General features: G+C 65.7%; 55 protein-coding genes (2 of these 55 cut by a window edge). 19 read left to right on the top strand and 36 right to left on the bottom strand.

Annotation, left to right across the window (positions count from 1 at the left end; all coding sequences use genetic code 11):
• Together scpA and mutA are read right to left on the bottom strand one after the other, a co-directional pair.
• Positions 1-1,690, bottom strand: the 5' portion of a protein-coding gene (scpA, locus tag AC5Y49_RS20590) for a methylmalonyl-CoA mutase (protein ID WP_499890504.1). It extends 599 nt beyond the left edge of the window; only the first 1,690 of its 2,289 coding nucleotides appear in the window; its start codon is at positions 1,688-1,690; its stop codon lies beyond the left edge, outside the window.
• A gap of 5 nt (positions 1,691-1,695) precedes the next feature.
• Positions 1,696-3,534: a methylmalonyl-CoA mutase small subunit gene (gene mutA, locus AC5Y49_RS20585; RefSeq protein ID WP_499890500.1), complete on the bottom strand. Its 1,839-nt coding sequence runs from the start codon at positions 3,532-3,534 to the stop codon at positions 1,696-1,698.
• Positions 3,535-3,642: 108 nt separating this feature from the next.
• Between mutA and AC5Y49_RS20580 the strand changes: the two genes are divergently transcribed.
• Both AC5Y49_RS20580 and AC5Y49_RS20575 read left to right on the top strand, forming a co-directional pair.
• The gene (locus AC5Y49_RS20580) at positions 3,643-4,401 is read left to right on the top strand and encodes a TVP38/TMEM64 family protein (protein ID WP_499890496.1); all 759 of its coding nucleotides are present in this window, start codon (positions 3,643-3,645) and stop codon (positions 4,399-4,401) included.
• An 824-nt stretch (positions 4,402-5,225) separates the two neighbouring features.
• Entirely contained in the window at positions 5,226-6,359 is a 1,134-nt protein-coding gene (locus AC5Y49_RS20575; protein ID WP_499890492.1) for a PPE family protein, read from the top strand.
• A 13-nt stretch (positions 6,360-6,372) separates the two neighbouring features.
• Here the strand turns inward: AC5Y49_RS20575 and AC5Y49_RS20570 are convergent, their stop codons facing one another.
• Entirely contained in the window at positions 6,373-7,941 is a 1,569-nt protein-coding gene (locus AC5Y49_RS20570) for a DUF7159 family protein (protein WP_499890489.1), read from the bottom strand.
• A gap of 234 nt (positions 7,942-8,175) precedes the next feature.
• On the opposite strand from AC5Y49_RS20570, the gene AC5Y49_RS20565 reads away from it, so the two are divergent.
• Positions 8,176-8,484 carry a helix-turn-helix domain-containing protein gene (locus AC5Y49_RS20565; RefSeq protein ID WP_499890487.1) on the top strand — a complete coding sequence of 103 codons (309 nt, stop codon included), beginning with the start codon at positions 8,176-8,178 and terminating at the stop codon, positions 8,482-8,484.
• Between the two features lie 42 nt (positions 8,485-8,526).
• On the opposite strand, the gene AC5Y49_RS20560 is transcribed toward AC5Y49_RS20565, so the two are convergent.
• Positions 8,527-9,855 carry an MFS transporter gene (locus tag AC5Y49_RS20560; RefSeq protein WP_499890559.1) on the bottom strand — a complete coding sequence of 443 codons (1,329 nt, stop codon included), beginning with the start codon at positions 9,853-9,855 and terminating at the stop codon, positions 8,527-8,529.
• A 177-nt stretch (positions 9,856-10,032) separates the two neighbouring features.
• Between AC5Y49_RS20560 and AC5Y49_RS20555 the strand changes: the two genes are divergently transcribed.
• Complete coding sequence (locus AC5Y49_RS20555) at positions 10,033-10,653, top strand: TetR/AcrR family transcriptional regulator (RefSeq protein WP_499890486.1); 621 nt, start codon at positions 10,033-10,035, stop codon at positions 10,651-10,653.
• 23 nt (positions 10,654-10,676) lie between these two features.
• On the top strand, positions 10,677-11,171 hold the full coding sequence (locus AC5Y49_RS20550) for a nitroreductase family deazaflavin-dependent oxidoreductase (protein WP_499890482.1): 495 nt from the start codon (positions 10,677-10,679) through the stop codon (positions 11,169-11,171).
• A gap of 428 nt (positions 11,172-11,599) precedes the next feature.
• On the opposite strand, the gene AC5Y49_RS20545 is transcribed toward AC5Y49_RS20550, so the two are convergent.
• Genes AC5Y49_RS20545 through AC5Y49_RS20530 form a run of 4 tightly spaced genes read right to left on the bottom strand, consistent with a single transcriptional unit; the run spans position 11,600 to position 13,992 of the window.
• Positions 11,600-11,986 (bottom strand): hypothetical protein, encoded by a 387-nt coding sequence (locus AC5Y49_RS20545; RefSeq protein ID WP_499890480.1) that lies wholly within the window; start codon positions 11,984-11,986, stop codon positions 11,600-11,602.
• 40 nt (positions 11,987-12,026) lie between these two features.
• A complete protein-coding gene (locus AC5Y49_RS20540; protein ID WP_499890479.1) occupies positions 12,027-12,386 on the bottom strand; it encodes a DoxX family protein in 360 nt (119 codons plus the stop codon).
• Positions 12,387-12,397: 11 nt separating this feature from the next.
• Positions 12,398-13,540 carry an SPFH domain-containing protein gene (locus AC5Y49_RS20535; protein ID WP_499890476.1) on the bottom strand — a complete coding sequence of 381 codons (1,143 nt, stop codon included), beginning with the start codon at positions 13,538-13,540 and terminating at the stop codon, positions 12,398-12,400.
• 17 nt (positions 13,541-13,557) lie between these two features.
• Positions 13,558-13,992, bottom strand: a complete 435-nt coding sequence (locus AC5Y49_RS20530; protein ID WP_499890474.1) for an NfeD family protein — start codon at positions 13,990-13,992, stop codon at positions 13,558-13,560.
• A 58-nt stretch (positions 13,993-14,050) separates the two neighbouring features.
• Here AC5Y49_RS20530 and AC5Y49_RS20525 point away from each other — a divergent pair, with 58 nt between their 5' ends.
• A complete protein-coding gene (locus tag AC5Y49_RS20525; RefSeq protein WP_499890472.1) occupies positions 14,051-14,908 on the top strand; it encodes an Rv1486c family protein in 858 nt (285 codons plus the stop codon).
• Here the strand turns inward: AC5Y49_RS20525 and AC5Y49_RS20520 are convergent.
• The 9 genes from AC5Y49_RS20520 to AC5Y49_RS20480 all read right to left on the bottom strand — a co-directional run bounded on the left by AC5Y49_RS20520 (position 14,874) and on the right by AC5Y49_RS20480 (position 23,796).
• Positions 14,874-15,923 carry a ferrochelatase gene (locus tag AC5Y49_RS20520; protein ID WP_499890471.1) on the bottom strand — a complete coding sequence of 350 codons (1,050 nt, stop codon included), beginning with the start codon at positions 15,921-15,923 and terminating at the stop codon, positions 14,874-14,876. The two genes, AC5Y49_RS20525 and AC5Y49_RS20520, sit on opposite strands and share 35 nt — an antisense overlap.
• Positions 15,923-16,732, bottom strand: a complete 810-nt coding sequence (inhA, locus tag AC5Y49_RS20515; RefSeq protein WP_499890468.1) for an NADH-dependent enoyl-ACP reductase InhA — start codon at positions 16,730-16,732, stop codon at positions 15,923-15,925. Before inhA ends, AC5Y49_RS20520 begins: the two co-directional genes overlap by 1 nt.
• Positions 16,733-16,761: 29 nt before the next feature.
• A complete protein-coding gene (fabG1, locus tag AC5Y49_RS20510; RefSeq protein ID WP_499890465.1) occupies positions 16,762-17,493 on the bottom strand; it encodes a 3-oxoacyl-ACP reductase FabG1 in 732 nt (243 codons plus the stop codon).
• Between the two features lie 86 nt (positions 17,494-17,579).
• Complete coding sequence (locus AC5Y49_RS20505; protein WP_499890460.1) at positions 17,580-18,587, bottom strand: VWA domain-containing protein; 1,008 nt, start codon at positions 18,585-18,587, stop codon at positions 17,580-17,582.
• Positions 18,584-19,495, bottom strand: coding sequence for a DUF58 domain-containing protein (locus AC5Y49_RS20500; RefSeq protein WP_499890556.1), 912 nt, complete (start codon positions 19,493-19,495; stop codon positions 18,584-18,586). The genes AC5Y49_RS20505 and AC5Y49_RS20500 overlap by 4 nt, the downstream gene beginning before the upstream one ends.
• Positions 19,496-19,533: 38 nt before the next feature.
• Positions 19,534-20,658 carry a chaperone MoxR1 gene (gene moxR1 / locus AC5Y49_RS20495; protein ID WP_499890456.1) on the bottom strand — a complete coding sequence of 375 codons (1,125 nt, stop codon included), beginning with the start codon at positions 20,656-20,658 and terminating at the stop codon, positions 19,534-19,536.
• 135 nt (positions 20,659-20,793) lie between these two features.
• Positions 20,794-21,504 carry an NlpC/P60 family peptidoglycan endopeptidase RipB gene (ripB, locus tag AC5Y49_RS20490; protein ID WP_499890553.1) on the bottom strand — a complete coding sequence of 237 codons (711 nt, stop codon included), beginning with the start codon at positions 21,502-21,504 and terminating at the stop codon, positions 20,794-20,796.
• Positions 21,505-21,518: 14 nt separating this feature from the next.
• Positions 21,519-22,979, bottom strand: a complete 1,461-nt coding sequence (ripA, locus tag AC5Y49_RS20485; protein WP_499890452.1) for an NlpC/P60 family peptidoglycan endopeptidase RipA — start codon at positions 22,977-22,979, stop codon at positions 21,519-21,521.
• Between the two features lie 235 nt (positions 22,980-23,214).
• Complete coding sequence (locus AC5Y49_RS20480) at positions 23,215-23,796, bottom strand: Rv1476 family membrane protein (RefSeq protein WP_499890448.1); 582 nt, start codon at positions 23,794-23,796, stop codon at positions 23,215-23,217.
• A 304-nt stretch (positions 23,797-24,100) separates the two neighbouring features.
• Here AC5Y49_RS20480 and AC5Y49_RS20475 point away from each other — a divergent pair, with 304 nt between their 5' ends.
• Both AC5Y49_RS20475 and AC5Y49_RS20470 read left to right on the top strand, forming a co-directional pair.
• The gene (locus AC5Y49_RS20475) at positions 24,101-26,923 is read left to right on the top strand and encodes an aconitate hydratase (protein ID WP_499890443.1); all 2,823 of its coding nucleotides are present in this window, start codon (positions 24,101-24,103) and stop codon (positions 26,921-26,923) included.
• A gap of 12 nt (positions 26,924-26,935) precedes the next feature.
• Positions 26,936-27,499, top strand: coding sequence for a TetR/AcrR family transcriptional regulator (locus AC5Y49_RS20470; RefSeq protein ID WP_499890440.1), 564 nt, complete (start codon positions 26,936-26,938; stop codon positions 27,497-27,499).
• Positions 27,500-27,578: 79 nt separating this feature from the next.
• Here the strand turns inward: AC5Y49_RS20470 and AC5Y49_RS20465 are convergent, their stop codons facing one another.
• From AC5Y49_RS20465 to AC5Y49_RS20445, 5 genes are all read right to left on the bottom strand, one after another.
• Entirely contained in the window at positions 27,579-27,770 is a 192-nt protein-coding gene (locus tag AC5Y49_RS20465; protein WP_499890437.1) for a helix-turn-helix domain-containing protein, read from the bottom strand.
• An 84-nt stretch (positions 27,771-27,854) separates the two neighbouring features.
• On the bottom strand, positions 27,855-29,483 hold the full coding sequence (locus AC5Y49_RS20460) for an ABC-F family ATP-binding cassette domain-containing protein (RefSeq protein ID WP_499890434.1): 1,629 nt from the start codon (positions 29,481-29,483) through the stop codon (positions 27,855-27,857).
• A 24-nt stretch (positions 29,484-29,507) separates the two neighbouring features.
• The gene (locus AC5Y49_RS20455) at positions 29,508-30,341 is read right to left on the bottom strand and encodes an enoyl-CoA hydratase (protein WP_499890551.1); all 834 of its coding nucleotides are present in this window, start codon (positions 30,339-30,341) and stop codon (positions 29,508-29,510) included.
• 15 nt (positions 30,342-30,356) lie between these two features.
• Positions 30,357-30,725, bottom strand: a complete 369-nt coding sequence (gene trxA, locus AC5Y49_RS20450) for a thioredoxin (RefSeq protein ID WP_499890431.1) — start codon at positions 30,723-30,725, stop codon at positions 30,357-30,359.
• Positions 30,726-30,841: 116 nt separating this feature from the next.
• On the bottom strand, positions 30,842-31,654 hold the full coding sequence (locus AC5Y49_RS20445; protein ID WP_499890428.1) for an MBL fold metallo-hydrolase: 813 nt from the start codon (positions 31,652-31,654) through the stop codon (positions 30,842-30,844).
• Between the two features lie 87 nt (positions 31,655-31,741).
• On the opposite strand from AC5Y49_RS20445, the gene AC5Y49_RS20440 reads away from it, so the two are divergent.
• The gene (locus AC5Y49_RS20440; protein ID WP_499890426.1) at positions 31,742-32,491 is read left to right on the top strand and encodes a DUF5666 domain-containing protein; all 750 of its coding nucleotides are present in this window, start codon (positions 31,742-31,744) and stop codon (positions 32,489-32,491) included.
• A gap of 185 nt (positions 32,492-32,676) precedes the next feature.
• A complete protein-coding gene (locus tag AC5Y49_RS20435) occupies positions 32,677-34,509 on the top strand; it encodes an acyl-CoA dehydrogenase (protein WP_499890550.1) in 1,833 nt (610 codons plus the stop codon).
• Here the strand turns inward: AC5Y49_RS20435 and zwf (AC5Y49_RS20430) are convergent.
• The 8 genes from zwf (AC5Y49_RS20430) to AC5Y49_RS20395 form a co-directional block, all read right to left on the bottom strand.
• Entirely contained in the window at positions 34,506-35,975 is a 1,470-nt protein-coding gene (zwf, locus tag AC5Y49_RS20430) for a glucose-6-phosphate dehydrogenase (RefSeq protein WP_499890424.1), read from the bottom strand. The two genes, AC5Y49_RS20435 and zwf (AC5Y49_RS20430), sit on opposite strands and share 4 nt — an antisense overlap.
• A gap of 87 nt (positions 35,976-36,062) precedes the next feature.
• Positions 36,063-36,410 carry a metal-sulfur cluster assembly factor gene (locus AC5Y49_RS20425; protein WP_499890423.1) on the bottom strand — a complete coding sequence of 116 codons (348 nt, stop codon included), beginning with the start codon at positions 36,408-36,410 and terminating at the stop codon, positions 36,063-36,065.
• Complete coding sequence (gene sufU / locus AC5Y49_RS20420; RefSeq protein WP_499890548.1) at positions 36,407-36,907, bottom strand: Fe-S cluster assembly sulfur transfer protein SufU; 501 nt, start codon at positions 36,905-36,907, stop codon at positions 36,407-36,409. The genes AC5Y49_RS20425 and sufU overlap by 4 nt, the downstream gene beginning before the upstream one ends.
• The gene (locus tag AC5Y49_RS20415; protein ID WP_499890421.1) at positions 36,904-38,166 is read right to left on the bottom strand and encodes a cysteine desulfurase; all 1,263 of its coding nucleotides are present in this window, start codon (positions 38,164-38,166) and stop codon (positions 36,904-36,906) included. The genes sufU and AC5Y49_RS20415 overlap by 4 nt, the downstream gene beginning before the upstream one ends.
• A gap of 2 nt (positions 38,167-38,168) precedes the next feature.
• Positions 38,169-38,942 carry a Fe-S cluster assembly ATPase SufC gene (gene sufC / locus AC5Y49_RS20410; protein ID WP_499890419.1) on the bottom strand — a complete coding sequence of 258 codons (774 nt, stop codon included), beginning with the start codon at positions 38,940-38,942 and terminating at the stop codon, positions 38,169-38,171.
• On the bottom strand, positions 38,939-40,126 hold the full coding sequence (gene sufD / locus AC5Y49_RS20405; protein WP_499890417.1) for a Fe-S cluster assembly protein SufD: 1,188 nt from the start codon (positions 40,124-40,126) through the stop codon (positions 38,939-38,941). Before sufD ends, sufC begins: the two co-directional genes overlap by 4 nt.
• Positions 40,123-41,577: a Fe-S cluster assembly protein SufB gene (sufB, locus tag AC5Y49_RS20400; protein ID WP_499890415.1), complete on the bottom strand. Its 1,455-nt coding sequence runs from the start codon at positions 41,575-41,577 to the stop codon at positions 40,123-40,125. The genes sufD and sufB overlap by 4 nt, the downstream gene beginning before the upstream one ends.
• Positions 41,574-42,350: a helix-turn-helix transcriptional regulator gene (locus AC5Y49_RS20395; RefSeq protein ID WP_499890413.1), complete on the bottom strand. Its 777-nt coding sequence runs from the start codon at positions 42,348-42,350 to the stop codon at positions 41,574-41,576. Before AC5Y49_RS20395 ends, sufB begins: the two co-directional genes overlap by 4 nt.
• Before the next feature lie 52 nt (positions 42,351-42,402).
• Between AC5Y49_RS20395 and mptB the strand changes: the two genes are divergently transcribed.
• The 4 genes from mptB (at position 42,403) to AC5Y49_RS20375 (ending at position 46,970) form a co-directional block, all read left to right on the top strand.
• Positions 42,403-44,115 carry a polyprenol phosphomannose-dependent alpha 1,6 mannosyltransferase MptB gene (gene mptB, locus AC5Y49_RS20390; RefSeq protein WP_499890410.1) on the top strand — a complete coding sequence of 571 codons (1,713 nt, stop codon included), beginning with the start codon at positions 42,403-42,405 and terminating at the stop codon, positions 44,113-44,115.
• Complete coding sequence (locus AC5Y49_RS20385; RefSeq protein WP_499890408.1) at positions 44,112-45,038, top strand: ABC transporter ATP-binding protein; 927 nt, start codon at positions 44,112-44,114, stop codon at positions 45,036-45,038. Before mptB ends, AC5Y49_RS20385 begins: the two co-directional genes overlap by 4 nt.
• Entirely contained in the window at positions 45,035-45,811 is a 777-nt protein-coding gene (locus AC5Y49_RS20380) for an ABC transporter permease (protein WP_499890405.1), read from the top strand. The genes AC5Y49_RS20385 and AC5Y49_RS20380 overlap by 4 nt, the downstream gene beginning before the upstream one ends.
• Positions 45,812-46,001: 190 nt before the next feature.
• On the top strand, positions 46,002-46,970 hold the full coding sequence (locus AC5Y49_RS20375; protein WP_499890546.1) for a COX15/CtaA family protein: 969 nt from the start codon (positions 46,002-46,004) through the stop codon (positions 46,968-46,970).
• Here the strand turns inward: AC5Y49_RS20375 and AC5Y49_RS20370 are convergent.
• Entirely contained in the window at positions 46,863-47,582 is a 720-nt protein-coding gene (locus tag AC5Y49_RS20370) for a DcsG N-terminal domain-containing protein (protein WP_499890543.1), read from the bottom strand. The genes AC5Y49_RS20375 and AC5Y49_RS20370 overlap by 108 nt on opposite strands.
• 31 nt (positions 47,583-47,613) lie before the next feature.
• Between AC5Y49_RS20370 and AC5Y49_RS20365 the strand changes: the two genes are divergently transcribed.
• Positions 47,614-48,591, top strand: a complete 978-nt coding sequence (locus AC5Y49_RS20365; RefSeq protein ID WP_499890403.1) for a quinone oxidoreductase family protein — start codon at positions 47,614-47,616, stop codon at positions 48,589-48,591.
• Positions 48,592-48,721: 130 nt separating this feature from the next.
• On the opposite strand, the gene AC5Y49_RS20360 is transcribed toward AC5Y49_RS20365, so the two are convergent.
• The 5 genes from AC5Y49_RS20360 to AC5Y49_RS20340 form a co-directional block, all read right to left on the bottom strand.
• Positions 48,722-49,012 (bottom strand): WXG100 family type VII secretion target, encoded by a 291-nt coding sequence (locus AC5Y49_RS20360; RefSeq protein ID WP_499884703.1) that lies wholly within the window; start codon positions 49,010-49,012, stop codon positions 48,722-48,724.
• A 17-nt stretch (positions 49,013-49,029) separates the two neighbouring features.
• On the bottom strand, positions 49,030-49,323 hold the full coding sequence (esxG, locus tag AC5Y49_RS20355; protein ID WP_499884702.1) for a type VII secretion system protein EsxG: 294 nt from the start codon (positions 49,321-49,323) through the stop codon (positions 49,030-49,032).
• 3 nt (positions 49,324-49,326) lie between these two features.
• The gene (locus AC5Y49_RS20350) at positions 49,327-50,778 is read right to left on the bottom strand and encodes a PPE family protein (protein ID WP_499890401.1); all 1,452 of its coding nucleotides are present in this window, start codon (positions 50,776-50,778) and stop codon (positions 49,327-49,329) included.
• A 20-nt stretch (positions 50,779-50,798) separates the two neighbouring features.
• Positions 50,799-51,107 carry a PE family protein gene (locus tag AC5Y49_RS20345; protein WP_499890399.1) on the bottom strand — a complete coding sequence of 103 codons (309 nt, stop codon included), beginning with the start codon at positions 51,105-51,107 and terminating at the stop codon, positions 50,799-50,801.
• Between the two features lie 170 nt (positions 51,108-51,277).
• Positions 51,278-52,192 (bottom strand): heme o synthase, encoded by a 915-nt coding sequence (locus AC5Y49_RS20340; protein WP_499890398.1) that lies wholly within the window; start codon positions 52,190-52,192, stop codon positions 51,278-51,280.
• Positions 52,193-52,399: 207 nt separating this feature from the next.
• Here AC5Y49_RS20340 and tkt point away from each other — a divergent pair, with 207 nt between their 5' ends.
• The 4 genes in view from tkt to opcA are tightly spaced (at most 16 nt apart) and all read left to right on the top strand, a layout consistent with a single transcriptional unit that may run on beyond the window.
• The gene (gene tkt / locus AC5Y49_RS20335) at positions 52,400-54,490 is read left to right on the top strand and encodes a transketolase (RefSeq protein ID WP_499890396.1); all 2,091 of its coding nucleotides are present in this window, start codon (positions 52,400-52,402) and stop codon (positions 54,488-54,490) included.
• 16 nt (positions 54,491-54,506) lie between these two features.
• Complete coding sequence (gene tal, locus AC5Y49_RS20330; protein WP_499890394.1) at positions 54,507-55,625, top strand: transaldolase; 1,119 nt, start codon at positions 54,507-54,509, stop codon at positions 55,623-55,625.
• The gene (gene zwf, locus AC5Y49_RS20325) at positions 55,622-57,175 is read left to right on the top strand and encodes a glucose-6-phosphate dehydrogenase (RefSeq protein ID WP_499890391.1); all 1,554 of its coding nucleotides are present in this window, start codon (positions 55,622-55,624) and stop codon (positions 57,173-57,175) included. Before tal ends, zwf (AC5Y49_RS20325) begins: the two co-directional genes overlap by 4 nt.
• On the top strand, positions 57,172-57,254 hold the 5' portion of the coding sequence (gene opcA, locus AC5Y49_RS20320; RefSeq protein ID WP_499890389.1) for a glucose-6-phosphate dehydrogenase assembly protein OpcA. Its footprint extends 829 nt past the window's final position; 83 of the gene's 912 nt are visible here — the first part of the coding sequence; the start codon lies at positions 57,172-57,174; its stop codon lies off the right edge, out of view. The genes zwf (AC5Y49_RS20325) and opcA overlap by 4 nt, the downstream gene beginning before the upstream one ends.

Genomic DNA, 57,254 nt, shown 5'->3' with positions numbered 1-57,254 from the left:
CCAGCGCCATCAGGTTATTGCCCAGCCCGTCCTCGCCGGCAGTCCCGTGCTCGCCGGCGGCGCGGCTGAGCTCGGCCAGCGCATGCTCGACGGCGCCCTGGTCCCGATTTGCCCGCAGCTCCTGCAGTTTGGCGAGTTGCTCGCTACGCACCCGGCTATTCTCGACCTTGAGCACCTCGATCTCGTGGTCCTCGTCGACCTGGTACTTGTTGACGCCGATCACCGGCTGCCGCCCAGAATCGATACGCGCCTGCGTGCGCGCTGCAGCCTCCTCGATACGCAGCTTGGGAATGCCATCGTCGATGGCCTGAGCCATACCGCCATGCTCTTGCACCTCGGCGATGTGCGCACGGGCGCGTTGGGCCAACTGGTAGGTCAGCCACTCGACGTAATACGAGCCGGCCCAGGGGTCGATCGGCCGGGTGGTTCCCGACTCCTGTTGGAGAACCAACTGGGTATTGCGGGCGATGCGGGCGGAAAAATCGGTGGGCAGGGCCAACGCCTCGTCGAGCGCATTGGTGTGCAGCGATTGGGTGTGCCCCTGGGTGGCGGCCATCGCCTCGATGCAGGTGCGGGCGACGTTGTTGAACGCGTCCTGGGCGGTCAACGACCAGCCTGACGTCTGCGAATGTGTGCGCAATGACAGCGATTTCGGGTTCTTCGGGTTGAATTGAGCGACGAGTTCGCTCCACAGCAGCCGGCCGGCGCGCAGTTTGGCGACTTCCATGAAGAAGTTCATCCCGATGCCCCAGAAGAACGACAGCCGCGGCGCGAACTGGTCGATACTGAGGCCAGCGTCCAGCCCGGCTTTGATGTAGTCCACCCCATCGGCCAGCGTGTAGGCCAATTCCAAATCGGCTGTGGCGCCCGCTTCTTGGATGTGGTAGCCGGAAATCGAGATCGAGTTGAACTTGGGCATCTTCGCGCTGGTGTAGCCGAAGATGTCGGAGATGATCCGCATCGACGGCTTGGGCGGATAGATGTAGGTGTTGCGCACCATGAATTCTTTGAGGATGTCGTTCTGAATGGTGCCGGCCAGCTTTTCCGGCGGCACCCCCTGCTCCTCGGCGGCCACCACATAGAGCGCAAGGATCGGCAGCACCGCGCCGTTCATCGTCATCGACACGCTGACCGCAGAGAGGTCGATCCCGTCGAACAGCTGCCGCATGTCGAGGATGGAATCGATTGCCACACCGGCCATTCCGACATCGCCCTGCACCCGCGGATGGTCGGAGTCGTAGCCGCGGTGAGTGGCCAAATCGAACGCCACCGACAGGCCCTTCTGGCCGGCGGCCAGGTTGCGGCGATAAAAGGCGTTGGAATCTGCGGCGGTGGAGAAGCCGGCGTACTGCCGGATGGTCCACGGCTGATTGACATACATCGTCGGATAGGGCCCGCGCACATACGGCGGTTCGCCGGGGAAACTGTCCAGCGGGTAGCCCTCGGCAACCGCCGCGTCACGGTCAGCAGCGATGTAAACCGGTTTGACCACGATGCCTTCCGGCGTGTGCCAATCCAACTGGTCCGGGGTATACCCGTGCGCCGATGCGGCGGCGGCGACATGCTCGGTGACCGCTGCTTCGGTGGCAGGCTCGGCGGCACGCTCGCCGTGCAACGGAACGTCGGCAAAGCTACCGACAGCGGAAGCGGTTTCGGGAGCCGGCCGGCCGGCGACATCGTGGACGGTCATGGTGGCTAGGCTCCCAACCGGGTCAGCAGATTCGACAAAGCCTCGACGGCATCGATCTTGGCGGTCAGGTAGTCATCGGGTCGGTGTTGGGCCTCCCCCATGGCCTTTTCCGGCCCAGCCAGATAGACCCGCGCTACCCCGGCGCTACGTGCGGCCTCGACGGCCCCCTCGGCCTCGGCCGCGTAGCGCTTGTCGGTGCCGCAAATGATCGCCAACGACGGAGAACCGTTGGCGGACACGGCCTGAGCGATGCCGGCGGCGTCGAGCGGGCCTGGGTTGACCGCTTCGATACCGCCGGACGCCAACAGGTTAGCCGCGAAGGTGGTTCGGATGTTGTGCTCGGCCAGCGGCCCCAGCGGCAGCAACAGCACCCGGGGGCGCTCTTCGGTGCGTTCCAGGTAAGCATCCGAACGGTTCCGCAACGCCTCGAACGCCGCTGCGTATCGTTTGATAGCCACTGATGAATCTGATTGCGGCAACGGTGGTTCGGTCAGGTTCGGGTATTCATTGACGCCGGTGATGGCGGTGCGCCGGTGCGCAATGTCGTCGGCGCGGCGCCCGGCGATCTCGGCGATCTGATCGGCTACATAGTCGCGGGCATCGACGAATCCACCGCGATGCTCGACGGCTTGGAAATGTTGCCACGCCTGCTGCGCCAACTGCTCGGTGAGGTCCTCGACGAACCACGACCCGCCGGCTGGGTCCAGTACCCGCCCGATGTGTGACTCTTCGAGCAGCAGCAATTGGGTGTTACGCGCGATGCGCCGCGAGAAGCTCGTCGCCATGCCCGGGAAGCCGCCGGGGATGGCCACGTCGAACGGCAGCACCAGCACGGTGTCGGCTCCACCGACGCCCGCACCGAACGCGGCAAGGGTGGTGCGCAGCATGTTCACCCATGGATCGCGCTGAGTCATCATCGGTAGCGATGTCTCGGCGTGGATGGTGGCCGCTCCGGCCGCTGGAGCGCCGGTAACCTCGGCGACTCGCGCCCAGAGTTGGCGGGCGGCACGGAATTTGGCGGTCGTCATGAATTGGTCGTCATCGGCTGCGAACCGGAAACTGATTTGCGGCAGCGCTTTTGCGACCGATAGACCCGACTTTTCGAGTGCCCGCAGATATGCCACCGCCGCGGCGATGCCGCCGGCCAGTTCCCAGGCTGCGTTGGCACCCAGGTTGTGGAACGCCGGGCCGTCGACAGTGATCGTCCGTACGCCCTGGCTGTCAGTGACCCGCTTGGCGAGCGCGACCACCTCGTCGAGTGATGCGGATGCCCGTCCGCTTAGCGGGGCGGTCAGCGGGTCGGCACCCAGGTCGATGGAAAGCGTCGGCGGTTTGTCCGATTGGGCAGCCAACCTCAGCAGACGATCAGCAGCGGTGGCGTAGTCCGCGCCGGCATCGAGGATTATCGGCGCCAATTCGAGGTACACCCCGGCGAGCAACTGCTCGAGCTGGTCGGGCGGTACACCGTCCTGGCCGACACGCAGTAACAGCGCGCTGGCCCCATCGGTGAGCGCGGCCAGCACAGCGGCGTTGCCGTCGGCGCCATTGGCAGGGAACGCCTCGACGACCTTCCAGCCCGAATTGACATCGCGCAGCGCGTCGCCGCCGCGGAGATAGGGCCATTCGCCAGGCAGAGACGCTTCCGGCAGCGCATCGAACGCGGTGTACAGCGGCCGGATGGCGAAGCCCTCATACGTCGGGGTGTCCAACTGCCGCTCCGGCTCGGCGCCGAACTCCTCGGCGTCGCGCCGCATGCTCTTGGCCAGCACCCCTGCCACCGCCGTGCGCCATTTCGCCCGGCCCTGTCCGAGGTCGGCGGGCTCGGCAGACACATCGAGAGACACCGGTGGCTCCTGTTGTTGCCCCTCCGCGGGGGTTGTCACTTGATAACCAGGCTAATTGATACCGATCGGCCCCCGGGAACCGAGGGCAACCGCCCGTAGTCTTGAGCTGTGACGGCTCGCGCGACCAGCAAAATCGTTGACGTGCTGCGCGGCGTGGCTTCCTCGGTCGTCGCCACTGCGCGGCAGGTGCCCAGACGACGGATCGTCGTGATCGCGACGGCAGTAGCCGGCTTGGTGGCGGTGGCATTGTTGGTGCCGCTGCCCACGGCGGTGCAGCTGCGCGACTGGGCGACGTCCGTTGGTCCGTGGTTCCCGCTGGCGTTTCTGGCCGCCCACATCGTGGTGACGGTATTGCCGTTTCCGCGGACCGCCTTCACCCTGGCCGCCGGGCTGTTGTTCGGGCCGGCGCTGGGGGTGGCGATCGCGGTAGTGGCCAGTACGGCCAGTGCAGTGATTGCGTTGGCGTTGGTGCGCGCAGCCGGTTGGCACCTGAGCCGTCTGGTGCGTCATCAGGCCGTCGAAACGCTGGATGCCCGCCTGCGCGAGCGCGGCTGGGTGGCGGTGGTATCACTGCGGTTGATTCCCGCGGTGCCGTTCTCGGTGCTTAACTACGCCGTCAGCGCGTCGGCGGTGCGGGTGATGCCGTACACGCTGGCGACGCTTGCGGGTTTGTTTCCCGGGACCGCCGCGGTCGTGATCCTGGGCGACGCGCTCACCGGCCACCTCAGCCCACTGCTGTTTTTGGTGTCGCTGTGCACAGGCTTGGTCGGCGCGGCGCTGTTGAGCTACGAGGTACGCCACCATCGGCGGCATCACTCCGCGTCTGGCGCCGAGCAAAAGACTTGTGCCTCAACCAAAGCGCGCTGAATTCGGCGGCTCAGGAATGACTGGGCCGTAGCGCGAGCTCCGCGAATTTTCTCTATGTATTTGATTTGACCGAACCGCGCGAGACCGTCCATGGGGCATCTGCCCTGATAGTTTTGAATGACTATGAGATTTCGCGACGGCCTCAGACCGCCATGGCTGCGGTCGGCCGTTGCACTCGTTGTTGCGACGTGTGTGTTGGTTGGCGTACTCGGATACGGGCTGGTGCGATTCGGGATTGCGGCGTCTTCGCCATCGCCTCCTGTGTTGGTAGCACTGGCCGTCGACGACGTTCAACGCGCCGATGTTGACGAAGATTCGCCGCCGGCAAGCCAAAATGCATCTGCCACTTTGGGGCTGCACCGTGCGGTAGCCCCGCGGCTACGTTGGTGGCCGCTATCGCGATGGTCGCCTGCACCGACTCCCTCACCCACACTCGGTTACCGGCCCAGTGGGGCCGGCACCCATGCGCCTGCCATCTTGCTTGCAGGCCAACAACTCTTGACCCAGTTCTGCATCAACCGTTGCTGATCGGTTCGAGCCGAGCCGTTGTCATGTCACAACGGCCGGTGAGAACGGACTCATATGGTCCGGTGCGCATCGGTAGCGACCGGTCACACGCGTCGGCCTGATCGGCTTCCGGGAGACGCTTAGCCTTCTCCCGGCACGACGACGGCGACGGCGAGACCCACTTTCCTAACGACTTTCCAGGAGAACTCATGTCTTTAGTCACCATTGGTAAAAAAACGTCCAGCGCGCACGATAGTTCTCGCGGCCTCAACTCGACTATCCGTCCAATCTCGACCGGCTGAAACAGGGTGGTAGAGATGGATTTTGGACTATTGCCTCCGGAAATCAATTCCGCACGCATGTATTCCGGCCCCGGTTCAGGGCCGATGCTGGCCGCCGCGATGGCCTGGGACGGGCTGGCCGCCGAGCTGCATACCACGGCGGTGAGCTACCAGTCCGTGATCTCACAACTGAGCAGCGGGCCCTGGCTGGGGCCGGCGTCGGCGTCGATGGCAGCCGCCGTCGCACCGTTTATAGCGTGGTTACACACCACCGCCGAGCACGCAGAGCAGTCGGCGTCTCAGGCCAGGGCCGCGGCGGGCGTCTACGAGACGGCGCGGGCGATGACGGTGCCTCCGCCGGTGATCGCTGCCAATCGCGCGCTGCTGATGTCCCTGGTGTCGACAAACATTCTGGGCCAAAACACTCCGGCGATTGCGGCCACCGAGTTCCACTACGGCCAGATGTGGGCGCAGGATGCCGCAGCGATGTACGGGTATGCCGCAGGCTCCGCGACGGCGTCGACGGTAACGCCGTTCGCCCCCGCGCCTCCCAGCGCGGACCCGACCGGTGCGGCCCGTCAGGGCGCCGCAGTTGCCAAAGCCGTTGGTCAATCCGCTGGCACACAGCCGCAGAAAATTTTGTCGACGTCGGTGATTCCCAGAGCGCTGCAGGGGCTCGCATCGCCGTCGTCGCCGCTGGAACCGGCTCAGTCGATCCTGGATTCGCTGAGCGGCCATACCAGAACCGTGGCGTCGTCGTTGAGTTTCCTCGTCGGCGCGGCGGGCCTGGCGAGGACGACGAACATCGCCGGCGCAGCAGGAGGCACCAGTGTTCAGACGCTGTCCTCAGCGGTGGGGGCGTCGGGATCAGCGGGATTATCAAGCCTAGGCACCGGTGCTGGCGGTGCCATCTCGGCGGCTGTGGGCCGGGGCACCTCGGTCGGCGCGTTGACGGTGCCGCAGAGCTGGGCGGCGGGCTCGCCGGTCAGCAGCCCGGTTGCGCTGACGACGACAAACATCGGTTCGAGCGCTCCGCCGGTTGTTGCGCCGACAGGCGTACCGCTAATGCCGATGGCGCCGATGACCGGACGCGGCGCCGCGCGCGTTGCCGATGCTGGCCGATTCCTGTTGCGCCCCAACATGGTTCCGCAGTGGCCTGTGGGCGGATGAAGGGGCGGCGGCGTCAGCGACCTCTGCCGTGCCCGCCGCCTCCAAAACCACCGCCGAAGCCGCCGTGACCACCGCCGAAGCCCCCATGGCCGCCACCGATTCCGATGCCGCCACCACCGCCGCGCTTACCACCGCCGGGCTGCCAGCCTCCCCGGTCCCGGGGACCACCGCCCGGCCGCCAAGCCGGACGCTGCGGTAGCCGCTGCGACGGCGGGCTCTGTACCGGCGGATTGAAGATCGGCGGTAGCCGTGGGGCCAGCGGCGCCACCGGAACCGGCACCGGTACCGGTACCGGAGCTATCGGTACAGGTGCAGGAGCCGCCGGTGCAGGTGGCGGCGCCGCCGGAACAGGAGCCAGCGCGTCGGGGGCAGGCGCCGGGGCCTCAGGTGCAGGCGCCGGGGCGTTCGGAGCCGGCACGGAGGCAGCGGGCACATGAACGGGCGCCGGGGCGGAAGCCTCCGGCGCGGGTGCCGGAGCCGCCGGTATCGCATCCGGGATCGGCGCGTTTCCGGGTACTGGCTGCGCCTCGCGCACTGGCGGCTCGATTTTGTTCAGCGACGCTGGCGGAGGCGCCGGGGCCTTCTGAGCCGGTGCAACGAGATTTCCGCCCGGGCTGGGCTGCTGGCTGACCGCGGGGCGCACCGCAACAGCCAGCGAAACGACCAGCGCCAGGATCCCGGCGAAGAAGACCATCATCACGCTAAGCGCCACCAGGAACGGCCTGCGTCCGTAGTCGTTCTCGTCAGCGTTGAGCTCGGCGTCTGCACCGGCGAACGCGTCGTCGTCCGCTGCGATGCTGTATGCACGAATTTCGGTCCGGCCGGTGTCGGCGGAGACGTCGATTCGCTCAGCCGTCGTCCAGTCATGCACTTGCGAATAGGCCAATGCCGTGGTCGATGACGCGAACAGCGGCGAATTGGCCGACGCTAATGCCGCGCCGCGTGCCAGCGCCGTCTCGGGATCTTCTGGACCACTCACCGGAAGAGCAGTCGCCGTCTCCAGCTGGGGTCTGATCGCTGTGACGTCAACACCGCAGCCGACGACGAAAACTCCGTCCGGCCGCCCATTCAAGGTGTCGAGCCCGTCCATCATCTCGGCCAACGCGGTGGGCGCATCGGCGCTGTGCATTGGCTGTCGGCGTACATCGACGATTGAGCCGTCAGCGGTGTCGACAATGGCCAACGTCGCAGTATCCGGCTCGACGAACAGCAGCCCGGTATGCGCATACCCGACAGCGCTGCCGGCGGTCTGAGCCAGGGCGGCGGCGGCCAGGAAGGCCGAGACCAGCATGACGTTCTCGACTTTGTGGGCGGCCAGCGCGTCGCGCAGTGCCGCGGCTTCCACCGGATCCGTCCACGTCACTCCGGTCGATGCGAGATGGTGGTCGCCTTCGGCCGCACCCTCCCGGGTGCCCAGGATGGCGGCGATCACTTGATCGGCCGCCCCAGAGTTTGCTGAGTCATCGACGGTAGCTACGTCGAAGTCGTCCTTATCGACGGTCAGCCCGTCAGCGTTTTCGCCCTCGACCAGCACCATGCGGACCGTCTCGGGCGCCATCGACATACCCAGGACGATATCCACTGATCCTCCCCCGCTGGTTTGCTAGCTTGGCGGTCCTCGGATGACGGCGCGTAAAACCGCCGGCTACCACCATAGCGCCATAGCCCACCACATCAAGACGGCGCGCGCCGTCCATCACCCGCGCCCGCCAGCGCGGCTGAGCCCGTTGATTTCCCGCCGGCGCCGGCCAACCGGGTCGCCAGCTCTGCATGGCGGAGGACAACAACCCCATGCCGAGTATTAAAGTTCAAGATCATGGATGACCGCGACAAGGATCCTGCGGTGGTGCTGCCCTACCTGGTCGGCAGACCGCTGGCCGCGACCGAAGTTTACGAGGCCTTCGGTTACCGCAAGTCGGCGTACTACAAGGCCGCACGGGAGAACAGGCTGATCAGCGCCGACAACTTGATCAAGGTGGCCCGCTACTTCGGCCTGAATCCAGTCGACTTGCAGGTCCGCTACGGGTTGATCGAACCCGAGGCGGTCACCGAATACGTGCAGTCAGATCCCGACCTGCCGCGACTGCGTGATCTTCGCCCGGACCCCACCAAACCGCCGGTTTAACCAGAGCACGCGGGCCCGGCTTACCGATGAGAGCCCCGCTTACTACACGTCTGCGGCCAACTCGCGTGCCTCCTGCTCGTTTTCGACCGAAGGTCCGGATCCTGGCAGCCTCCTGCCGGCCATTTCGGGCGTGAAGGGCAACGTGACCGCGCCGACCAGGCCAGCGAGCATCAGCATGTAAGCAGGCACCATCTGACTGCCGGTAAGGGAGATCAGCGACTCGGCGATCAGTGGGGTGGTGCCGCCGAAAGCCGACACCGAGATGTTGAATCCGATCGCCACTGCGCCGTAGCGCACATTTGTTGGAAAAAGCGCCGGCAACATGGAGGGCTGGGTGCCGCTGAAACAGAGCAGCATGATCCCGACGAGCAGCACGCCGATGAACGCGACCGGGTAGCTGCCGCCGAATCGGATGAGCAGGAACGCCGGGATCGATCCGGCGATGAGCAGCCCGCAGCCGGTCCACATGATCGGTTTGACGCCGATGTGGTCGGACAACTTTCCGACGAAGACCACAGCAGACAGCAAAATGACCAGCACCAGCAGGATCATTACCAGCGCCGTCGTCTCACCGATGCCTGCGGTCTTCTTGAGATAGGTAGGCAGGTAGCCACTGAGCATGTAACTGCTGACGCTGAACGTCAGCACCAGACCCATGCAGACCAGCAGGGGCTTCCATTGCTCCACGACCGTCTGTCTGAACTGTCGCCCGGGGCCCTCGCCGGATCCCCGCTCATTTTCATCCTTATCTTCGTAGTCCGGCGATTCTTCAAGGCGCCATCGCATGTATACCGCGACGACGGCGAGCGGTGCGCTCACCAGGAACGGGATCCGCCAACCCCAGCTCGGCATAGCGTCGGTCGGCAGCGCGGTCTGCAATCCGGTCACCACGAGCGCTCCGACCACGAACCCGCTCATCGTGCCTAGCGGCAGGAATCCGGCCATCATGCCGCGTTTGCGGTCGGGGGCATTCTCACCGATGTAAGTCATCGCGCCGACGTAGTCACCGCCGGTGGAGAGGCCCTGGAGGATGCGAGTGACGACGAGCAGGATCGGGGCCCAGATACCGATGGCGTTGTAGCCCGGCAGCACGCCCGTGGCCGTCGTAGCCGCACTCATCAGCACGATGGTGATCACCAGCACCTGTTTGCGTCCGATACGGTCGCCGAGCGGGCCGAAAATGAGCCCACCGAGCGGGCGCACTAGGAAAGCTGCCGCCAGCGTGCCGAAGGTGGCCAATAGGCCGACTGCGCTGGAACTGTCGGTCGGGTAAAACACCTGCGCGATCGTCGTTGCTAGATAGCCGTAGACGCCGAAGTCGTACCACTCCGTGAAACTCCCGACGGCAGTACCGGCGACCGACCGCCGCATCGCCTCCTGGTCGGCGACCCGAATCTCGCGCCGTTTCCATTTTTTCTTGGACCGACGCTTACGGCCGGCTGCGCGGCGTCTAGGGCTCATCAGGACATGGCGTACCCAAAACGGCCCGATTCATCCGCAAAGCGCCGCCACTTGCCGCCGACTAAACAATTGTTTACAATTGTAAACATGCATTTACCGGCGCCGGATGATCGCACCGCGCGGGCTCGCATCCGCGACGAGGCGCTGGCGCTGTTCGCCGCCCGTGGCCCCGACGCCGTCACAATGCGCGATATCGCCGCCGCCGCACGGGTGTCACCGGCTCTGCTGGTGCGTCACTACGGTTCCAAGGACGGCTTGGTGGCGGCAGTCGACGATCACGTCGTCAGCAGTCTTGAGGCCGTGTTGACTGAAATGGCCACGCGCACTGCAACTTCCGGGCTGGATCCCGCCACAGTGCCCAGCATGCTCGACGGCCTGACCACCCACCTGCCACCTGACTCGGCGATCCCGGCTTATCTGAGCCGGTTGCTGATCAGCGGCGGTGCAGCTGGGACGGGATTGTTCGCGCGATTGCACCGCCTCAGCCGCGACATCCTCGACGCCATGGTCGCCGCCGGAACCGCCAGTTCGGGCGCTGACCCCGACATGCGGGCGGCCTTCCTGTTGGTTAACGACCTCGCGGTGCTGACGCTGCGTGCGCGGCTGGCCGAAGTGCTCGGCGTCGACCCGCTCTCGGCGGAAGGCATAACACGTTGGGCGGGCGAAGTTTTCGCTATCTATCGTGGCGGACTCGCCAGCGACGTCTAACCCGCCAAGAATACGGAGGTTTCATGTCCACCACACATCCGTCCTCGCTCTTCGCCGCGGTCGGCGCACGGATCCTGCAGTCGCGCCGGCTTATGCGCGCGCCGATCTGGATCTACAAGGCCCGTGCCGGAGCGTTGTTCGGGTCACGTCTGCTGATGCTGGAACACATCGGCCGCAAAACCGGTGCGCGGCGTTACGTCGTGCTCGAAGTCATCGGGCATCCCGCATCCGACCGCTATGTCGTCGTCGCGGGCTTCGGCGAAAAAGCTCAATGGTTCCGCAATGTCCAGGCCAACCCGCACGTGCGGGTCTACGCGGGGAGCCGCGCGCCTGCGCGAGCAACCGCGCGGGTGCTGAATACGGCGGAGGCAGATCAGGCGCTTGCGGAATACATCTCCCATCGCCCGCGCGCCTGGGAACAGTTCAAGCCCGTGCTCGAGCAGACGCTGGGCGCCCCGATCACCGAAACCGACACGCCTCTGCCGATCGTCGAGCTGCGACTCAACGGGCGGGCATGACGACGCTCGGCCGCTGGGGCGGATGAATTTCGTCGGCGAAGATTTCGTGGTTTCACTTGATTCTGGCGGGGTACCACCGGCTAATCAGCAAACCACCGACCATTGGGGAAACCTCATGAGTCACGACAAGAAGCACGCCGGCAGACGCAAGGCGGCTGCAGACTGTGCCAGCCCGGAAGAGCTCCTCGCGGATCTGCGCGAGCGAGCTGGGCGCCTCCCACTAAGCGCGATTGGTGCCGGTATGACCGGGCTGGTCGTCGGCGCGGTCATCACCGCGACCGGGATCGCACCCCCGGCCGCAGCAACAGCAGCCGGACAGCAAACGCCGGCCATCGCGTTTCCACAGCAGCCCGGGGAACCGGGGCCGCCGGGACCGCCGGGGCCGCCGGGACCGCCGGGCCCACCCGGGCCACCCGGGCCACCCGGGGCTATAGGCGCGCCGGGACCGCCCGGGGCAATCGGCGCACCCGGACCAATCGGCGCACCCGGACCGCCCGGGGCAATTGGCGCACCCGGACCAATCGGGGCACCCGGTCCGCCTGGCGCGATCGGGGCACCCGGGCCAATCGGGGCACCGGGCCCCATCGGAGCACCCGGCGGACCGGCCGGGCCACCTGGGCCACCCGGACCGCCCGGAGCGATTGGGGCACCGGGACCAGCCGAGGTAGGACCGCCTGGACCACCTGGAGCACCCGGACCACCCGGAGCCCCAGGACCAGCAGAGCCAGGGCCACCTGGAGCACCTGGAGTTCCCGGTCCGCCTGGACCCCCCGGTCCCTGATCACCGCCAATGACGGCTGCCGCGGAAACACCACGACGGTTTCCGCGGCAGCCGTTACTTGTTCACACCGCGGGTCACTGACGCCGACTCGGGCCCTTTGCCGTCAGCACTGCGTACATCGCCAAAAAAGACGCCGCCGGAACTGTATTCACGACTCGGTCGCGGGCACGGATGTGCGCCCCGACAGCAAGCACAAAGTAGAGCGTCAGCATCGCCGTCGTCAGCCGCGCCAGTCCTGGAATCCGGGTAACCGACAGCAACCCAATGACGGAGGCGGCTTTGGCCACCGGAAGAATCCAACGGATGGTTTGCGGAACACCCAGCGTATCAAGGGATCTAGCGATGTACGGCAACGGGACGGCGCATGCCACCGCGTCACCGGCCTGGAACACAGCCAGCGCCGCATAGGTTTTCGGCGATATCAAGCTACTCACCTTACTGATCCTTACTGATGGAGTTCCGGCGGAACACCGATGACACCCTCCACCGGCTTGCGTGCGTCGGCTTCGGCTTTGGCCACCGCCTCGATGATCTTTGGATCGGTTTCAGTGGAGAACCAATCGGCGATCTCGTCGCTGTCATCCTCCGGCTTGGGCAGATCATCATCGACCGGTGACGGCTGGTAGCGAAAGACTCCGTCATCGCCCGGGGCACCCAACAGTTTGGTGAAACCCTGCAGCGCTGAACCGAAATCGCTGGGTACAACCCACACCTTGCTCGACTCGCCTTGGGCGATCTGCGGCAAAACCTGCAGATACTGATAGGCGAGCAGCTCGGGGGTGGGCCGGCCGGCCTTGATCGCGGCGAATGTCTTTTCGATTGCCTTGGCCTCGCCTTGGGCCTGCAGATAGGCAGCCGCCCGCTCCCCTTGCGCGCGCAGCATCCGCGACTGCCGGTCGGCCTCGGCGGCCAGGATCGCGGCCTGCTTGGCGCCTTCGGCTTGGAGGATCTGCGCTTGCTTCTGTCCCTCGGCCTGTTTGATCGCCGACTCCCGCTGGCCTTCGGCGGTCAAGATCATCGCCCGCTTCTCCCGGTCGGCCTTCATCTGCTTTTCCATCGACGCCTGGATCGACGGCGGTGGATCGATGCTGCGCAACTCGACACGGGCCACCCGCAGACCCCAGCGGCCGGTGGCTTCGTCGAGGACACCACGTAATTGCTGGTTGATCTGATCGCGCGAGGTGAAGGTCTGCTCGAGGTTCATCCCGCCGACCACGTTGCGCAACGTGGTGGTGGTCAACTGCTCGACCCCGACGATGTAGTTACTGATCTCGTAGACCGCCGCCTGCGGATTGGTGACCTGAAAGTAGACCACGGTGTCGATGGCCAGCGTCAGGTTGTCCTCGGTGATCACCGGTTGCGGCGGGAACGACACCACCCGCTCGCGCAGGTCAATGCGGGCGCGGATGCGGTCGATGAACGGCACCAGCAGTGTCAGCTGCCCACTGACCGTGCGACTGTAGCGGCCCAGCCGCTCGATCACCGCCGCCTCGGCCTGCGGGATCAACGCGATGGACTTGGCCACAATGATGGCCGCGAAAATCACCAGGACCGCGAGAAACACCAAACCGGCAGCTGCACCTTGCATTCTCCGATTCCTCTCTGTTAGACGTTCTTCCAGACCACGGCGGTGGCTCCGTCGATGTGCATGACGGTCACCTGGTCACCGGGCTCGTAGACGTCGCCGTCGTTGAACGGCCGTGCCGTCCACACCTCGCCGCCCAGCTTTATCTGGCCCTCATGGCGCGCGACCCGATCGAGCACGAGCGCACTTTTGCCTTCCAGCGCCTGGACACCGGTCTGCGCGTCTTTCGCAGGGGTCAACCGTCGCCGCAGCCCCGGTCGGACCAGGATCAGCAGCAGGACGGAAACCACTGCGAACACCGCGCCGTCGGCCCAGACCGGCCAGTCCAAAAGCCAACTGCTTCCGGCCGCAGCCAGCGCCCCGCCGCCGAGCATCAACAAGAACATGTCGCCGGTCAGCGCCTCGGCACCAGCGAGGCCCAGCGCGAAGATCAGCCAAATCAGGGCGGCGGGCATGCCGCCAGGATAACGCGCGGCGCGTCGATCACGGCGAACAACAACTAGACTGCGGATCATGTGGTGCCCCAGCGCTTCGCTATCGGTATGGGCCAATGCCTGGCTCGCCGGCAAGGCCGCGCCCGATGATGTCCTCGATGCGTTATCGCTTTGGGCGCCAGCGCAATCCGTCACCGCATATGACGCTGTCGCGGCCGGGTACACTGGTCTGCCCTGGCCGGATCTGGACAACGCCGGCGCGGTGTCGCTGCTGCAAACTCTGCGCACCGCGGCCGGCCGGCCGCCGATGTCCGCGCCGGCGATCAACCTGGTATTGCCGGTGCCAGGTGATGTTCGCGGGCTGGCTGCCGGCACGCAGTTCGAGCGCGAGGCGCTGGCGGTCGGTGAGGCGGTAGTGGTGTCTGACCGCGACGACTCCACGGTGGCCGTCGGGTTAGTTCCCGATTTTCGATATGACGAATCCGACGCGGACACCGATGCCCCGGAATCAGATGCACTGTCGTGGACGGTCTACTCACTGACCGGCTTGCCGGTACACGACCACGACGAGCTCGGCGAAGCAGAATATGGGCTGCGGTCAACGGTACGGTCGGCTGCGGAAGCGCTCGGCACCATCGGTCTTGGCTCGGCCGGCTCGGATGTCGACGACCCGCGCGGCCTCGTCGAGCAGCAGCTGGAAACCACGCGCTGTCATCGCATTCCCGACCACGCGCCGCCGCGCGCCGTGCGGGTACTGGAGACCGCGGCGCACGTCGACGCGATCGTGACCGTCAGCGCCGAATTGAGCCGGACCGGGACGCAATCGTCATCGGAAGCACGAATCGCCAGCGCCGCGCTGCAACCGCTGGCCACTGTGGTGCGTTCTGCGCGGATGGCTGCAATCAGCGCAATTCTGCAGTCGGCGTGGCAGGGCTGAGCGCCCACTCGGCCGCGCAGTGTGGCGGCCCGCACGGTATGCCGTTAACACTCGCCCCGCAGCCGGGCACCGGGTCGGGACCCGTCGTACGGTTAGGCTGGCGGCCGTCGCGCAGTTCATCGATCAAATCGATGGCCAGCCGTGCGAATCGGCGATCAGCGTTGGGTGTGGCGGCCCGCGCGAAAGCCATGCCCGCTGCGTCAGCCTGCTTCCGCAGCTCATGGTCGAGATCCCACACCACTTCAATGTGGTCGGCGACAAAGCCGATCGGGCAGACGATCACAGACGTGGTGTCGGCGAGCGTTGAAAGATGGTCGGCCACATCTGGTTCCAGCCACGGAACCTGAGGCGGACCCGATCGCGACTGCCAGACCACGTCATAGTTCCGGTATCCGGCGGCGGCGGCGACCAGCCTTGCGGCATAGCCGACTTGGCGGCTGTATAGGCGCGGGCCGCAGCGCTGATCGGCAGCTATCGGGATGGAGTGTGCAGTGAACACCAGTCGTGCGTCTGCCGGTACGGTGTCGGCGGCAGCGGCGATCGCCTCGGCGAACATCTGCACAAACAGCGGATGGTCGAAGTAGGGCCGCAGCTTGACGAGGTCCGGTGCGGAGGGGGCGACTGCTCTGCGCGCCCGGGCGATGTCCTCGACATATTGGGTGCAACTGGAGTAACCGCTCCACGCCGACGTGGTGAACACCGCAGCGCGGCGAATGCCGTTGTCTCGCATGGTCGCGACGACATCTTCGACGTAGGGTTCCCAGTTGCGGTTACCGAAATATACCGGCAGATCGGCGCCGCGTTCAGCCAGTTCGGCACGTAGCTCGGTGACCAGCGCGCGGTTGATGCCGTTAATCGGCGACACTCCATCGAAATGCAGATAGTGCTCGGCGACCTCGTCGAGACGCTCCGGCGGCACACCGCGGCCGCGGGTGACGTTCTCCAGGAACGGCCGCACCTGCTCGGGGCCCTCGGGTCCGCCGAACGACAGCAGCAGGACGGCGTCAAAGTCCATCAGAGCAACTGGGTGTGCGCTCCGCCGTCGGCGTAGATGATGTCGCCCGTGGTGGCCGGTAGCCAGTCAGACAGTACGGCGCAGACCGTCTTGGCGACCGGGGTCGGGTCCTTCATGTTCCACCCGATCGGCGCGCGCTGGTCCCAGCCCTGCTCGAGCAACTGCATCTGGCCGCTGGCCTCTTCGCCGAGTGCACCACCGACGATCGCGCTCATAGCAAGCGTTCGAATCGGCCCGGCCGCAACGAGATTGGAGCGCACACCGTACTGACCGGCCTCCCGCGCGACGAACCGGTTCACCGACTCCAGCGCGCTCTTGGCCACCGTCATCCAGTTGTAGGCCGGCATCGCCCGCGTCGGGTCGAAATCCATACCCACGATTGCGCTGCCCGGACGCATGATCGGCAGCAGCGCCTTGGCCAGCGACGCATACGAATATGCCGAGATGTGAATGCCTTTGGCGACATCCTCATACGGTGCATCGAAGAACGGGTTGATGCCCATCCCGGTTTCCGGCATGTAACCGATCGAGTGCACCACGCCGTCCAGCTTGGTGCCCTCGCCGATCACCTCCGCGACCCGATCGGCCAGGGTGTCCAGGTGCTTCTCGTCCTGCACGTCAAGCTCGAGCAGCGGCGGCTTTTGCGGCAGCCGGCCGAGTATGCGCTCGATCAAGCGCATCCGCTGAAACCCGGTGCAGATCAGCTCCGCGCCTTCTTCCTGCGCTACCCGGGCGATGTGGAACGCGATCGACGCGTCGGTGATGATTCCGCTGACCAGAATCCGTTTGCCTTCGAGCAGTCCTGCCATGTCCGTCCTAAGTGTTTGTGTCGAAGTCTTCAGTGGCCCATGCCCATGCCGCCATCGACCGGGATCACGGCGCCGGCAATGTAGCTGGCGTCCTCGGACGCCAGGAAGCTGACCGCCCCGGCGACCTCGGCGGCGGTGCCGACCCGCTTGGCCGGGATGAAGTCCAGCGCACCTTCCTGGATCCGTTCGTCCAGGGCACGGGTCATCTCGGTGTCGATGTAGCCCGGCGCCACCACATTCGCGGTCACGTTGGCCTTGGACAGCTCCCGGGAGATCGAGCGGGCCATGCCGATCAGGCCGGCCTTGGCGGCCGCGTAGTTGGACTGGTTGCCGATGCCCCAACTGCCGGAGACCGACCCGATGAAGATGATCCGGCCGAAACGCTTGCGCTGCATGCTGCGCGAGGCGCGCTGGGCAACCCGGAAGGCCCCGGTGAGGTTGGCGTTGATGACCTCCTCGAACCGCTCCTCTGTCATTCGGATGAGAAACGCATCCTTGGATATGCCGGCATTGGACACCAGCACCTCGACTGGGCCCTGGTGCTCCTCGACCTCCTTGAAGGCGCGGTCGACGGCCTCGTTGTCGGTGACGTCGCACACGACACCGAACAGCCCCTCGGGCGCCCCGGATCCGCGGTGCGTGACTGCCACCTTGTGGCCGTCGGCGGCCAGCCGCTGCGCGATCGCCAGACCAATTCCCCGGTTTCCGCCCGTCACCAGTACTGATCGGGCCACGAACGGTGGCCTCCCCGTGTCAGTCACCCCGACAACCTATCGCATCGTCGAGCGGCCACTTGTGACACGCCTTTTGGGCGGACGCGTGCATTAAGTGGCCACTCGGCGGCAAGTTACGTAGGTAATCTGCGGTTGATCAGCAGCGCCGCCAAGGCGGCCAGCGCCAGGATCAACGAGCCAAGCCGCAGCCAGCCGACGCTCGCGTCGCCGCGGATCGTCTCGTAGCCGATCTGCTGCTGCAAAGTTGCGTAGACCTCTTTGAGCTGCTGCAGATTCGACGCACTGTAGTTGTTGCCGCCGGAGAGCTCGGCAACCTTTTTCATCGTGGTGTCATCGACGGGAACCGGCTGGCGCTGGCCATTGATGTCGACGAACCCGTACGGGGTGCCGAAAGAAATCGTGGAGATCGGCACGCCCTGGTCCTTGGCGGTGCGCGCCGCGGTGAACGCGCCCTTGGGGTTGTCCGGATTGGTCGGCACCGTTTCCTTACCGTCGGAGAACAACACGATGCGACCCGGCGGCGGGGTGTCGCCGCCGCCGATCACCGCGCCGACGGTGGCGATGGCCTGCAGCGCGGTGAAGATGCCTTCGCCGGTGGCCGTGCGGTCGGCGAACTGCAACTTGTCCAGCGCGACTTTGGTCGCCTCCCGGTTGGTGGTCGGCTGCACCAGGACCGTCGCCGTCCCGGCATAGGCGATCAATCCCAGGTTGATCCCCGGCGTCAGCTCGCCGGCGAACTCCTTGGCGGCCACCTGCGCGGCCACCATGCGGTTGGGGTCGACGTCGGTGGCGCGCATGGACTGCGACACGTCGATCACCAGCATCACCACCGCGCGGTTGCGCGGAATCCGCACATCGTGGGTGGGGCCGGCCATTGCGATGGTCAACAGCACCAAGGCCGCCGACAGCAGGATCGCCGCCAGATGCCGCCAGCGGGTGGGCTGCTTGGGCGCCACGCTTTCCAGCAGCTCCATGTTGGCGAAGCGCAGCATCCGGCGCTGCCGGGACACCTGGGCGATGATGTAAAGCGCGACGATCCCCAGAACCACCAGCAGGAACAGAAACCACCACGCGTGGGCGAACCCGGTCAGGGTCATCGGCCCGAGCAACGGCACCGTCATTGGCGCCCCGCCAATGCACCGCGGCGCCGCGATTCGACGAAGCGGACGATGTCGGCGATCCAGTCGCGGTCGGTGCGCAACGACAGCAGCGGCGCTCCGCAGCTGCGAAGCGTGCGGGCCACCTCGGCGCGATGAGCCGCCGCGGCCTTGGCGAAGTCGTCGCGCAGCTGCGCGTCGATGGTGAACTCCCGGGTGACCCCGGATTCGGCGTCCTGTAGGACGACGTCGCCGACGTCGGGCAGCTCGACGTCGCGAGGGTCGAGCACTTCGATGCCGAGCACCTCATGGCGGGCCGCGATCGCGCGCAGCGGGCGCATCCAGTTGATCGGGCCGAGGAAGTCGCTGATGATCACGGCCATTCCGCGGCGACGCTCCGGCCGGCGCAGCGCATCGATGGCCGCTGCCAGATCACCGCGCACTCCGACCGGCGCCTTGGGTGTAGTGGCGATGGTGCGCAGCAGCGTCTGCTCATGCTGGCGCCCGGAGCGGGCCGGCACCCGGATTGTCTGCGCGCCGTTGGCAACGAGCGCGCCGAGCCGGTTGCCGCCGCCGCTGTTGAGGAACGTGATGGCGGCCGCGGCCGCGACCGCCAGATCGCGTTTCTCGCAGACTGCGGTACCGAAGTCCAGGCTGGCCGACATGTCGACCACCAACCAGGTCTCCAGTTCGCGGTCGGCAATCATCTGCCGGACATGGGGGTGAGTGGTACGCGCGGTGACCGCCCAGTCCATCCGGCGGACGTCGTCACCGGGCTGATACTCGCGCGACTCCCCCGGCTCGGAGCCGGGACCGGGAATCAAGCCGAGGTGATCACCGTGCAAGACGCCGTCGAGCTTGCGTTTGACGGTCAGCTCAAGAGTCCGCAGCGCTGCCGACAGCTTCGGGTCGTCGATGTTGCCGCGTTGCATCGACGGCGGATGGACTACCGCCCGCGCCTCGGGATCAGTCACCGACCGCTAGCCGCGGTCGCAGCACCCTGCATCACCGGAGGCACCGAATGTCCTTGCTGCGGAACGGCATTCACTTGCGGCATGGCCACCGTCTGCAGAACGCGGTTGATGACGATCTCCGGGGAGATTTCGTCGGCGAGGGCGTCGTAGGTGAGCACCAGTCGGTGCCGTAACACGTCGGGGATGACCTCGACGACGTCCTGCGGGATCACGTAGTCACGGCCACGCACCAACGCCAGCGAACGCGACGCTGCGATGATGCCCAGTGACGCACGCGGGGATGCGCCGAACGAGATCCAGCTCTTGACGTCGTTCATTCCGAGTTGTTCAGGGTGGCGGGTGGCGGTGACAACGCGCACCACATAGTCGACCAGTGCGTGGTGCACGAAGTTGTTGGATGCGATTTCCTGCAGCCGCAGCAGGTCGCCGGTGTCGAGGATCTGCTTGGGCTGGGGAGGCGTCACGCCCATCCGGTAGATGATCTCGCGCTCCTCCTCCGGTGAGGGGTAGCCGACGTTGATCTTGAAAAGGAAGCGGTCCCGCTGAGCCTCGGGCAGCGGATAGACACCTTCATGCTCGATCGGGTTCTGGGTAGCCATCACCAAAAACGGGTTGGGCAGCGGGAAGGTCTTGCCACCGATGGAGACGTGGCGCTCCTGCATGACCTCCAACAGCGCCGACTGCACCTTGGCCGGCGCCCGGTTGATCTCGTCGGCGAGTAAGAAGTTGACCACCACCGGGCCGAGTTCGGTGTCGAACTCTTCCTTGCCCTGCCGGTAGATCCGGGTACCGATGATGTCGGTGGGCACCAGGTCCGGCGTGAACTGGATGCGGGCGAACGTCCCGCCGACCACCCGGGCGAAGGTTTCCACTGCCAGGGTCTTGGCCACGCCGGGCACACCTTCGAGCAGCACATGGCCTTTAGACAGCAAGCCGACCAGCATCCGCTCCACCAGCTGGTCCTGGCCCACGATGATCCGCTTGACCTCGAAAATGGCCCGTTCCAGGGTGTGTACCTCGGCAGCCAGCCCGTTGCCACCGCCCGGCGGCGCCGCGTGCGCGGGCGTCGTCGGTGGCCCGCCCGGACCCGAGTACCCGCTGGCGCCACCTGCTGATGTCATCGGTACAACCCTTCCACAGCTCTATCCAGACACGACTGCTCGCACGACGAACGTCGCGGGGCAGCGGCGTGCCCGCGTTCAACTATTCCAGGCCGCCCGGGTTCCGTCGACGCGGGCGGTTCCTTGGCATGCCCGTCAGTACTCGATGATCCGGGTCACGAACGGCGTCATGCCGGCGGTGCGCACCGGACTGACCGTGACTTTGCCGGCGATACTGGATGCTTCGAGCATCTGACCGTTGCCCAGGTACATGGTGACGTGCTGGCCGCCGCCAGGACCGTAGAAGATCAGGTCACCGCGTTTGGCCTGCGACGGTGGAATGTGTCGGCCCGCGGTGTACTGATCACCGGAGAATCGCGGGATCAACACGCCAACCCCGGCGAAGGCATACCGCATCAAACCCGAGCAGTCGAAGCCGACGGTGTCTGCGCCGGAGTCCACGCCCTTGCTGGGGCCGTTGGGGGTGCCGCCACCCCACGAATACGGCACCCCCATCTGCGACGACCCACGTTTGATCACATACTCGACGGCCTGACGGCCGTACACCCGGGGAATCCGGGTCGGCGCAGTGCTCGCGTTGCTGCTCCCACCCAGGTTGATTCCGAGCCCGCCGAGGAATTGCCGGCCCAGATCGAGCGTGCTCTGGGTCGCCTGGGCGGTGGCGTTCAACGATGCGTTGGCGATGGCGAGCGGGTCCCCCGGCGCACCGGCGCTGATGGTCGCCGGCAATGTCGGATCCCAGCCGCCTTCCTCAGCAGCGGCGGGACCGGCCAGAGCGATCAACAGCCCGATCACCGCCGACACCGCCCAGGTCAGCTTGATCGCACGAGATGCCCTGTGCAGCAGAAATATTTTCACTGTCAGTACTCGATGTAGCGCACCACGTAGGGCGTCATCCCGCTGGTGCGCACTGGGGACACCTTCACCGTCTGCCCGACGTCGGGGGCCTCGAGCATCTGACCCTGACCCAGGTAGATCGTCACGTGCTGGCTGCCACCGGGGCCGTAGAAGATCACGTCGCCGCGGCGCATCTGCGCCGATGGGATTTTGCGGCCCAGGTTGTACTGCGAACCCGAGTAGTGCGGCAGCTTGATGCCCACCCCGGCGAACGAATACAGCACCAGACCCGAGCAGTCGAATCCGTTTGTGCCCGAGCCGGAGCCGATGCCGTTGCTCGGGCCGGCGGCATTGCCACCGCCCCACGAATAGGGCACCCCGATCTGCGACATTCCACGCCGGATCACATATTCGGAGGCCTGCCGTCCATAGACCCGTGGGATCCGGCCGTTGGTGATGCCCGGGTCAGGAGCGTCGGGCTTGATCAGGCCCACCGACTGCAGAAACTTGCGCCCCATATTCGCGGTGACCTGCGACGAGGTCGCCGAAATCCCCAGGACGGTATTGATCACGGCGATCGGATCGCCGGGAATGTTGGCGCTGGGCACCATCGGAAGGGTGGGGTCCCACACCCCGTCCCACTGATTGGGGTTCCGGGCCGGTGCTGCTGCCGCACCTTGCGCGCCGGAGTCCCAGCGGTCACCGGGTGGCGACGCCGCCCGCGGGCCGGAACCTGGTCCGCCCCCCGGTGCCGACCAATTGCGGGCGGCGTCGAGTCTGATCCGGGCCGCGTCGCGTTCGGCGCCCAGACGGTTTACTTCCTGCTGCTGCTCGGCGAACTTGCGGTGGGCGCTGGTGAGCGCCGCCACCGCAGCATCTTGGCTGGACTGGGCGTCGGCAGCGGACTTGTCGGCCTTCTGCTTGGCCAATCGTGCTGCGGACTCCTTATTCACCTGCTCGGTGCGGGCCCGTTGCAGGTTGTCCATCATGCGCTGCGAGCTGGCAGCCAGCGCTCGCCCCGCAGTAGCGGTGGCGATGATGTCGTCGGGGCCGGCAGCGGTGAGGTAGCTGTCCGACGGTCCATTGATGTAGGTGGCTGCGGCGAAACTGTCGAACCGGTGCTGGGCCGCGCTGATTGCGGCGGTGGCATCCTTAACGCCCTGCTGGCTGACCTCGACGTCGTGCTGGGCCGTCGCGGCGTTGTCGCGCGCGGTCTCCACGTCGACCAGAGCCTTGTTCACGCTTTCTTGTTCGGTCCGGATGGCCGCGCTGAGATCCTGTAGACGTTGGTCGGCCTTGGCGACGTCAGCGATCAGCGCCGCCAAAGTGTCGGGGGCGGCACCGGGATCCGCCGTCGCGAGCCCCGGTGTGCCCAGCAGCACAACCATGCTGAGTCCCGCCGGCGCAAGCGGGCGGGCCAGCTTGGCGGCTGATCGAAGGCTCGGGGCCAATCGAGAAAGCGAGCCGCGGCGGATGCGCCTCATTAGTCTCCCTATGGCTCAACGCTGGACGGACGGCGTCGGCCCCAGTTGTCACTGGAAGCACGAAAAGAACACAAACATCAACTGCACCGTAAGTCACAGGTGGCTCATTGGAAACTTTAGTCACAAACTACAACTCTGTAATTGAAATGATTGTGACCTAATGGTGACCTGGCCAATTTGCCAAGTCAGCAAGCTATTAGCGGACGGCTATGCGACACATGTCGCATATCGCGAGTTAGACGCTTCGCTCCGGCGGGCTGTCCAGCGTTTCGGTGTCTTGTTCGGGCGTTGCTGAGCGCCTACCGCGCAGCTGCAGAATCCGGGTCCCGACGACGGCGGCCAGTACGCCGATCAACAGCACTATTGTCAGTGCGGCCCAGGGGAACTGCGGCGTATTCAACTGGTGCAGGAAATTCTGTGCGGAGACAACCGGGTTGCCGGTCTTGGCGTTGTCTTCGCCGATTTCCAGCGTCGACCGCGGGAAGTGCGTGCTGTAGGAGCCGACGAACGACGGGCTGAGTACCAGCACGGTGGCGTCCGGATGGTCAGAACCGACCACGGTCGCGACGTCGCGCAGCGGCGGGTCGTTCTGCGGGTTGTGGTCCAGCACGACGATCTTCAGGTCGATGCCGTCGCCGCGGGCCTGGTTGACCACCTCGAGTAGCGCCGGCTTGACCGCCGCCGGAGCGCTGACGGATTCGGCGTCGATCTGCCCCCGGACCAGTGCCATGCATTGATCAGGCGGGGTCGCCGGATCGGCGCCGACAGTGCCACAGATCTCGCCCGGGATGTATGCGGGCGCGTGCGGGGTGGTCACGGATCAAGACCGTACCGCGCGGCGCCGATGCAGGCCGCAAGGCGGCCTGAGGCGGGGGTACCTCCCGCTTGCGGGGGCAAGGCGCGCCATCAGCGCTTGACTGGCCGATGGCCGGTGACAGCAGCCGTCGACGGGACAACACTGTGGGTACGGGCAGGCGCCCGGAATGCAGGACAAGCGTACTGTTAGGGTAGTCCCACCCCGTTGACACGGCCCGTCGGCGGGCAGAACTAGCGGCGATCGCAACTGCGGCGTAGCCGGCTGCATTGGGTTGCCGCCGATGAACTCAATCATGGGAGTTGATGTGAGCAGCAAGGATTCGGTGAATTCGTTCGACGCCTGCAAAACCTTGAAGGTCGGCGACAAGGGTTATCAGGTCTATCGCCTCGACGCGGTGCCGGGCACCGAGAAACTCCCCTACAGTCTCAAGGTTCTGGCCGAAAACCTGCTGCGCAACGAGGACGGCAGCAACATCACCAAAGACCACATCCAGGCCATCGCGAACTGGGACCCCGAGGCCGAGCCCAGCATCGAAATCCAGTACACGCCGGCCCGAGTGGTGATGCAGGACTTCACCGGCGTGCCCTGCATCGTCGACTTGGCCACCATGCGCGAGGCCGTCGGCGAACTGGGCGGCAACCCCGAAAAGGTCAACCCGTTGGCGCCGGCCGACCTGGTGATCGATCACTCGGTGATCGCGGATCTTTTCGGCCGCGCCGATGCGTTCGAGCGCAATGTCGAGATCGAGTACGAGCGCAACGGGGAGCGCTACCAGTTCCTGCGTTGGGGGCAGGGCGCCTTCCAAGACTTCAAGGTGGTGCCGCCCGGAACGGGCATCGTGCACCAGGTCAACATCGAATACCTGGCCAGCGTGGTGATGGAGCGCGACGGGGTGGCCTACCCGGACACCTGTGTGGGAACCGACTCACACACCACGATGGTCAACGGCCTGGGCGTGCTGGGCTGGGGCGTTGGCGGCATCGAGGCCGAGGCAGCGATGCTCGGCCAGCCGGTGTCCATGCTGATCCCGCGGGTGGTCGGCTTCAAGCTGACCGGTGAGATCCAGCCTGGTGTGACCGCCACCGACGTCGTGCTCACCGTCACCGAGATGCTGCGCGAACACGGTGTGGTCGGCAAATTTGTTGAGTTCTACGGTGAGGGCGTGGCCGAGGTGCCGTTGGCCAACCGCGCTACGTTGGGCAACATGAGCCCCGAATTCGGTTCTACCGCAGCGATTTTCCCGATTGACCAGGAGACCATCGACTACCTGCGGTTCACCGGGCGCAATGAGGAGCAGTTGGCGCTTGTCGAGGCATACGCCAAAGAGCAGGGCATGTGGCACGACCCGGCCCACGAACCGGAATTCTCCGAATACATCGAGCTCAACCTGTCCGATGTGGTGCCGTCAATCGCGGGGCCGAAGCGTCCGCAGGACCGCATCGCGCTGTCCGACGCCAAAGCCACCTTCCGCGAGCAGATTCCGAACTACGTCGGCGACGATCCCGACAAGCAGGAATACACGAAACTCGACGAGGCCGTCGACGAAACTTTCCCGGCCAGCGATGCAGTGCGCAACATATCGTTCGCCGAGAACGGCGAAACCCCCGCGGCCAAGTCGGCCGCTGTTCATGCCGAAGGCCGTGCCAGCAACCCGGTTTCGGTGCAGTCCAAGGAACTGGGCGAGTTCGTGCTCGACCACGGCGCGGTGGTGATTGCCGCGGTCACGTCGTGCACCAACACCTCAAACCCGGAGGTGATGCTGGGCGCGGCGCTGTTGGCACGCAACGCCGTGGAGAAGGGGTTGGCCTCCAAGCCGTGGGTGAAGACGACGATGGCCCCGGGCTCACAGGTTGTTCACGACTATTACGAAAAAGCTGGCCTGTGGCCGTATCTGGAAAAACTGGGCTTCTATCTGGTCGGCTACGGCTGCACGACGTGCATCGGCAACTCCGGCCCGCTGCCCGAGGAAATCTCGAAGGCGATCAACGACAACGACCTTTCGGTCTCGGCGGTGCTATCGGGCAACCGCAACTTCGAGGGCCGCATCAACCCGGACGTGAAGATGAACTACCTGGCGTCTCCCCCGCTGGTGGTTGCCTACGCGCTGGCCGGGTCCATGGACTTCGATTTCGAGTCGCAAGCACTCGGTACAGATGAAGAGGGCAACGACGTTTTCTTGCGTGACATCTGGCCGTCGCAGAAGGATGTCTCCGACACCATCGCGTCGGCGATCAACCAGGAGATGTTCACCAAGAACTACGCCGATGTGTTCAAGGGCGATGAGCGCTGGCGTAACCTGCCCACGCCCAGCGGCAATACCTTTGAGTGGGACGCGGATTCGACCTACGTGCGTAAGCCGCCGTATTTTGAGGGGATGTCGGCCGACCCGGAACCGGTCAGCGACATCAGCGGCGCCCGAGTGCTGGCGCTGCTGGGCGATTCGGTGACCACCGACCACATCTCGCCGGCGGGCAGCATCAAGCCGGGAACGCCGGCAGCGCAATACCTCGACGAGCACGGCGTCGAGCGCAAAGATTACAACTCCTTCGGGTCGCGGCGCGGCAACCACGAGGTGATGATCCGCGGCACCTTCGCCAACATCCGGTTGCGCAACTTGCTGCTCGACGACGTTGCCGGCGGCTACACCCGCGACTTCACCCAAGATGGCGGCCCGCAGGCGTTCATCTACGACGCCGCGCAAAACTATGCGGCACAAGGTGTTCCGCTGGTGGTGCTGGGCGGCAAGGAGTACGGGTCCGGGTCGTCGCGGGACTGGGCGGCCAAGGGCACGCTGTTGCTGGGTGTGCGGGCGGTGATCGCCGAGTCGTTCGAGCGCATCCACCGCTCCAACCTGATCGGCATGGGCGTGATCCCGCTGCAGTTCCCCGAGGGCCGCAGCGCCGAGTCGCTGGGGCTCGACGGCACCGAGGTGTTCGACATCACCGGTATCGAGGAGCTCAACAACGGCAAGGCGCCGAAGACGGTGCACGTCAAGGCCAGCAAGGAAGGTGGCAAGCCGGTCGAATTCGATGCGGTGGTGCGGATCGACACCCCCGGTGAGGCCGACTACTACCGCAACGGCGGCATCTTGCAGTACGTGCTGCGCAACATGCTGAAGTCAAACTAGCCACTGACGCCTGTGCCCAAGGTCAGCCAGGACCATCTGGCGGCCCGGCGCCGTCAAATCCTCGACGGCGCTCGCCGCTGCTTCGCCGAATACGGCTACGAGAACGCGACGGTGCGTCGGCTCGAGCGCGCCATCGGGTTGTCGCGGGGTGCGATCTTTCACCATTTCCGCGACAAGGACACACTGTTCTTCGAACTGGCGCGCGAGGATGCCGAGCGGATGGCGGCCGTGGCATCCCGCGAGGGGCTGATCCAAGTGATGCGTGACTTGCTCGCCGCGCCCGACCAGTTCGATTGGCTTGCCACACGATTGGAGATCGCGCGCAAGCTGCGCAACGATCCGGCGTTCAGCCGGGGGTGGACGGAGCGCTCCGCCGAACTCGCCGCGGCGACGACCGATCGGCTGCGCCGGCAGAAGCAGGCCGGACGGCTACGCGACGACGTGCCCAGCGACGTGCTGCAGTGCTACCTGGACCTGGTGCTGGACGGGTTGGTGGCCCGGCTCGCATCCGGTGAAGATGTGCAGCGCCTTGCCGCCGTGCTGGATTTGGTCGAAAGCTCAGTGCGGCAGAGCTAGCTTCTGTCCTTGCGAGAGAGTGCGAGCAAACCAGGTTCAAATACGGAGTGTCGGCGGGGACACGCACGCTCGCGCGGGGCTAGCGAGTGCGGGTGCGGTGATTGGGCCCGCCGCGGCTGCGCATCGGCGTGCCCGACTCGCGCAGCATGCTGTGAATTGATCCGTACGAGCGGCCGGTGGATGCCACCAGCGTGCGAATGCTGGCCCCACCCTCATACGCGCTGCGCAACTCGACCAGCAATTGGTCGCGTGTTTTCTTCGACTTCCTCATCGGCACCTCCCCGCTTCACTGAACCCCACGCGCATCAGCGTAGGAAGCGGTCGTCATCGCCGGACCGATTTCGCGAAATCGCCGTCAGGCCAACTCGATGAGATCCCGATACTCGTTAGACCAATGGTCTTCGGTGCCGTCGGGCAACAGCACGACGCGTTGCGGATCCAGCGCCTCGGCTGCTCCCGGATCGTGCGTGACCAGTACAACTGCGCCGGTGTAACTGCGTAGCGCGTCGAGGACCTGCTCGCGAGAAGCCGGATCGAGATTATTGGTGGGCTCGTCGAGCAACAACACATTCGCGGTGGATGCCACCAGCCCGGCCAGCGCCAGCCGGGTCTTCTCTCCGCCGGAGAGCGTGCCGGCCAACTGGTCGAGCTGCGGCCCGCTGAACATGAACGCGCCCAGCAGACCACGCAACTCCTGCTCACCGGAATCGGGCGCCGCGTGCCGGATGTTGTGCCATACCGTCGCGGTGTCGTCGAGGGTGTCGTGTTCCTGCGCGAAATACCCGATTTTCAAACCATGTCCAGGCGCCAGCGCCCCGGCGTCGGCTTGCTCGACACCGGCCAGCAGCCGCAACAGCGTCGTCTTGCCGGCACCGTTGAGTCCCAGCACCACCACCCGCGACCCGCGGTCGATGGCCAGATCGACACCGGTGAACACCTCCAGCGAGCCGTACATCTTGGTCAGCCCGTTGGCAACCAGCGGCGTGCGCCCGCACGATGCCGGACTCGGGAATTTGATCCGGGCCACCTTGTCGGCTGCCCGCTCTTCGTCCAGCGCAGCCATCATCCGATCGGCGCGCCGCAACATGTTTTGCGCCGCAACCGCTTTGGTGGCCTTGGCGCCCAGCTTGGCGGCCTGGGTGCGCAACGCGGTGGCTTTGCGTTCGGCGTTCACCCGTTCCCGGCGGCGGCGCTGCTCGTCGGTGGCCCGGGCATCGAGATACTTCTGCCAGCCCATGTTGTAGACGTCGACCTCGCCGCGTACGGCGTCGAGGAACCACACCCGATTGACGACATCGGCCAGCAGGTCGACGTTGTGGCTGATCACCACCAGCCCGCCAGTATGCGTGCGCAGGAAATCCCGCAGCCAGCCCAGTGAATCGGCGTCGAGGTGGTTGGTCGGCTCGTCGAGCAGCAGGGTGGTGTCCGAGCCGGCGCCCGTATCAGAGGCGGCGAACAGGATGCGCGACAACTCCACCCGGCGGCGCTGCCCGCCCGACAGGGTGCGCAGCGGCTGGGTCAACACGCGCTCGGGCAAGCCGAGACTGGCGCAAATTCGGCCGGCTTCGCTTTCGGCGCCGTAGCCGCCCAACGCGGCGAATCGCTCCTCGAGTTGGCCGTATCGGCGCACGGCGCGGTCGCGCGCGTCGTCGTCGGCGACTTCGGCCATCAGCGCCTGCTGCTTTTCCAGATCGGTCAGCAGCGTGTCGAGGCCGCGCGCGGAGAGCACCCGGTCGCGGGCCAGCACGTCGAGGTCGCCCTCTTTGGGATCCTGCGGCAGATAACCGATCTCGCCGGTGCGGGCCACCTTTCCGGCATACGGCTCGCCCTCGCCGGCCAGGATGCGCAGCGTGGTGGTTTTGCCGGCGCCGTTGCGTCCGACCAACCCGATGCGGTCACCGGGCTGCACCCGCAGTGCCGGTCCGTCAGCGGAGAGCAGCGTGCGCGCACCAGCGCGGACCTCGAGGTCCGTTGCCGTGATCACGGTCACTCTCCTATTCGAATTGCGTTACTTGTCGTCGGTGAACACTGCCGGCCGCTTCTCTGCGCGCGCGGCGACCGCCTCTTCGAAGTTGGCGGTGAGCAGACGAACAAAAAGCTGTCCCAGGCCTTCGGCCTGCATGTGCCCCTCCAGGTTAGCGGCGTCCAGTCCACTCCACAGTGTGCGCTTGGTCAACTCGATTCCCGGCCGGGAGAATGCGGCGATCCGCTCAGCCATCGCATAGCAGGTGTCCAGCAGCTGTTCACCGGGAACCTGACGCGACACCAAGCCGATCCGCTCGGCTTCCTCAGCGTCGACGTCACGGCCGGTGAGCATGAGCTCGAAGGCGCGCGACGATCCGATGGCCCGGGGCAGCAGATAGCTCAGGCCGAGCTCGCTGGCGGTCAACCCGTTGTTGATGCCGGCGGCGCGGAAATAAGCTTCGGTCGACGCGACCCGGATATCGGCGGCCAGCGCCAAACACAGCCCCCCGCCGATCGCCGCGCCGTTGACCGCAGCGATCACCGGTTGATGCAGGCGCCGCAGCCCCAGGATGACGTCGTCGAGCAGTTCCATCGAGCGCAGCGCGTAGGTCGGCCGGGTCAGCCCGTCGACGTGCGGCACCGCGCCCGCCGATTTGTGGTCGGCGCCAGAGGAAAATCCTCGGCCGGCGCCGGTCAGCACGACCACCCGTACCGAGTTGTCGTAGGTGATCTCCTCCAAGGCCGCTTTGAGCGGGACCATGACGTCGAACGCCATGGAGTTCATCCGCTCCGGCCGGTTGAGGGTGATCTGGGCGACTGCCGGTCGCGGATGCTCGACGAGTACGTAGTTCACGAAACTGCACGCTATCGCGTGCAGTGCTTGCGATCGTCGCTACGCCTGGTCGGGCTCGGACTCCTGGGCTGCGATCGCGGCGTCGATGTCGAAGTCTTTGACCTTTTGCACCAGCTCCTCCAACGCCGGCGGAGGCAGCGCGCCGGCCTGGTTGAACACCAGCTTGCCCTTCTTGAAGGCCATCAGCGTCGGGATGGAGCGGATATCGGCGGCCGCGGCCAGCTGCTGTTCGGCTTCGGTGTCGACTTTGGCGTGCACGACGTCGGGGTGTTTCTCCGACGATGCGGCAAAGGTCGGCGCAAACGCACGGCACGGTCCGCACCAGGAAGCCCAGAAGTCGACGAGCACGATGTCGTTGCCGTTGATGGTGTCGTTGAACTGTTCGGCGGTGAGGTCTTGGGTAGTCACCCCCTGCTCAACGTCACGAGCTGCGCCGATGTTCCCCGCCTAAACCTCGCCGAGTGGGAACTTATGTCACGGTTCGCCGGCCAACAGCGTGTCATAACTGGCCGCTCGGCGTGGCGTTAGGTGAGGTGGTCGTAGTCGCCGCGGACCCAAGCTGCGTGGCGCGCCGCCGATCGCTGGACGGTGGCCTGTCCGTCAGTGTCGATCGCGTTGGTGAACAAGCCATAGATGCGGTCGAACCGCAGACCCGACAGCGTGTCGGCCATCCGCTGCACCACCGCTGCCGACAGCGGCAGCCGATTCGGGTAGCTGCGCAGGAACCCGACCGTGCGCCGATCCGGGTTGGGAAAGATGGTGTCCCCGACCAGCAGCACGCCGCGCCCTTCGGCGCCGTCGCTCCAGCAAGCCACCGCACTGCCGGGGAAATGCCCGCCGACCCGGACCACCGTGAGTGACGGGGTCAGCGTCAGAGTGTCCGACCAGAGTTCGATCACCGGGTCGGGGCGCATCACCCATTCGGCGTCGGCGGCATTGACGTACACCGGGACACCGCCGAGCCGACGACTCCACTCCACCTGCGCGCCGAACATGTGTGGATGACTGCTCGCGATCCCAATGACCGGACCGCGCTCGGTTGCGGCGGCGATGGCGGCGTCGTCGACAAAGCCGGAGGGATCCCACAACACATTGCCGGCGTTGGTGCACACCAGTTTTCCCAGTTGACCGATGCCCAGCGGCGGTGAGCTTCCGATTCCGAAAAGTCCGTCTTCGATCTCGGTGACCTGCGATCGCGTTCCCTCTTCTGCGAGTTGCTCGAGCGTCGCCCACTGTTGACCGCCGCTCGGCACCCATTGCCGTTCGTCGGCGCAGATCGTGCACACCGCCGATGTGGTCGCGTGCTCGACGCCACAGGTCCTGCACACCCAGAACATGACCCAACTCTAAGCCCGGCTGATGACTGTTCGATCCGCCGCTGCAGCGGGTATCCATGTGTACCGCAAACCAGGCCGGAGACCCCCATGTCCGCCACCCCACATCTTCGTCGATTGGCAGCCCTTACGGCAGCCGCCTTCACCGCATTGGCGATCGCCGCATGCGGGAATTCGAATAATGAAAACGCCGGCAAACCCAGCGCTTCGGCAAGTCCAACGACGAGTGCGCCGAGTTCTGCGCCCAAGCCGCCGCCGGCCCCCCCGATGGGCCACGACCACGTCGAAGGCCTGGTCCAATCGGTATCGGGCAACACGGTCCAGCTGACCCAGCGCGACAGGACCGCGGCGACGGTCGACTTCACCCCAGCGACGATGGTCACCGAGTTGCGTCCGGCTCAGCTGACCGACATCACCCCGGGCAGTTGCGTCGATGTCGAGCCCGTCGCGCAGAGCGCCCCCGCTGGCGGGCCGGTCCCCGCACAGTCGGTAACTATCAGCCCTTCCGTGGGCGGCGACTGCCCGCCACCACCCGGCGGGCCGCCCGCCGGTGTTTCAGGGACGGTCAAGTCAGTGACAGGCAACAAGATTGCCGTCGACAGCACCGATCCGAGCGGCAAGACCGTGCACACCGACGTCAACGTCAGCGACTCGACCACCTACCAAAACCACGCAGTCACCACCGCACAAGCGATCCAGAATGGTAAGTGCCTGGCTGCGCAGGGAACGCAGCACGGCGGTGTGCTGCATGCGGACAGCGTTGACCTGGAACCGTGTCCACCGATGGGCCGTCCACACCACCACTTCCACATCCCCCGCCTGCCCCACTTCCACCGCTAAGGGCAACCCACGCAGACAGCATGAAAACGGCTGCCCTGTAGCAATTCTCGCGCCCGCTACGCTGACCTCGGACCCTACGGTTGCGTCACCGTAGGTTACGGTTGCGTCAGCGTAGGTTACGCTTGCGTACCCTTTCCGGCCTCGGGGACACTGCGTTGCAGTTCGGCAGAGAAGGGGGCGAACCGGTGGGGCACTACATCGCCAATGTCCGCGATATCACGTTCAACCTGTTCGAGGTATTGAACATCGGCGGCGTCCTGGGCGCCGGCCGCTACCGCGATCTTGACACCGACACGGTCTGTTCGATGCTCGACGAGGTTGCTCGCTTGGCGGAGGGCCCGGTCGCGGACTCCTTCGCCGACGGCGACCGCAATCCACCAGTCTTCGACCCGCAACGCCACACAATCAGCGTCCCGGCCGAGTTCGCCAAATCCGTGCAGGCGGTCAAAGACGCCGAGTGGTGGCGGATCGGCCTTGCCGAAGGGATCGGCGGCGTTCCCGCGCCGGCACCTCTGACCTGGGCGATCACCGAGATGCTGCTCTCCGCGAATCCGTCCGCGGGCTTCTTTTACAACCTCGGCCCGGCGATGGCCAATGCGCTGTACATCGAGGGCACCGATGAGCAGAAGCGGTGGGCGACCGCGGGCCTGCAGCGAGGCTGGTCGGCCACCATGGTGCTGACCGAGGCAGACGCCGGTTCCGATGTCGGGGCAGGCCGCACCAAGGCCGTTGCGCAACCGGACGGCAGTTGGCACATCGAGGGCGTCAAGCGGTTCATCTCCGGAGGCGACGTCGGCGATACCGCCGAGAACATTTTCCATCTCGTGCTTGCCCGCCCCGAGGGCGCCGGGCCCGGCACCAAAGGGCTGAGCCTGTTCTACGTACCTAAGTATCTCTTCGATCCGGACACTTTCGAACTGGGTTCGCGCAACGGTGTTTTCGCTACCGGGCTGGAACACAAGATGGGTTTGAAGTCCTCTCCCACCTGCGAGTTGACATTCGGCGGCCATGGATTGCCCGCGGTTGGCTACCTGGTCGGCGACGTGCACAACGGGATCGCGCAGATGTTCACCGTTATCACTCACGCCCGCATGACAATCGGCGTCAAAGCTGCCGGCACACTGTCCACCGGGTACCTCAACGCGCTGGCCTTCGCCAAGGAGCGGGTGCAGGGTCCGGATCTGACTCTGATGACCGACAAAGCCGCGGCGCGGGTGACGATCATGCACCACCCCGATGTGCGCCGCAGCTTGATGACCCAAAAGGCGTATGCCGAAGGTCTGCGCGCACTTTATATGTATGCCGCTGCCCACCAGGAACACACTGTCGTGCAACAGATCTCGGACACAGACCCGGATATGACGGCCCGGGTCGCCGATTTACTGTTGCCCGTCGTCAAAGGAGCGGGCTCGGAACGGGCCTACGAAACGCTCACCGAGTCGCTACAGACATTGGGCGGGTCGGGTTATGTGGCCGATTACCCCATCGAGCAGTACATCCGCGACGCCAAGATCGATTCCCTCTACGAGGGCACCACCGCCATCCAGGCGCTGGACTTCTTTTTCCGTAAAGTCATCCGCGACGGCGGAGCGGCGTTGGACCATGTGACGTCTCAGATCCGCCACACCATCGACACCTGCGATGAGACATTACGAAAGCCCGCGCTCCTGCTGGGCGTCGCCGTCGACGACGTCCAAGCGATGACGGCCGCGCTGAGCCAATACTTTATGGCCGTCGCTCAGCACGTGTTTGAGGTCTACAAGGTGGGGCTTGCCTCGGTGCGATTCCTGCTCGCCGTCGGTGATCTGCTCATCGGCTGGCGGCTGCTGGTGCAGGCTGATGTCGCGACGGCGGCGATCGCCGACGCCGCGACGAAAAGCGACGACGCGTTTTACCAAGGCAAGATCGCGGCCGCGTCGTTCTTCGCCAAAAACATACTTCCGAACTTGACTGCGCTGCGCGGCATCATCGAATCCCTCGACGACGGCATCATGCGGCTCCCCGAGGCCGCGTTCTAACTCTTGCCTCGCCAAACACGTTCGAACGGCAGTCGCCAGGCCCTCGGGGCAATCAACTGATGGATGGCGTTCGGCCCCCACGAGTCAAGGTCATAGCTGCGCACGGGCGGCGGATCATCCAACAATGGTGCCGAGATCTCCCACAGTCGTTCGATGCCTTCGGCCGTCGTGTACAACGTGCGGTCACCCCGCATCGCGTCAAGAAGGAGCCGTTCGTAGGCCTCGAGGACCTCGCCGGCATGTCCGGTCTCTTCCACCGTGAACTGCAGGCTGAGTTTGTCCAGCTTCATGCCCGGCCCGGGCCGCTTGCCGTAGAACGACAGCGACATCTTGCCCACATCGGCGAGGTCGAACGTCAAGTGATCCGGACCATGTTGTCCCACACCGGATCCGGGCGGGAACATGCTCTTCGGCGGCTCGTTGAATGCGATCGAGATGATGCGTTGGCCCTCCGCGAGACCCTTGCCGGTGCGGAGATAGAACGGGACACCCGCCCACCGCCAGTTGTCGATCTCGCACTTGAGCGCGACGAACGTATCGGTATCCGATCCCGCTGACACCCCGGGCTCGTCGAGGTAGCCCTTGTACTGTCCGCGCACGACATGGGTTGGATCGAGCGGGCGCATCGAGCGGAACACCTTGTTCTTCTCGTCGGTGATCGCATGCGGAGCCAGCTCGGTCGGCGGTTCCATCGCCACGAACGCCAGGATCTGGAACAAATGCGTGACCACCATGTCCCGGAACGCCCCCACCGACTCGTAGAACTGTGCCCGCCCCTCCAACGTGAGCTTCTCGGGCACATCGATCTGGATGTGGTCGATGAAGTTTCGGTTCCAAATCGGTTCGAATAACCCGTTGGCGAACCGGAAGGCCAGAATGTTCTGCGCGGGCTCTTTGCCGAGAAAGTGGTCGATCCGAAAAATCCGTTCTTCTTCGAAGCGCTGATGGATCGACTCGTTGAGTTCCCGCGCACTCTGCAGATCGGTGCCGAACGGCTTCTCCATGACCACGCGGGAGTGCTGCACCAAGTCCGCCTCGTGCAGCGTCTCCAGGACGGTCATCGCCGCCGACGGCGGCACGCTCAGATAGTGCAGCAGCCGGGCATCACCGCCGAGCTCCTCGATCTGCTCGCGCACCGCTGTGCCCAATGCTTCTGCGCCGGCGCTCTGCGGGAAGTAGGTCAAGTTCGCGCTGAACCGGTCGAGCAATTCATCGGAGACCTCGTGGCTGGAGAACTCGTGGCAGGCCTTGTGCGCCAGCTTACGAAACGCGTCGGTATCGAGGTCGTCCAGCGACGTGCCGACGATGCGGATTTCGGGAGCGAGGTTGGAGCAGGAAAGATGGAACATGCCCGGCAGCAACTTGCGGCGCGCTAAATCACCTGTGGCGCCGAAAATGACGACGACGTGCGGCTCCGTGCTTCTGCCCGCTCGGTCGGCTCCCCGGGACTTCGCGGAATCAGTCATAACCATGGTAGGTAGCCAGAGACGGTCGCGACGAAACCGAATAGCGCAGGTCAGTGCATCACGGCGGCACCTGCTCAGGCCGCCGCGTCAGACAGTGAAGCCGAGCGCGCGCAGTTGGTCGCGGCCGTCGTCGGTGATCTTGTCCGGGCCCCAGGGCGGGTTCCACACCCAGTTGATCTTCAGCTCACTGACCAGCCCGGCACCGATGAGCGCGGCACGCGACTGGTCCTCGATGACGTCTTGCAACGGGCATGCCGGTGAGGTCAAGGTCATGTCGATCAACGCCACCGGGCCTTCATCACCGTGCTCGACCTCCAAGCCGTACACCAAGCCCAGGTCCATGACGTTGATGCCGAGCTCGGGGTCGATGACGTCGTGCATCGCCTCGTCGACATCGGCGAGCACCGCGTCGTGCGGTGTAGTGGTTTCACTCATTTTCTACCTCCGGTTGAGTGCGATGTACTGGCCTCGGCCAGTGCCGACGTTTCCGCGATGGCCCGCGCCAGCGCGTCTTTGAATGCCATCCAGCCCAGCAGCGCGCATTTCACGCGCGCCGGATACTTCGCCACGCCGGCGAACGCGACGCCATCGCCGATGACGTCTTCGTCCCCTTCGACGGTGCCGCGCGACGACACCATCTCGGTGAACGCGGCGACGGTCTTCAGCGCCTGTCCGACGCTCTGACCGATCAGCTGCTCGGTGAGTACCGACGTCGCCGCCTGGCTGATCGAACAGCCCTGTCCGTCGTAGGACACGTCGGCAACGCGCTCGCCATCCTCGGACAACGCCACCCGCAGAGTCAGCTCGTCGCCGCAAACCGGGTTGACGTGGTACACCTGCGCCCCGTACGGCTCTCGCAGGCCCCGGTGTCGCGGGTGTTTGTAGTGATCGAGGATCACGTCCTGATAGATCTGCTCCAGTCGCACGCTCAGGGCCCCCCGAAAAAGTCTTGGGCACGCCGCACACCGGCCACCAGGCGCTCGACCTCGTCAAGCGTGTTGTAGACGGCGAACGATGCCCGCGCGGTGGCCGCCACGCCGAATCTGCGATGCAGCGGCATCGCGCAGTGATGCCCTACCCGTACCGCGACGCCCTCATCGTCGAGCACCTGACCGACGTCGTGCGCGTGCACGCCGTCAACGACGAACGACACCGGGGATCCGCGGGTTTCCATCGACGTGGGCCCGATGATGCGCACGCCCTCGATACCCGACAGACCCTCGAGCGCGGCGGCGGTTAACTGACGTTCATGGTTCTCGACTGCGTCCATGCCGATGGCTTGCAGGTAGCGTGCCGCCGCACCCAATCCGACGACCTGGGAGGTCATCGGGGTGCCGGCCTCGAAACGCTGCGGCACCGGTGCATAGCTGCTGGCCTCCATGGTGACCGCTTCGATCATCGAGCCGCCCGTGAGAAACGGCGGCATCGCGTCGAGAAGCTCGCGGCGACCGTAAAGCACACCGATACCGTTGGGCCCCAGCATCTTGTGTCCGGAGAACGCCGCGAAGTCGACATCGAGTGCCTGCAGGTCGACCGGCTCGTGCGGTACCGACTGGCAGGCGTCCAGCACGGCCAGCGCGCCCACGTCGCGGGCTTTGGCAACCAGTTCGGCCACCGGAGCCAGCGCTCCGGTGACATTCGAATGGTGGCTGAATGCCACGACTTTGACACGCTCGTCAAGTCGCAAAGACTCCAGGTCGATACGGCCGTCGTCGGTAATGCCATACCAGCGCAAGCTGGCACCCGTGCGCTTGGCGAGCTCCTGCCAGGGCACCAGGTTGGCGTGGTGTTCGAGCTCGGTGGTGACGATGACGTCGCCCGGGCCGACAGCATGCTCAAAACGGCTGTCGCCCAACACGTAGGACAGCAGGTTGAGCGCCTCGGTGGCGTTTTTGGTGAATACCAACTCGCCGGTGTCGGCGCCGACCAACTGCGCGATGTCGGCGCGGCCTTGCTCGTAGGCGTCGGTGGACTCCTCCATCAGCTGGTGGGCGCCGCGGTGTACGGCACCGTTGGAGGTGGTGAGGAAGTCGCGCTCGGCGTCAAGCACCTGGATTGGCCGCTGTGACGTGGCACCGGAATCCAAGTAGGCCAATTGTTTTCCGCCGCGCATCACCCGCTTGAGGATCGGAAAGTCAGCCCGGATCGCGGCAAGGTCGAGTAGGGGCGTCCGACCTAAAGCGGTAGCCATGGTTAGACCCCCGTGGCCGCCGCTTGGGTGAATCGCTCGTAACCGTTCTCTTCAAGTTCGTCGGCCAACTCCGGACCACCGGACTCGATGATTCGACCGCCGATGAAGACGTGCACGAATTGCGGCTGGATGTAGCGCAAGATGCGGGTGTAGTGGGTGATCAGCAGGATGCCGCCGTGCTCGGATTCCGCGTAGCGGTTGACGCCCTCGCTGACCACGCGCAGTGCATCGACGTCCAGCCCGGAGTCGGTTTCGTCGAGGATCGCGATCTTCGGCTTCAGCAGCCCCAGTTGCAGGATCTCGTGGCGCTTCTTCTCACCGCCGGAGAAGCCCTCGTTGACGCTGCGCTCGGCGAACGCCGGCTCGATGTCGAGGCTGTCCATCGCGGCCTTGACCTCTTTGATCCAGTGCCGCAGTTTCGGTGCCTCGCCGCGTACGGCGGTGGCCGCGCTGCGCAGGAAGTTCGACATCGACACGCCGGGCACCTCGACGGGGTACTGCATGGCCAAAAACAGTCCGGCCCGGGCGCGTTCGTCGACGCTCATCTCGAGCACATCCTGGCCGTCGAGCGTGATCGAACCGGAAGTCACTTTGTATTTCGGATGCCCTGCGATCGCATACGACAAGGTGGACTTGCCGGATCCGTTGGGGCCCATCACGGCGTGGGTCTCACCGGAGCGCACCGTCAGATTGACGCCCTTGAGAATGGCGATTTCGTCGCCGTCCGCCGGGTTTTCGACACTGACGTGCAGGTCTTTGACTTCCAGAGTGGTCATGAGGCTGTTGCTCTCGATTCTGTGATGGCCAGTTCGTGTTCGATGGCTGTGGTCAGGCGCTCGCGTACCTCGGGCACCGCGATCTTGGCGATGATCTCCCCGAAGAAGCCACGCACCACCAACCGGCGGGCTTGCTCTTCGGGAATGCCGCGGGCACGTAGATAAAACAGTTGCTCGTCGTCGAATCGTCCGGTGGCGCTGGCGTGTCCGGCGCCGACGATCTCCCCGGTCTCGATCTCGAGATTAGGCACCGAGTCGGCCCGCGCGCCGTCGGTGAGCACCAGGTTACGGTTCACCTCGAAGGTGTCGGTGCCGGTGGCCTCGGCGCGGATCAGTACGTCACCCACCCAGACGGTGTGTGCATCGGGGCGGCCTGAGTCCGGATCTCCTTGCAGCGCACCCTTGTACAGCACGTCCGATTTGCAATCGGGTTGGGCATGGTCGATCAGCAGCCGTGATTCGAGGTGCTGGCCGTCGTCGGCGAAGTACAGGCCGAGCAGGCTGGTATCTCCACCGGGGGCGGCGAACCGCACCCCGCCCGACATCCGCACGACCTCACCACCCAGGGTGACCGCGACATGGCGCAATACCGCGTCCTTGCCGAGCCGGGCGTGGTGTGCGCTGAGATGGACGGTGTCGTCGGCCCAGTCGGCGATCCACACCACGGTCAGTCGGGCGGCGTCGTCGATGACGAGTTCGACGTTGTCGGCGTAGGTTCCGCTACCGCGGTTGTCGATGACCACGACCGCTTCACCGAGCTCCTCGACCCGGATCTGCAGATGGCCGTAGGCCACCGCTCCCTCGCCGGGACCGGTGACCGCGATCTCCACCGGGTCGGGGACTTGAGTGTCACGGGCTACCGTGACCAACGTCGCAGCGTTGAACGACGAAAACGCCTGGGCGGCAACACGGTCAGCGGGCACGCCGCCCTGGCCGAGCCGCTCGTCACCACGCCGTACCGTCTCGACTCGCACGCCGGGCTGCTCGCTGACGGCGATTTGCGCGCTGCCGTTGGCCAACGCCGAACCGTCGTGCAGTCCGCGCAATCGCCGCAGTGGGGTGAAGCGCCAGGTTTCGTCACGGCCGCGTGGCACCTCGAAGGCGTCCACGTCGAACGACGCGAACTGCTCCCCCTTGTTCAGCGCCGGAGTTTCCAGAGCCGCTGTCAGATTGTCAGCCGTCATCCGACAGCGCCCTCCATTTGCAGCTCGATCAGCCGGTTGAGCTCCAGCGCATACTCCATCGGCAGCTCCTTGGCGATCGGCTCGACGAAGCCACGCACCACCATCGCCATCGCTTCGTCTTCGCCGAGACCGCGGCTCATCAGGTAGAACAGCTGGTTGTCGCTGACCTTGGACACCGTGGCCTCGTGCCCCATCGTCACGTCGTCCTCGCGGATGTCGACGTACGGGTAGGTGTCGCTGCGGCTGATGTCATCGACCAGCAGCGCATCGCATTTCACACTGGCCCGGGACCCGTGCGAGCCCTTGTGCACCTCGACCAGACCGCGGTAGGAGGAGCGGCCGCCGCCGCGCGCCACCGACTTGGACACGATGTTGCTCGACGTGTTGGGCGCCAGATGCAGCATCTTGGCGCCGGTGTCCTGGTGTTGATCCTCGCCGGCGAAAGCCACCGACAGCACCTCGCCCTTGGCGTGCTCGCCGGTCATCCACACCGCGGGGTACTTCATGGTGACCTTGGAGCCGATGTTGCCGTCGACCCACTCCATGGTGGCGCCCGCCTCGGCACGCGCCCGCTTGGTCACCAGGTTGTAGACGTTGTTCGACCAGTTCTGAATCGTGGTGTAACGGCACCGGCCACCGGGCTTGACCACGATCTCCACCACCGCCGAGTGCAGCGAAGCCGACGAGTACACCGGTGCGGTACAGCCCTCCACGTAATGCACGTAGGCGTCCTCGTCGACGATGATCAGCGTCCGTTCGAACTGGCCCATGTTCTCGGTGTTGATCCGGAAATAGGCCTGCAGCGGGATGTCGACGTGTACGCCCGGCGGCACGTAGATGAACGACCCGCCGCTCCACACCGCGGTGTTCAGCGCGGAGAACTTGTTGTCGCCTGCCGGGATCACGGTGCCGAAGTACTGCTTGAAGATGTCCTCGTGCTGGCGCAGACCGGAGTCGGTGTCCAAGAAGATAACCCCTTGTGCTTCAAGGTCTTCGCGGATCTTGTGGTACACCACTTCGGACTCGTACTGGGCCGCGACCCCGGCCACGTAACGATTCTTCTCGGCTTCTGGGATGCCCAGCCGGTCGTAGGTGTTGCGGATGTCCTCGGGCAAGTCCTCCCACGTCTGGGCCTGCTGCTCGGTGGACCGCACGAAATACTTGATGTTGTCGAAGTCGATGCCGCTGAGATCGGAGCCCCACGTCGGCATCGGCTTCTTGACGAAGGTCCGCAGCGCCCGCAGCCGGCTGTTCAGCATCCACTCCGGCTCGTTCTTCTTCGCCGAGATGTCACGCACCACCGCTTCGGAAAGCCCACGCTTGGCGCTGGCACCGGCAGTGTCGGAGTCGGCCCAGCCGTACTCATAGCGCCCCAGCGAGGCGATCGCCTCTTCCTGGGTCAACTGCCCCGCGGCGGCAGCGGCCTTGGTGGCCTCTGGGGTGAGAGTCATAACGACGCTCCTTCGGTGCTCGTGGTGGCTTCGGAGCGGGCTGTGCGCCGAAGTGTGGGCTGGTTGATGTCGGTGGTGAGCGGAACATGGGTCGTACAGACGCAGTCGCCGTTGACGATGGTCGCCAACCGCTGAACATGGGTCCCGAGTACCTCGGCCATGGCCTGCTGTTCGGCTTCGCACAATTCGGGGAATTCCTCGGCCACGTGCGACACCGGGCAGTGGTGCTGGCAGATCTGCACACCGTGAATCGGGCCGTCGACTCGTGTAGTCGTCGCGACGTACCCGGCCTCGGTCAACGCGCCGGCGATCCGCCCGGCGGCCGCCTCAACGTCGGCTTCGGCATCGGAATCGGCCTGGTCGACGTCGGACAGAATCGCATCGATGCGCTGCCGGGCGAAGGTGCGGACGGCGTCCTCACCACCGATTTCACGCAACTGCCGCATCGCCGCCGACGCCAGGTCGTCGTAGCTGTGGTCCAACTTGGCGCGGCCGGCGGCAGTCAGCCGGTACCGCTTCGCGGGTCGGCCGCGTCCAACCTGCTGCCAGGCCGCTGCAGGAACAGACTCCGCCTCCCCCGCGTCAATCAGCGCGTCGAGATGGCGCCGAACACCAGCCGCGGACAAACCCAGCCGATCACCGATTTTGCCTGCGGTGACCGACCCAGTTTCCAGCAGCAACCGCACGACGGCGCCTCGAGTGTGGCCGTCGTGTGTCGCTGACGCGGCCGCAACCGCATCCGACGGGATTTTCACAACACCAGTGTGACGCAATTCCGGCGATGGGTAAAGCGGGGGTGGCCTACACGGCGGTTACGCTGCACTGGTGGCAGCCCGCCAGCACACGCTGAGTTCGTCGATTGCCAGTTGGCATGGCGACGAACAGGCCGTGGGCTCGCCGCTCAACGATAGTGAACTGGTCGCGGTCCGACGCACCCGGTTGTTCGGCGCGACCGGCACCGTGTTGATGGCGATCGGCGCGCTGGGGGCCGGGGCGCGGCCGGTGGTCCAGGATCCAACGTTCGGGGTTCGGCTGCTCAACCTGCCGTCGCGCATCCAAACGGTGTCGCTGACGATGACCACCACCGGCGCGGTGATGATGGCGCTGGCCTGGCTGATGCTGGGCCGGTTCGCCCTGGGCGACCGGCGCATGTCGCGCGGCGAACTGGATCGGACACTGCTGTTGTGGACGTTGCCGCTGCTGGTGGCCCCGCCGATGTACAGCAAAGACGTCTACTCCTACCTGGCGCAAAGCCAGATCTGCCGAGAAGGTCTCGATCCCTACCGGGTCGGTCCGGCCCCGGGCCTGGGCCTCGGTCACGTGTTCACGCTGTCGGTCCCCAGCCTGTGGCGGGAGACGCCTGCGCCCTACGGGCCGCTGTTCTTGTGGGTCGGCCGCGGGATTTCCGAGTTGACTGGGGAAAACATCGTCGCCGCTGTGCTGTGTCATCGGCTGGTGGTGTTGATCGGTGTCGGCCTGATCGTGTGGGCGACCCCGCGGCTGGCGCGCCGCTGCGGGGTGGCCGAGGTCAGCGCGTTGTGGTTGGGCGCGGCTAATCCGCTGCTGATCATGCATCTGGTGGCCGGGATCCACAACGAGGCGCTGATGCTCGGGTTGATGCTGACCGGTACCGAGTTCGCGCTGCGTGGCCTCGACTCGGGGCGGGCGCTGCTGCCCCACCACCTGCCGCGGCACCGAAGTCAACGCCAGGACTGGGCGCCGCTGGGCATGCTGGTCGGCGGTGCTGTGCTGATCACGCTGTCCTCGCAGGTGAAGTTGCCGTCACTACTCGCGCTGGGATTTGTGGCGATGGCCCTGGCCTACCGCTGGGGCGGCAACCTGCGCGCGCTCTTCCTGGCCGGCGGGCTGATGACCGGGTTGGCACTGGCGGTCATCGCTGTGGTCGGCTGGGCCAGCCGGCTCGGCTTCGGCTGGATCTACACGCTGGGCACCGCCAATGTGGTGCGCAGCTGGATGTCGCCGCCGACGCTGTTGGCGCTGGGTACCGGACAAGTCGGGATCCTGCTGGGGCTGGGCGATCACACCACCGCCGTGTTGTCGCTGACCCGTGGCATCGGTGTGCTGATCATCGCGGTGATGGTGGCCTGGCTGCTGGTGGCGGTGTTCCGTGGCCGATTGCACCCGGTCGGCGGACTCGGCGTCGCGCTGGGCATCACCGTGCTGCTGTTTCCGGTGGTGCAGCCGTGGTATCTGCTGTGGGCGATCATCCCGCTGGCCGCCTGGGCCACCCGCCCCAGCTTCCGGATCGCGGCGATCGCGGTCACGATCGTCGTCGGCGTTTTCGGCCCGACCGCGAACGGCGATCGCTTCGCGTTGTTCCAGATCGTCGACGCCACTGTGGCCAGCACGATCATCGTGCTGCTGCTGATCGCCGTGACGTACACCCGATTGCCATGGCGGGCGCTGCCACGCGCCGGCCGCGAGCTGATCCACGACGCGGTGGCCCCGGATGTGGTGAGCGCCACCGAGACCCGGCAACCCACGCGGGTAGCTGACGCTTACGCTGAATCCCCGTGAGCTCGGATGTCCGCGTGCGGTTGCGCGGGGTCTGCAAACAGTACGGGTCGACAACCGCGGTGGCCAACCTCGACCTCGACGTGCACGCCGCCGAGGTGTTCGCGCTGCTGGGGCCCAACGGCGCCGGCAAGACGACAACCGTCGAGATGTGCGAAGGCTTTGTCCGCCCGGACGCCGGCAGCATCGAAGTGCTCGGCCTGAATCCGATCGCCGACAACGCCCGGCTGCGGGAACGGATCGGTGTGATGTTGCAGGGCGGCGGCGGCTACCCGGCCGCGCGCGCCGGCGAAATGCTCGACTTGGTTGCCGCCTATGCCGCCGACCCGCTGGATCCGCAGTGGCTACTGAGCACGTTGGGTCTCACCGACGCCGCACGAACCACCTACCGGCGGCTATCCGGCGGCCAGCAGCAGCGGCTGGCATTGGCCTGCGCGCTGGTCGGCCGTCCCGAACTGGTGTTTCTCGACGAACCCACCGCCGGCATGGACGCGCACGCCCGGTTGACGGTGTGGGAGTTGATCGACGCGCTGCGTCGCGACGGCGTGACGGTGGTGCTGACCACCCATCAGCTCAAGGAAGCCGAGGAGCTCGCCGACCGGCTGGTGATCATCGACCACGGCGCCACCGTGGCCGCCGGGACGCCGGCCGAGCTGATGCGCAGCGGCGCCAAAGACCAGCTGCGATTCAGCGCCCCGCCGCGGCTCGACCTGTCGCTGCTGGTCTCGGCGCTGCCCGAGGATTATCAGGCGACTGAGGTGCTGCCGGGTGAGTACCTGGTCGAGGGCCCGGTGGACCCGCAGGTACTGGCCACCGTGACGGCGTGGTGCGCGCAAATCGACGTGCTGGCCACCGGCATGCGGGTCGAACAGCGCAGCCTCGAAGACGTGTTTCTGGATCTGACCGGGCGAGAGCTGCGGTCATGAGCGAGACGCTATTCCCGGCGGGCACCTTCACACCCAACCCGCACCCCAACACCGTGCAGCGAATGCTGGCCGCGCAGTTCAGCCTTGAGCTCAAGCTGCTGTTGCGCAACGGTGAGCAACTGCTGCTCACCATGTTCATTCCGATCACCCTGCTGGTGGGGCTCACGCTATTGCCGCTGGGGTCATTCGGCGACGACCGCGCAGCGACTTTCGTGCCGGTGATCATGGCGCTGGCGGTGATTTCCACCGCATTCACCGGCCAGGCGATCGCGGTCGCATTCGATCGGCGCTACGGCGCGCTCAAACGGTTAGGTGCCACCGCGCTGCCGGTTTGGGGAATCATCGCCGGCAAGTCGCTGGCGGTTGTGACGGTGGTGTTCTTGCAGTCAATCATCTTGGGCGGCATTGGTTTTGGGCTTGGATGGCGTCCACATGTCGCGGGTCTGGCGTTGGGTGCCGGCGTCATCGCGCTCGGCACAGCGGGTTTCGCCGCGCTGGGCCTGTTGCTGGGTGGCACGCTGCGCGCCGAGATCGTCCTGGCAGTCGCCAACCTGCTGTGGTTCGTCTTCGCCGGGTTGGGCGCGTTGACCCTGGATATGGAAACGGTTCCCACCGCCGTCAAGTGGGCCGCCCGGCTCACGCCCTCCGGCGCGCTGACCGAGGCGCTGTCCCAGGCGATGAGCGTCTCGGTCGATTGGTTCGGCGTCGTCGTGCTGGCGGTGTGGGGAGCGCTGGGCGGGCTGGCCGCTCTGCGCTGGTTTCGCTTCACCTGAGCACAGCCAGACCTGATCCAGCGCCACGCTGGCGTGACGCTCGGCACTCACTGGCACGCTGGCGTGACGTTCGAGGAAGACACCGACGCCACGAGGCCCTACTACGTGATGTAGTTATTCGTCGCTTACCATCGAGGTCGTGACCATGCCCGTCGGACGATGGCTGCTGCGGCTGGTGGATCTGCTGCCCATGCCCAGCGTGGGCGCGCAGCGGCTGATTGCGGCTGCGGTCATCCTGACGCAGGGCGGCATCGCGGTCACCGGCGCGATCGTCCGCGTCACCGCATCCGGGCTGGGTTGTCCCACCTGGCCGCAGTGCTTCCCCGGCAGTTTCACCCCGGTCGCCGTCGCAGAGGTGCCCCGGATTCATCAGGCGGTCGAATTCGGCAACCGCATGGTGACTTTCGCCGTGGTCATCGCCGCCGCATTGGCGGTGCTGGCCGTCACCCGGGCCCGCCGTCGCACCGAGGTACTGGTCTACGCCTGGTTGATGCCCGCCTCGACGGTGCTGCAGGCGGTGATCGGCGGCATCACGGTGCTCACCGGTCTGCTGTGGTGGACGGTGGCAGTCCATCTGCTGGCGTCGATGACGATGGTGTGGCTGGCCGTCCTGCTCTACGTCAAGGTGGGTGAACCCGACGAGGGTGTCATCAGGCGCCGGGTCGCGACGCCGCTGCGCGGACTCACGGCACTGAGCGCGGTCACGTTGGCCGCGGTGCTGGTGACCGGCACGCTGGTCACCGCGGCCGGCCCGCACGCCGGCGATACCAGCCCGCTACGGACGGTGCCGCGGCTGAAGATCGAGGTCACCACGCTGGTGCATATGCATTCATCGCTGCTGGTGGCCTACCTGGCCCTGTTGGTGGGGCTTGGCTTCGGGCTGCTAGCGGTGCGTGCGCCCAAACCGGTGCTGCTGCGGCTGGGCGTGCTGGTCCTGCTGGTCTGTGGGCAAGGCGTCGTCGGCACCGTGCAGTTTTTCACCGGGGTGCCGCCCGCACTCGTGGCGCTCCATGTCGCCGGCGCGGCCGTGTGCACCGCGGCGACGGCCGCGTTATGGGCGTCGATGCGAGAACGGGCCCAGGCCCAGCCGCTCCAGGGCGGACTCGACGCACACGGCGAACTCGCGCTCGGCGACCTCACGCCCAGCGTGGTCCAGTAGTCCCCACCCCAGCGCCGGCCCGACAAGATCTAGACCTGCCAACCGCGCATCACCCGGGCCGCCGGTGACATCGGCGCGCGCGTAGAGCAGCTCGTCGGTGCCGATGTCCAGGTGTTGGGCGGCGGCGCTCAGCGCGGCATACCCGACGTCCCACAGTTCGAAGTCGACGTCGACCGACTGTCGCCGGGTAAACGCGTGGGATTGCGTGCCGCCCAGAAAAACCAGCGCCGTAGTCTCGCCAACCGCGTCCAGCTGTGTCGGTACCCCGGCGTTCTTCAGGTCGCGCAGGTACTGCTCGTTGGTGTTCCAGGCCACCACATCGGGCGCATTGAGCACGTTGGGCACCCGTCTGCTCCAGGTCAAAAATTCGTCGAGTCGGCCGTCGGCGGCCGCGCGCAGGATCACCAGGTCAGCGTGCATGGTGTCCGGGTCGTCCCACGACATCCAGCGAGCGTGCAAACCGCGCTTGCGCAGCGCCGCGACCAGGCCGCCCTCGTCGCCGGCCGCGGCTGAATGCCCCGCTCCTCCTCGTGCCGCCCCGCGGCCCGCATCGTCGCCGGGCGCGGCCAGCACGATCCGGGGATGACGAATGTCGGGGCGGGCCAACTTCATGCGCACTTCACACTTGCGGATGATAGTGGGCATGCATGCAATCGAAGTCGCCGAAACCGGTGGGCCGGAAGTCCTGCGCTATGCCGACAAGCCGCGGCCCTCACCCGCGGCCGGCGAAGTGCTCATCAAGGCCGAAGCGATCGGCGTCAACTTCATCGACACTTATTTCCGGTCCGGCCAGTACCCGCGGGAGCTACCGTTCATCCTTGGCACTGAAGTGGCCGGGACCGTGGCGGCCGTCGGCGACGATGTGACGGCTGTGGCGGTCGATGACCGGGTCGTGACCGCTACCGCGTCGGGCGCCTATGCCGAATTCTGCACGGCACCAGCTGAATTCGTGGCTCAAGTGCCGTCTGCCGTGGATTTTGACGTCGCGGCCTCGGCGCTGCTGAAGGGAACGACCGCCCACTATCTGCTCAAGTCGGTCTATCCGGCGCAGCCCGACGACACCGTATTGGTGCACGCAGGAGCGGGCGGGGTGGGCCAAATCCTGACGCAGTGGGCAGCCAGCTTGGGCATCCGGGTAATCACCACCGTGTCGACCCCGGCCAAAGCCGAGCTGTCCCGGCAAGCCGGCGCCGCCGAGGTGCTGGACTACCCCGGCGATGACGTCGACGAATTCGCTAGGCGGATACGCGGATTGACCGACGGCGCCGGTGTCGCCGCCGTGTACGACGGTGTCGGGGCGAGCACTTTCGACGCCAGCCTGGCCAGCCTTGCGGTGCGCGGGACGTTGGCCCTGTTCGGCGCGGCCAGCGGTCCGGTCCCGCCGGTTGACCCGCAGCGACTCAACGCCGCCGGCTCGGTATACCTGACCCGGCCGTCACTAGTCCACTTCACCCGCACTGGCGGGGAATTCGCCTGGCGCACCAAGGAATTGTTCGACGCTATCGCCGCGGGCTCGATCAATGTGACCGTCAGCGAACGCTATCCGCTAGCCGAGGCTGCTCAAGCGCACCGCGACCTGCAGGGCCGAAAAACGGTCGGCTCGATCGTGCTGCTGCCTTAGCCGCCCACCGTCTGCCAACCGCGAGGCTGCGCTGGTGGCGCCGAGACTGCGCGCAGGGTAAGTCCAGGGCATCGAACCCGCGCTGGGCGCAGGCTCGATTACTTCAGCGCAGTCTCGATGGTTAGCCGGGTTAGCCGCCCCATTTGGCGGCTTCGGCTTGGTCGCGGGCCAGCATGGCCATGGTGTTGGTTTCATGGGTGCCCGCCATTGCGTGATAGGCCCGCACCAACTCTTCCATCGCCTGATTCCACTGCGCCTGCCACGCCTGATAGGTCATCCCGGTATCACCTTGCCAAGCACCCGACAACGCGGCCTGCTCACTAGAGATATCCGCGCCCAACCCCTGCATGGTCGCCGCATAGGAAGCCATATCCCCGGCATGCGCCAACATCGCCGGGTAGTTGTACATAATCTGCGACATTGCGTTACCCCTTCGCCTCAGAACCCGCTATAACCACTGGCCGCAGCCGCATCAGCAGCCACATAAGTGCCCGCGGCATCACCCAAATTGGCCTGGGCGATATCCAACAACGCATTCACCTTGGCCGCCACCTCCACAAACCGGGCATGCGAAGCCTGAAACGCCGCCGAAGACTCCCCGACATGAAACGCCTGCGCCGACAAAGCCTCCTGCTCAGCCTGCCCAATCGTGGACCGCATCAACCCCGCCTTAGCCCCAAACGCCGACTGCGACGCCACCAACTGCGGAATATGGGCATCCAACAAACTCATCACTCACTGCCTTTCGTCATCGATACCGTTGCCCTGCACTTCGTCTCGTTCCCAACTGCCCGGCACCATCGGCATTGCCGGGCCACCGCCGAACTCGTCACCGGCCAGCGTGGTCAACCCGGCCGCCGCGGCGACAGTGCGTTTGCCCGCGGTTCCGGCAAATCCCAGCCGCCCCGCACCGTTCGCGGAGACGGCCCGCTGATCGTCAGCAGTCGCAGCGGCTGGGCCTGAGCCCATACCCATTCCGATGACCTCGTCGCGGTAGCCGCGTTCTTTTTCCGTGGCTCGCTTGCGCCGACGGGCCCGCGCTTGCTCGCGGCTCGACGCCCGCGCCGCGGCCGATGGGGCTGCCGCGGTTTCAGACGCCGACTCGGAGGCACTGCTGCGCGAGCGCATCGTCGGCCCGAACCTCGTCCCCGGGCCGGCGCCGCCGCCCGCCAGGTAGGCGAAGCTTTCCGCTCCGGCGGGCGCCGGCGCGGGCGAAGCGGGTGCCGCGCTGGCAGTCGGCGCGGGTGCGGTCGCGGGCGCAGTGGCAGCCGGGGCAGCAGCGGGAGCGGTGGTCGGGGCGATTCCGGCGACCGGCCACACGTTGGTGGCGCCGATCGGAACCGGGATCGGCTCCTCGACAGGAGGAATCGGCGTGGCCGCCCTCGCGATGGCGGCAACCAATCCCATAATCGCCGCGGCGAACCCGACGGCGGCAGCCGCCAAAAGAGGTGAGAGGAGCGGCAGAAACGTCACAAGCAACTGGGTCGCGTGGAAGGCCAAGTCGGCCAGAATGAACGGGAGGGCGGCGAGGAATGCGGCCGGATCGGTAAACAGCAGCTGAAGATTCCTGAGCTGCTCCCCGATCACATCTATCCACCAGCGCGGGTCAAGAGGGCTCAAGTGCCGCGCCGGGTCGTCATCGTCGTGGCCGTGATCATGACCATCATGGTTGAGGATCGGTGGCGCCGCGCTGGTTTGCGGCGCCGACGCTACCGCCGTGCCGGCCACCGTCTGATAGGTCGCCATCGTGGTAGCGGCCTGGGTCCACATCCGCACGTAATCGGCCTCGTTGAGCGCGATCGGAATCGTGTTGATGCCAAAGAAATTGGTTCCCACCAACACCGCATGCGTCGCGTGGTTGGCGGCCAGCTCGGGCAGAGTCGGCATCACAGCCAGCGCGCTGATGTAGGCGCCGGCGATGGTCTCATGCTGCGCGGCCGTCGCGGCGCTGTCGCTGCTGGCCTGGGACAGCCACGCCAGATACGGCATGTGCGCGGCCACATACTGCGCAGCACTCGGCCCCTCCCACGCCCCGGCTTGCACGCCCCCCAACAGCGCGCTGAGTTCCTCTGCGACCGAAGCGTATTCAGCGCTCAGCGACGACCAGGTGGCCGCTGCCGCCAGCAACGGACCGGGCCCCGGGCCACTGCTCAACAACGCCGAATGGACTTCGGGTGGCGAAGCCATCCATACCGGAACCGTCACGATCAGCCGCGCGCGATCAGATAGGTCGACGCTGCCGCCGCATCACCGACGGCGTAACTGGCGCCCGATGTACCCACCCCGACACCGGCACGACCCAACTCCTGCACACCGTCTGCCACCGCAGCGGCATGCTCGCCGCCTCGAACACTGAGGCCTAGCGCGCTCTCCAGCGATACCGGGTCCGCCGCGGGCGGCACCACCGCCGAGATCAACGGCGTCGCGCCGGCCTGTGCGGCTGCCAGGCGCGCGGTCAACGCTTCGACAGCCGCACTGGTGGCTGCCAAGCCTTCGGGAACGACGCGCAACGTCATGCCAGCGACTCCTCGATTACCCGTACCGTACTGAACATGATTTTCATTATCGAGTATTTAATACCACGCCGTCCGGGATTTCAAGGGCAGTAGCTGTCGCGAGCGTGCGTGGACCCGGCGACACGCTCGGCGTGTCGCCCGGGGACACGCGCGCTCGCGCTTAAAGGTGCTTAGAACAGAGTCGGTAAAGCGATGGCCGAGTCGAGCGCCAACGCGCAGAACACGACGGCCAGGTAATTGTTCGACTGCAAGAACAGCCGCAGCGGCTTGACCGGCTCACCGCGGCACACGCCGGCATACAGCTGATGAGCCATCGCCAGGAACCACACTCCGGCCAGCACTGCCACGGCCATGTACAGCCATCCGGCGGCTAGCGCCAGCACCAGCGTCGCGACCACCGTCAGCCAGGTGTAGAGCAGGATCTGCCGGGTGACCTGCCGCTCGGTCGCCACCGCCGGCAACATCGGCACGCCGGCGGCTTGATAGTCCTCCTTGTAGCGCATGGCCAGCGCCCAGGTGTGCGGCGGTGTCCAGAAGAAGATGATCGCGAACATCACCAGCGCCGGCCAACCGATGGTGCCGGTAACCGCTGACCAACCGATCATTACCGGCATGCAGCCCGCCGCCCCGCCCCACACCACGTTCTGCGACGTGCGCCGCTTGAGCAACAACGTGTAGACGAACACGTAAAACGCGATCGTGGCCACCGCCAGCAGCCCCGACAGCAGGTTGGTCATCCACCACAGCCAGAAGAACGAGCCGACGCTCAGCGCGAGCCCGAACACCAGCGCGTGACGAGTCGGTACGGTGGCCCGCGCCAACGGGCGGCGCGCGGTGCGCTTCATGACTTTGTCGATGTCGGCGTCGGCCACACAGTTGAGCGTGTTGGCGCCCGCAGCGGCCAGCATCCCGCCGATCAACGTGTTGAGGATCAGCAGTGGGTGCACCGCGCCGCGATCGGCGAGCAGCATCGCCGGTATCGCGGTGACGAGCAGCAACTCAATGACCCGCGGCTTGGTCAGCGCCAAGTATGCGAGCGCCGTGCTGCGTACTCTGCTCGGCGCGACGCGCCCGCGAATACTCACGCAATAACTCCTTGGCTCGCAGCAGCGCGCAGCTTCTACTACAGACGATGGTAGACCGCCGGGCTGATCCACTTGCACCGCAGGGTCGGTACCGACGCTCGTTTACCATGCGGCCCGACGTGGTATGTCGCAATCTCCACCTGCAACGCGCGAGCACGGCGCATTAGGGTGGGAAATGAATCCGCTTGTCGACGCGAGGACTGAGTCGTGACCACATTGGAAGACATCTCTGCGCTCACCCGTTCGTACCATCCCGATGATTGGACGGACATCGACTCGGCTGCGGTCGACACCATCCGGGTACTGGCCGCCGACGCAGTGCAAAAGTGCGGCAGCGGGCATCCGGGGACGGCGATGAGCCTGGCTCCGCTGGCGTACACGCTGTTTCAGCGGACGATGCGCCACGACCCGAGCGACACCACCTGGTTGGGCCGCGACCGGTTCATCCTGTCCTGTGGACACAGCAGCCTGACGCTGTACATCCAGCTCTACCTCGGCGGCTTCGGTTTGGAGTTGTCCGATCTCGAATCGCTGCGCACCTGGGGATCCAAGACTCCCGGCCACCCGGAGTTCCGGCATACCCGGGGTGTGGAGATCACCACCGGCCCGCTGGGCCAGGGTTTGGCGTCGGCAGTCGGAATGGCGATGGCGGCGCGCTACGAGCGTGGCCTGTTCGATCCTGATGCCGCGCCGGGGACCAGCCCGTTCGACCACCACATCTATGTGATCGCCTCCGACGGCGACATCGAAGAGGGTGTGACTTCGGAGGCGTCGTCGTTGGCCGCGGTCCAACAGCTGGGCAACCTCATCGTGTTCTACGACCACAACAAGATCTCGATCGAGGACGACACCAACATCGCGCTGTGTGAGGACACCGCGGCCCGCTACGAGGCCTACGGCTGGCATGTCCAGCGAGTCGAAGGGGGCGAGAACGTGGTCGCCATCGAGGAGGCCATCGCCACCGCGAAGGCGGTCACCGACCGGCCGTCGTTCATCGAGTTGCGCACCATCATCGGCTATCCGGCGCCGAACAAGATGAACACCGGGAAGGCGCACGGATCGGCCCTCGGCGACGACGAGGTGGCAGCCACCAAGAAAATTCTCGGATTCGATCCCGACAAGGACTTCGACGTCAGCGACGAGGTACTGGCCCACACCCGCAAGCTGGTGGAGCGCGGCAAGGAGGCGCACCAGAAGTGGCAGCCGGAATTCGACGCCTGGGCCGAGCGGGAACCCGAACGCAAGGCGCTGCTGGACCGGCTGACCGCCGAACAGCTGCCCGACGGGTGGGACGCCGACGTCCCGTCGTGGGAACCCGGGTCCGAGGAAGTGGCCACCCGGAAGGCCTCCGGCGCGGTGCTGTCTGCGGTGGGACCCAAACTGCCCGAATTGTGGGGCGGTTCGGCTGACCTGGCCGGCAGCAATGACACCACGATGGACGGCGTCGACTCTTTTGGGCCGCCGTCGATTTCGACCAAAGACTTCACCGCGCATTGGTACGGCCGCACACTGCACTTCGGCGTCCGTGAACACGCGATGGGCGCCATCCTGTCGGGCATTGTGCTGCACGGCCCGACCCGCGCCTACGGCGGCACATTCCTGCAGTTCTCCGACTACATGCGTCCGGCGGTGCGGCTGGCCTCACTGATGGACATCGACACCATCTATGTGTGGACGCACGACTCGATCGGGCTGGGTGAGGACGGCCCGACCCATCAGCCGATCGAGCACCTGGCGGCGCTACGCGCCATCCCGAACCTGTCGGTGGTGCGCCCCGCCGACGCCAATGAGACCGCCTACGCCTGGCGCACGATCCTGGCGCGCGGCAACGGCAGCGGTCCGGTCGGGCTGTGCCTGACCCGCCAGGGGGTACCGGTGCTGGAAGGCACCAGCTTCGAGGGTGTCGGCCGCGGTGGTTACGTGCTCGGCGATGCGGGCGGCGAGCAGCCCGACGTGGTGCTGATCGCCACCGGCTCGGAAGTTCAGATCGTCGTGGCGGCGCAGAAGGTGCTGGCCGACAAGGGTATTGCGACGCGGGTGGTGTCAATGCCCTGCGTCGAGTGGTTCGAGTCCCAGCCCTACGACTACCGCGACAGTGTGCTGCCGCCATCGGTGTCGGCCCGGGTGGCCGTCGAGGCCGGTATCGCGCAGAGCTGGCACAAACTGGTCGGTGACACCGGCGAGGTCGTTTCGATCGAGCATTACGGCGAATCGGCGGATTACAAGACCTTGTTCCGTGAGTTCGGCTTCACCCACGAAGCTGTGGTGGACGCCGCCGAACGAGCGCTGGACAACTGACAAGGAGGGTATTGCGATGACACAGAATCCCAACCTCGCCGCCTTGAGCGCCGCGGGCGTGTCGGTATGGCTGGACGACTTGTCCAGGGAGCGCCTAGAGTCCGGCAACCTACAAGAGCTCATCGACACGAGGAGCGTTGTCGGGGTCACCAGCAACCCGACGATCTTCCAGAAGGCGCTGGCGGAAAGCGACACGTACAACGGCCAAATCAGCGAGCTGGCCGAGCGCGGCGCCGATGTCGACGCTACCGTGCGCACCGTCACCACCGACGATGTGCGCACGGCGTGCGATGTGTTCAGGCCGCAGTGGGAGGCCTCTGACGGGGTGGACGGCCGGGTGTCGATCGAGGTGGACCCGAGGGTTGCGCACGATGCCGACAAGACGATCCAGCAAGCAGTCGATCTGTGGAAAACCGTCGACCGGCCCAACCTGTTCATCAAGATCCCGGCCACCGAGGAAGGCATACCGGCCATCACTGCGACCCTGGCTGAAGGGATTTCGGTCAACGTCACGCTGATTTTCTCCGTTGAGCGACACCGCGCGGTGATGGACGCCTACCTGAAGGGCTTGGAGAAAGCTAAACAGGCCGGCCACGATCTTTCCAAGATCCACTCGGTGGCATCCTTTTTCGTCTCTCGGGTGGACACCGAGGTCGACAAGCGACTGGAAAAGATCGGCACCGATGAGGCGATGGCACTGCGCGGACAGGCCGGCGTGGCCAACGCCCGGCTGGCCTATGCCGCGTATCAGGAAGTCTTCGTCGGCGGCGACAGCTACGAGCAGCTCAAAGCCGACGGTGCGCGGGTGCAACGACCGCTGTGGGCCTCAACCGGTGTCAAAAACCCCGACTATGCCGATACTCTCTACGTCACCGAACTTGTCGCTCCACATACCGTGAACACCATGCCGGAGAAGACGATTGACGCCGTCGCCGACCATGGTGTGGTCACCGGCGACACCGTCACCGGCACCGCCGCGGCGGCGCAGGAAGTGTTCGACAAGCTCGAGGCGGTCGGAGTGGATTTGACCGACGTGTTCATCGTGCTGGAGAACGAGGGCGTGGAGAAGTTCGAGAAGTCCTGGACCGAGCTGTTGGAGGAGACGCAAGCCCAGCTGCAGTCCGCGACCAAATGAGCCCGGCCGGCGGCCGGGGCAGCGCCGGGCAATGGCAAAACCCGTTGCGGGACAAGCGCGATAAGCGGCTGCCCCGGATCGCCGAATCATGCGGGTTGGTGATCTTCGGTGTCACCGGCGATCTGGCCCGCAAGAAGGTGGTGCCCGCGGTCTACGACTTGGCCAACCGCGGGTTGTTGCCGCCCACCTTCGCCCTGGTCGGTTTCGCCCGCCGTGACTGGGCAGACCAGGACTTCAGCCAAGTCGTCTACGAGGCGGTAAAAGAGCACGCCCGCACGCCGTTCCGCGACGCGATTTGGGAGCGGCTTTCCGAGGGAATCCGGTTCGTGCAAGGCACGTTCGACGATGCGGACGCTTTCGCCCGGCTGGCCGAGTGTCTGGAGAAGCTCGACGCCGAACGCGGCACCGGCGGCAACCATGCCTTTTATCTGGCCATCCCGCCGAAGGCTTTTCCGACCGTATGCGAGCAACTCGACCGGGCGGGGCTGGCCCGTCCGCAGGACGGCAGCTGGAGCCGGGTCGTCATCGAGAAACCGTTCGGCCACGACCTGGCCAGTGCTTGTGATCTCAACAAGGTCGTCAACAGCGTCTTCCCGGAGGAGTCGGTGTTTCGCATCGACCACTACCTGGGCAAAGAGACCGTGCAGAACATCCTGGCCCTGCGATTCGCCAATCAGCTGTTCGACCCGATCTGGAACGCGCACTACGTCGATCACGTGCAGATCACCATGGCCGAGGACATCGGTCTGGGCGGGCGCGCCGGCTACTACGACGGGATCGGCGCGGCCCGCGACGTGATCCAGAACCACCTGATGCAGCTGCTGGCCCTGACCGCGATGGAAGAGCCGGTCAGTTTTCAGCCGTCGGAGTTGCAGGCCGAAAAGATCAAGGTGCTATCGGCAACCCAACTTGCACAACCGTTGGACGAGACCACCAGTCGCGGCCAGTACACCGCCGGCTGGCAGGGCGGGCAGAAGGTGGTCGGGCTCCTCGACGAGGAGGGGTTCGCCAAGGACTCCGTTACCGAGACATTCGCGGCCATCACGCTGGAGGTCGACACCCGCCGGTGGGCCGGTGTGCCGTTCTACCTGCGCAGCGGAAAACGGTTGGGCCGCAGGGTTACTGAAATTGCGCTGGTCTTCAAACGAGCACCACATCTACCGTTCGACGCGACCATGACCGATGAATTGGGAGCCAATGCCCTGGTGATTCGGGTGCAGCCCGACGAAGGCGTCACGCTGCGGTTCGGCTCGAAAGTGCCGGGCAGCGCGATGGAGGTCCGCGACGTCAACATGGATTTCTCCTACGGCTCGGCGTTCGCCGAAGACTCCCCCGAGGCCTATGAACGGCTGATCCTCGATGTGCTGCTCGGTGAACCATCGCTGTTCCCAGTCAACGAGGAAGTCGAAATGGCCTGGGAAATATTGGATCCGGTACTCGAGAACTGGGCCAGCCACGGCAAGCCCGACCCATACGAAGCGGGCACCTGGGGACCGGCCTCGTCATTCGAAATGTTGCGCCGAACCGGCCGGGAATGGCGGCGGCCGTGATTCTCGATCTGCCTGATACCAGTACCAACGCGATCAACAAGAAGCTCGACGAGTTGCGCGAGAAGGTGGGCGCCGTAAC

It is taken from the genome of Mycobacterium sp. NGS62, from assembly GCF_059812285.1.
The sequence above is the reverse complement of the archived record's forward strand: the minus strand, read 5'-3'. Positions and strand labels throughout refer to the sequence as shown.

Bases quoted from the DNA above. Each gene is read 5' to 3' on its own strand.
- AC5Y49_RS20575 (WP_499890492.1), top strand. From the start codon at position 5,226: ATGGATTTTGGACTATTGCCTCCGGAAATCAATTCCGCACGCATGTAT.
- AC5Y49_RS20565 (WP_499890487.1), top strand. From the start codon at position 8,176: ATGGATGACCGCGACAAGGATCCTGCGGTGGTGCTGCCCTACCTGGTC.
- AC5Y49_RS20560 (WP_499890559.1), bottom strand. From the start codon at position 9,855: ATGCGGCGGTCGGTCGCCGGTACTGCCGTCGGGAGTTTCACGGAGTGG.
- AC5Y49_RS20555 (WP_499890486.1), top strand. From the start codon at position 10,033: ATGCATTTACCGGCGCCGGATGATCGCACCGCGCGGGCTCGCATCCGC.
- AC5Y49_RS20550 (WP_499890482.1), top strand. From the start codon at position 10,677: ATGTCCACCACACATCCGTCCTCGCTCTTCGCCGCGGTCGGCGCACGG.
- AC5Y49_RS20535 (WP_499890476.1), bottom strand. From the start codon at position 13,540: ATGCAAGGTGCAGCTGCCGGTTTGGTGTTTCTCGCGGTCCTGGTGATT.
- AC5Y49_RS20530 (WP_499890474.1), bottom strand. From the start codon at position 13,992: ATGCCCGCCGCCCTGATTTGGCTGATCTTCGCGCTGGGCCTCGCTGGT.
- AC5Y49_RS20525 (WP_499890472.1), top strand. From the start codon at position 14,051: ATGTGGTGCCCCAGCGCTTCGCTATCGGTATGGGCCAATGCCTGGCTC.
- AC5Y49_RS20520 (WP_499890471.1), bottom strand. From the start codon at position 15,923: ATGGACTTTGACGCCGTCCTGCTGCTGTCGTTCGGCGGACCCGAGGGC.
- inhA (WP_499890468.1), bottom strand. From the start codon at position 16,732: ATGGCAGGACTGCTCGAAGGCAAACGGATTCTGGTCAGCGGAATCATC.
- AC5Y49_RS20505 (WP_499890460.1), bottom strand. From the start codon at position 18,587: ATGACGGTGCCGTTGCTCGGGCCGATGACCCTGACCGGGTTCGCCCAC.
- AC5Y49_RS20500 (WP_499890556.1), bottom strand. From the start codon at position 19,495: ATGCAACGCGGCAACATCGACGACCCGAAGCTGTCGGCAGCGCTGCGG.
- moxR1 (WP_499890456.1), bottom strand. From the start codon at position 20,658: ATGACATCAGCAGGTGGCGCCAGCGGGTACTCGGGTCCGGGCGGGCCA.
- ripA (WP_499890452.1), bottom strand. From the start codon at position 22,979: ATGAGGCGCATCCGCCGCGGCTCGCTTTCTCGATTGGCCCCGAGCCTT.
- AC5Y49_RS20465 (WP_499890437.1), bottom strand. From the start codon at position 27,770: ATGAGGAAGTCGAAGAAAACACGCGACCAATTGCTGGTCGAGTTGCGC.
- AC5Y49_RS20445 (WP_499890428.1), bottom strand. From the start codon at position 31,654: ATGTTCTGGGTGTGCAGGACCTGTGGCGTCGAGCACGCGACCACATCG.
- AC5Y49_RS20440 (WP_499890426.1), top strand. From the start codon at position 31,742: ATGTCCGCCACCCCACATCTTCGTCGATTGGCAGCCCTTACGGCAGCC.
- zwf (WP_499890424.1), bottom strand. From the start codon at position 35,975: ATGACTGATTCCGCGAAGTCCCGGGGAGCCGACCGAGCGGGCAGAAGC.
- AC5Y49_RS20425 (WP_499890423.1), bottom strand. From the start codon at position 36,410: ATGAGTGAAACCACTACACCGCACGACGCGGTGCTCGCCGATGTCGAC.
- AC5Y49_RS20415 (WP_499890421.1), bottom strand. From the start codon at position 38,166: ATGGCTACCGCTTTAGGTCGGACGCCCCTACTCGACCTTGCCGCGATC.
- sufC (WP_499890419.1), bottom strand. From the start codon at position 38,942: ATGACCACTCTGGAAGTCAAAGACCTGCACGTCAGTGTCGAAAACCCG.
- sufD (WP_499890417.1), bottom strand. From the start codon at position 40,126: ATGACGGCTGACAATCTGACAGCGGCTCTGGAAACTCCGGCGCTGAAC.
- sufB (WP_499890415.1), bottom strand. From the start codon at position 41,577: ATGACTCTCACCCCAGAGGCCACCAAGGCCGCTGCCGCCGCGGGGCAG.
- AC5Y49_RS20380 (WP_499890405.1), top strand. From the start codon at position 45,035: ATGAGCGAGACGCTATTCCCGGCGGGCACCTTCACACCCAACCCGCAC.
- AC5Y49_RS20375 (WP_499890546.1), top strand. From the start codon at position 46,002: ATGCCCAGCGTGGGCGCGCAGCGGCTGATTGCGGCTGCGGTCATCCTG.
- AC5Y49_RS20370 (WP_499890543.1), bottom strand. From the start codon at position 47,582: ATGAAGTTGGCCCGCCCCGACATTCGTCATCCCCGGATCGTGCTGGCC.
- AC5Y49_RS20365 (WP_499890403.1), top strand. From the start codon at position 47,614: ATGCATGCAATCGAAGTCGCCGAAACCGGTGGGCCGGAAGTCCTGCGC.
- AC5Y49_RS20360 (WP_499884703.1), bottom strand. From the start codon at position 49,012: ATGTCGCAGATTATGTACAACTACCCGGCGATGTTGGCGCATGCCGGG.
- esxG (WP_499884702.1), bottom strand. From the start codon at position 49,323: ATGAGTTTGTTGGATGCCCATATTCCGCAGTTGGTGGCGTCGCAGTCG.
- AC5Y49_RS20350 (WP_499890401.1), bottom strand. From the start codon at position 50,778: ATGGCTTCGCCACCCGAAGTCCATTCGGCGTTGTTGAGCAGTGGCCCG.
- AC5Y49_RS20345 (WP_499890399.1), bottom strand. From the start codon at position 51,107: ATGACGTTGCGCGTCGTTCCCGAAGGCTTGGCAGCCACCAGTGCGGCT.
- tal (WP_499890394.1), top strand. From the start codon at position 54,507: ATGACACAGAATCCCAACCTCGCCGCCTTGAGCGCCGCGGGCGTGTCG.
- zwf (WP_499890391.1), top strand. From the start codon at position 55,622: ATGAGCCCGGCCGGCGGCCGGGGCAGCGCCGGGCAATGGCAAAACCCG.